We start from the raw sequence: 55,621 nt of genomic DNA on the forward strand, positions 1-55,621 counted from the left end.
GAACGCGAAGGCGATCATCGCGGCGACGAAGAAGGCCGGTCTGCCGGAGCGGGCCGCGGTCATCTCGATCGCCACGTCGCTGCAGGAGTCGAAGCTGGAGAACCTCGGCCACCTCGGCGACAAGAACGATCACGACTCGCTGGGCCTGTTCCAGCAGCGCCCGAGCTCGGGTTGGGGCACGCCGGAGCAGATCACCGACCCCGAGTACTCGACCCTGGCCTTCCTGAAGGGCCTGAAGCAGGTCGACGGCTGGCAGGACATGCCGCTGACCGAGGCCGCGCAGACCGTGCAGGTCTCGGCCTACCCGGACGCCTACGCCCAGTGGGAGCAGCAGGCCACCGACATCGTGGCCCACAACTGGAACAGCTGACCCAAGCAAGCTGGCCGGCACCCCGAACATAGGGGTGCCGGCCAGCGGCGTATCCGGGGTCAGGCCGGGCGCAGGACGAACGTCCACGTCGTCGTGGTCGTGCTGGCCGCCGCGCCCACCGCGGCCAGGCCGCCGTAGTTCCCCGCCGGCACGCTGCTGCCGGAGTCGGCGAGGAGGGCGGTGACCCGTCCGCCGCCGGTCTGGGAGCTGTTGCTGCGCACCTCCACGCCGGCCGGCGGGGTCAGGGCCGTGGACGCCCCGTCCCCGTGCAGCCAGTACGACACCGCCCAGCTCTGGTCGGCGGTCACCGGGGCGTACGGGGTGATGCGGGTGGCGGTGCTGGCCGGGTCGGTGGCCCGGGCGAAGACCGGCGCACTCGATGCGACCCCCCGGTACGCGGCCACCACGAGGTTGCCCTTGGCCTGGCTGTCGAGGGCCACCCGTACGGCCGTTCCGGCGTCCCCGGCGGCGGCGACCTTCCACCAGGCCGTGGTGGTGGCGAAGCCACCGTCGAGCCGGTCGAGCCGCGTCCAGCCGGTCACCCCGGTGGGCTCACCGGTGCCGGTGTGGGTGTTCTGGCTGAGCAGGAGCAGCAGCGTGTCGCCCGGCTGGACGGTCGGCGGCACGGTCACCGCGTGGCTGGTCCAGTTGGCGTTCGCGGTGGCCTGGCCGACGAACGAGATCCGCTCGGGCACCGGCGCGACCGTGACGTCGACGGTGGCCGTGCCGGTGGCGCCCCGGTCATCGGTGACCGTGAGGGTGACCGGGTAGGTGCCGGCTGTCGCGTACGTGTGCGAGGTGGTCGGCACGGAGACGGTGTCGGTGGTGGAACCGTCGCCGAAGGTCCAGCGGTGGTCCTGGATCGCGCCGTCGGCGTCGGTGGAGCCGGCGCCGGAGAAGGTGCACACCAGCCCGGAGCAGTTCGGGACGAGCTGGGCCACCGGCGCCTGGTTGGCGGGGCCGCCCGATCCCTTGAGGATCTTCACGTAGTCGATGTCGCCGGCGAAGTAGTCGCAGGTGACCTCCACGCCGTCGCACTGGCTCTTGCCGCCGATGGACAGCTGCTTGCTGTTCGTGATCGTGCCGGTCGGTCCGGTCAGCCGGCTCATCCGCACCCCGTCGACGTACATCTCGACGTAGGTGGAGGTGCGGTTGCAGGTCACGGTGTGCCACTGGCCGTCGTTGATGGGCACGTCGGTGTAGCCGGTCCGGGAGGCGCCGTCGCCGCCGCGGAACAGGCACTTCGGCTTGCCGTTCGGGGCCTCCAACTTCCAGTAGCCGCCGACGGTCCCGCCCTGTCCCTTCTGGAGGATGTTCCCGAAGGAGTACGTGGTCCGGTAGCGGATGGTGAACGAGAAGTCCCCGGCGTCGGGGTTGAAGTCGGTGCTGTGCGGCACCAGGTTGACGTGGCCGGGGACGTACTCCTGGTCGGTGGGCAGGTGGGTGGCGAACCGGTGCCCGGTGGCGCCGGCGTAGAGGGCGCCCGTGACGACCTCCGTGCCGATGGCGCCGTTGCGGCCGTTGCCGCTGCTGTCCTTGAGGACGGTCGACCCGGCCGGCTCGTCCATGCTCCAGAACGCGACGGTCCGGGTCGCGGTCGCCTGCGCGGGCGCGGCACCGAGCGTCACCCCCGCACCCACGAGGAGGGCGGCCACGCCCAGCCGGGCGGCTGTGCGCCGCCACGCTCCCTGCCTGACTGACCGCATACGATCGCCTCCCAGCTCCACGGGCCATCACCCTGTCACGCTGCGGGCCAGCGGTTCCATAACCCGTTGGGCGGATCCGTACCAGGTCCTCCGTGCGGCCGGCCGACCGATGTGGCCAGTGGCCGGCGGCGAGGCGGCGGCCGAACCGTCCGATCCGTCCGCCACGGCCACCCGTACGGAAGAAGGCCCGTCACCGGGCGCGGTGACGAGCCTTCGTGCTGCTCAAGAAGCTGGTGGGCGATACTGGGTTTGAACCAGTGACCTCTTCCGTGTCAAGGAAGCGCGCTCCCACTGCGCCAATCGCCCGGGCACCCGCCGGATCAACCGGCGACGGTCGGCCCGCGAGGGGCGGATCGCGAGCGGACGACGGGATTCGAACCCGCGACCCTCACCTTGGCAAGGTGATGCGCTACCAGCTGCGCTACGTCCGCGTCGTCGCCGGCTCGCGTCGGCGACGGGTGCAACTGTACCCGATGACAAGATCGCCGCTCGGCAGGCCCCGCCGCTCGGCGACAGCGCTCGGGTGACCGCCGTCACAGACCGGTGATTGCGCTGGTCGCCGCCGGGGTACTGACTGCGGCGACAGCACAACCGTCCCCCCGAAGGAGGCTGTCGTGGGTATCGGAACGAGCATTTTCCTGATCGCGGTCGGCGCGATCCTCACCTTCGCGCTGGACGCCAGCGTCGGCGGGGTCGACCTGGACGTCGTCGGCTGGATCCTCATGGCGGCCGGTGTCCTCGGCCTGATCATGACGACCCTGGTCTGGGGCCGCCGCCGCGAGGTGGTCACGACGGCCGAGCCGGTCGAGTACCGCCGGGTCGAGGAGCGCCGGGACATCGCCCCGCCGCTGTGACCCGGGCGCGGCCGGGGTCGACGGAGCTGATCGGTCCCGGCCGGGCATGACGGGGGCGCCGGCGGGCGCCCCCGTTCGCGTACCCGGTCAGTCGCGCATCAGCTCGTTCAGCGTGCCGTAGTCGAGCGCGTCGGCCAGTGCGCCGTACGTCCCGGCGGCGAGCGCCTCCTCGGCGGCCCGCCGGGCCACCGCGTACGCGGCCTCGGCGACGGCGGAGCCCAGGCTGACCCGGGCCACCCCGAGCTTCGCCAGCGCCGGCACCGGCGGGGCGCCCGGCCCGGCCAGTACGTTCAGCGGCGCCGGGATGGCGGCGGCCAGGGCGGCCACGGTGTCCGGGTCGACCACCCCGGGCACGAAGATGCCGTCCGCCCCGGCGGCCAGGTACGCCCCGGCCCGCGCCACGGTCTCCTCGATCCCGCCGACGCCGCGCAGGAAGGTGTCGACGCGGGCGTTGACGTACAGCGGAATGCCGGCCCGGTCGGCGGCGGACCGCACGGCGGCCAGCCGGGCGGACTGCTCCTCGACCGGGCGCAGCGGCGCGCCGCCGTCGTGCCACGCGTCCTCGACGTTCACCCCGACCGCACCGGCGGCCAGCACTGCGGCCACGGTCTCGGCGACCTCGTCGGCGGTGTCGCCGTACCCGGACTCGATGTCGGCGGTGACCGGCAGCGGCACCGTGGCGGCGACGCGGCGGACGACGTCGACGGCGGTGTCGCGCCCGAGGGCGTCCCCGTCCGGGGCGCCGCGGCTCCAGGCGACGCCCGCGCTCGTGGTGGCGATCGCGCGGGCGCCGGCCGCGGCGACGATCCGGGCGCTCGCCGCGTCCCAGGCGTTGACCAGGACCAGCGGCTCGCCGGGGACGTGCAGGGAACGGAAGTGCAGGGCTCGGGTGTGGTGTTCGTTCACCCCACCAGTCTCCGGCGGCGGCACCGGCCGCCGTAATGTTTCAGTCCTGGCTGAAACGACGGGGGGCGGCGTGGTCGCGATCGGGCTGTCGGCGGGTGGCGTGGCGCGGGTCCGCTTCGCGCTCTCCTGCCTCTGGGAGGTGATGGCCGGCGTCCGGGTGCTGTGCGACCCGGGCCGCCACGCCCTCCACCTGCCCTGGGCCAACCGGGTCCGGCCGCGGCTGGCCGAGGCGGGGCTGCTCGACGGCCTGCTCGGGCAGCTCGTCCCGCCCGCGCCGGGCTACCTGCCCGACTTCCTCACCCCGCCGCCGGCCGGCCTGAGCCCCGACCTCGGCCAGGAGCTGGCCGTGCTCCGCGCCACCCCGCCCGACACGGTCCGCGCCCAGCTCGACCTCTGCCCCGGCCCGCGGCCGGCGGCCGTGGCCGCCCTGTACGCCGATCCGGAGGCCGGGCTGGGCCGGCTCGCCGACGAGATCGCGGCGTACTGGCGGCTGGCCGTGGCCCGCGACTGGCCCCGGATCCGGGCGGTCCTCGACGCCGAGGTGTTCCGCCGGGCGCGCCGGCTGGCCGAGGACGGTGCGGCGGGGCTCCTCAACGACCTGCACGAGCGGGTGCGCTGGGAGGACGACGCCCTGCTGATCAGCCAGCGCCACTGCGCCGCTCCGGACGTGCCGGACGGGCGGGGGCTGGTGCTGGTGCCCTCGGTCTTCGTCTGGCCGTCGGTGCTCAGCATCGCGGCCGGTGACGTGCCGCAGCTGGCCTACCCGGCGCACGGGATCGGCGGGTTGTGGGAGTGCCCGGCGGAGGCCTCGGACGCGCTGGGCGCGGTGCTCGGGCGGGGCCGGGCGCGGCTGCTCGCCGCACTGGACGCGCCACGCTCGACCACCGAGCTGGCCCGGCACACCGGGCTGTCGCCCGCCGGGGTGTCGCAGCACCTCACCGCGTTGCGGGCGGCCGGGCTGGTGGTGACGCACCGGCAGGGCCGGTCGCTGCTGAGCAGCCGGACGGCCGTGGCCGAGGCGCTGCTGGGCGCGTCGGCCTGAGCGGGCGGGGCAAAGCGAGAGGCCGTGTCGAATGATCGACACGGCCTCTCGTGCTGGTGGGCGATACTGGGTTTGAACCAGTGACCTCTTCCGTGTCAAGGAAGCGCGCTCCCACTGCGCCAATCGCCCTCGTCAACTGCCGAGGTGGAGACGGGATTTGAACCCGTGTACACGGCTTTGCAGGCCGTTGCCTCGCCTCTCGGCCACTCCACCGAGGTTGCCCCCGACATGCGTGGCGGCATCTCCGAGCGGACGACGGGATTCGAACCCGCGACCCTCACCTTGGCAAGGTGATGCGCTACCAGCTGCGCTACGTCCGCGTGCCCCCGGTTGTTACCCGGTGACGGATGAGAACTTTAGCCGAGCCCGGGAACGGTTGCCAAATCGGGTCCCGTTTCCGGGCGCGTCCGGGTGATGAGTTTCGAGCCTCTAGAGCTTCCTAGGAGCCTGGGTGGGAGTCGGTCAAGATCCGGCGCAGGCCGGGGACCTGCGGATTGTCGCCCCGAACGCACTGTCCGGCATCCGACTGTCGCGCGCCCGACCGGCCGCTTCGGTAACTCCTCGTGGTCACCCGGATGGGTTACGGTAACGGCGTGACGAGACGTGCCGCCGAGATCCGCCTGGACGCGCTGCTGCGCACGGCCTGTGAGGTGATCGCGGAACGGGGACTCGCCAACACCCGCACGGCCGACGTGGCCGAGGCCGCCGGGGTCAGCCAGGCCCTGGTCTTCTACCACTTCGCCACCAAGGACCGGCTGCTCGCGCAGGCCTTCGCCTACGCCGTCGAGCAGGATCTGAACCGGCTCGACACGGTGGTGCGCTCCACCGCCGCGCCGCTGGCCAAGCTGCGCCGGATGCTCCGCCTCTACGCCCCGACCGGCCGGTCGACCTCCTGGTCCATGTGGATCGACGGCTGGGCCGAGTCGCTGCGCACCCCGGAGCTGGAGAAGCTGTCCCGCCGGCTCGACCTGCGGTGGCGGCGCGACCTGGCCGCGGTGATCACCGACGGGGTGGCCGACGGCACCTTCGACTGCCCCGACCCGGCGGGCGCGGCGTGGCGGATCAGCGCCGTCATGGACGGCCTGGCCGTGCAGCTCGCGGTGCACGAGCGGGTGATCACCCGCCGGCAGATCGCCGAGTGGGTCCGCCTCGTCGCGGCCCGCGAGCTGGGCCTGGAACCGGCGCAGCTGGACTGAGCGGGCCGGGCGCGGCGACGCCCCCCGCGCGCCTGCGCAGCCGCTCCCGGGCCGGCGGGTGGACATTGGCCAGCTCCAGGTCACCGCCGTAGTGGGCGAGCACCCGGTGGTCCATCACCCGCCGCCAGACCGGCGGCAGCAGCGCGGCGACCACCATGGTGGCGTAGCCGGCGGGCAGCTGCGGGGAGGCGTCGAAGCTGCGCAGCGTCTGGTAGCGGCGCAGCGGGTTGGCGTGGTGGTCGCTGTGCCGCTGGAGCTGGAAGAGGAAGACGTTGGTGACCGTCCGGTCGCTGTTCCAGCTGTGCCGGGGGTCGACCTTCTCGTAGCGGCCGGCGGCGGTGCGCCGGCGGGCCAGCCCGTAGTGCTCCAGGTAGTTGACCACCTCCAGGAGGGAGAAGCCGACCACCGCCTGGAGCGCGAGGAAGACCAGCACGCCGGGGCCGAAGGCGATCGCCAGCACGGCGTAGAGGACCAGCGTCATCACCCAGGCGTTGAGGATGTCGTTGCGGTGCGTCCAGGGGCTGCGGCCCCGCAGCCGGAACCGGCTGGTCTCCAGGCGCCAGGCCGAACGCAGGCTGCCGACGACGGTACGCGGCCAGAACGCCCAGAAGCTCTCCCCCAGGCGGGAGCTGGCCGGGTCCTCCGGCGTGGCGACCCGGGTGTGGTGACCCCGGTTGTGCTCGACGTAGAAGTGCCCGTAGCCGGTAGGGGCCAGCGCGATCTTGGAAAGCCAGCGTTCCGCCTTCTCGCGCTTGTGACCCAGCTCATGGGCCGTGTTGATGGCGATGCCGTCGACCACCCCGACGGTGGCGACCAGGCCGGCGGCGGCCGGCCAGGAGAGCCCGCCGTGGGTCCAGACGGCACAGCAGAGCACGAGGGCGGCGTACTGGGCCGGCAGGTAGAGGTAGGTGAGCCAGCGGTAGTAGCCGTCGGCCTGCAGCGCCGGCACCGCCTCCTCCGGCGGGTTCTCCCGGTCGTCGCCGATGAGCAGGTCGACCACGGGGATGACGCCGAAGACGATCGCCGGGGTGAGCCACCAGGCCCAGCCGCCGCCGGTCGCGTGCCAGAGCGACCAGGCCACGAAGGGCAGCGCGGGGACGAGCAGGGCGAGCGGCCAGAGCGGCTTGCGGGTGTCCCGCCAGGGGACGGTCTCGGTGCCCATCGTCAGCCTCCGATCCGTGAACTCCTGCCCAGACTGTGGCAGCGGTCACGTCGTTTTACAAGAGGCAGACTTTTGTAAAGTGCGGTCACCACCGCGCGCGGGCGGGCTGGGTGAACTCCGGGGCCTCGCGGGCCGGGCGCAGCAGGCGCCGCATCCGCAGCAGCAACCCCGCGCCGAGGAAGACCAGCAACCCGCCGAGGAGGAAGGCGACCTGGACCACGCCGAAGCCACCCGAGGTGGACACCGGACGGCCCGCCGCGCCGGGCGGCGGGGGTTCGACCACCGCCGCCTCGTCCGACGGCTCGTCGGCCACCGGCTCCTCGGTGACCGGCTCGGTCGGCTCGGCGCTGCGCCCGGTGGGCTCCGGCGTCGCCTCGGTCGGGGCGGCCGAGGCCTCCTCCCCCACCACCCGGCGGTCGGCGGTCCGGCGGGCCAGCAGGCGCAACTGGGGGTCGTACGCCTCGGCGGCGAAGCTCACCCGCCCCCGGCCCACGTCCTCGGCGAAGGCCACCCGGTAGCGCGCCGTGACGGTGCGGCCCGGGCAGAGCACACCCGGATCCAGGTCGCGGTCGGTCAGCCGGGCGGTGTCCCCCTCGGTCCGGATCTCCAGCGGGAAGGATCCGCTGTCCTCCACCCGGTCCACCTTGACCTGGTCGAGCCGCAGGCCCTGCACGCGCAGCAGCATCGACCAGCGCACCTTGACGCAGCCGCCCCCGTCGGTGCGGGACACCACGGCGGACAGCGTCTCCACCCGGTCGCCGGCGGTGAACTCGTCCGGCAGGCCGCTCAGCTCCGTGGAGAAGGCGGCCGCCGCCCCGGCCGGCACGGTCGCGCCGAGCCCGGCCCCCGCCAGGCAGGTCAGCACGACCCCGATCCGCAGCGCGTACCGCCACCCCCTCACCACCGTCTCCCTCCCGTCGGCCGCGTCCAATCGGAAACGCTAGGAGCGCCGCCGGCGCCCCGGTAGACGGGCGTGTTCGCACGGACCGCCAACACCGGGACCCCTTCTCACCGAGCGTGGTGAACCGGTCACGGCCGCACCGCGACACGCCCGGGATCGCCCGCCGGCCGGCTCGGGGCGTAGGACAGAATCACCCGGTGTCCGACCTGTCCGCGGCCTTCGTCCGGCTGCACGCCCGGCTCGCCCCGGTCGCCTTCGTCCCCGAGGTGCGGCTGCACCAGGCCGACGAGCCGATCGGCCTCTGGGAGCTGACCGAGGGCGAGTTCCACAGCGCCCAGCCGCCGCCGTTCTGGGCGTTCGCCTGGGCCGGCGGCCAGGCCCTCGCCCGCTACGTCACCGACCACCCCGAGCTGGTCACCGGCCGCCGGGTGCTCGACCTCGCCTCCGGCTCCGGCCTGGTCGCCATCGCCGCCGCCCGGGGCGGCGCGGCCGCCGTCCGGGCCGTCGAGGTGGACGAGCGGGCCGTCGCGGCCGTCGCCCTCAACGCCGAGGCCAACGGGGTACGCGTCGACGCCGAACTCGGCGACATCCTGGACGGCGACGCCGGGGACGCCGAGGTGGTGCTGGCCGGGGACGTCTTCTACAGCGAGGCCATGGCCCGACGGATGCTGCGCTTCCTGCTCCGGGCCGCCCGGTCCGGCGCCCGGGTGCTGGTCGGCGACCCCGGCCGGGCCTTCCTGCCCCGCGAACGCTTCCACCAGCTGGCCGCGTACGAGGTGCCGGTGCCGGAGGCGCTGGAGAGCGTACGGGTGAAGCACACCACCGTGTGGGAGCTGGACCCGGCTCCGCCGGGAGCCGCCCGCTAGCGTGACGCCGTGCTGTTCCGGGGCTGGGGGGAGTCCGTCGACGGACCGTGGCCCGACGCGGCCACCGTGGTCGACCACGTCGGCGTGCCGCACCTCGTGGTGACCCGGCACGCGCTGGTCCGGCGGCTGCTCACCGACCCGGTGACGTTCCGCCCGGACAACGCCCTCGACGCGGTGACCCCGATCCCGGTGGCCGCGCTGCGGGTGCTCGCCGGGCACCGGTTCCGGCTGCCGCCGACGCTGGCCAACAACGCGGCGGCCAGCCACCCGGAGATCCGCGGGATCGTCGCCGACGCGCTGCACCCCGACCGGGTGGCCGCCCAGCAGCCCTGGCTGACCGGCCTGGTGCGGGAACGGGTGACCCGGCTCGCCGCCGACCTCGCCGCGGGCGAGCCCGTCGACCTGTACGCCGACCTCGCCGCCGACCTGCCGCTGCTGGTGCTGGCCCGGCTCGTCGAGCTGCCGGACGCCCCGGTGGGCGCGGTCAAGGACTTCGCCCGCGCCGCGCTGGAGCTGTTCTGGGCCCCGCTCGACGGGTCCCGGCAGCTCGCCCTCGCCGCCGAGGTGGGCCGGTTCCACACCGTGCTGCGCGCGTTCGCCGCCGCCGGGGGTGGGCTGGCCGCCCGGCTGCGCGCCGCCGGGCACTCCCCCGACGTGGTGGTCGGCGCGCTGTTCTTCCTCCTCGTCGCCGGCCAGGAGACCACCTCCCAGTTCCTCACCCTGCTGCTGCACCGGCTCGCCGGCGAACCGGCGGTGCGGGCCGGCCTGCGGGCGGGCGAGGTCGCCGTGGCCGACGTGGTCGAGGAGGGGCTGCGGCTGGAGCCGCCGATCGTCACCTGGCGGCGGGTGGCCGCCGTGGACACCACCCTGGGCGAGGTCGCCGTGCCGGCCGGCACCAGCATCGTCGCCTGGCTGGCCCGGGCCGGCCGGGACCCGGCCGTGGTGGCCGCGCCCGGCGAGTTCCGGCCCGGGCAGCGCGGCTCCCGCCGGCACCTGGCGTTCGGGGCCGGCCCGCACCGGTGCGTCGGGGCGCAGCTCGCCCGGATGGAGGCGGCCGTCGTGGTGGCCGAGGCGGCGCCGCTGCTCGACGGCGTGACAGTGGTCCGGCCGCCGTGGTGCCCGGACAACCTCACCTTCCGGATGCCCGACGCGTTCGTGGTCCGCCGGACCTGACGAAAGTCAGGGTGCGGCGGTGCCGATCGGTGGCGGTGGGCCACCACCTCCGCTGCCTACCGTCGGCACATGATCACACTTCGTGGGTTGACGAAACGGTTCGGCGCGGCCACCGCGGTCGACGACCTGACCGTCGAGATCGGACCGGGGCAGGTGACCGGCTTCCTCGGCCCGAACGGCGCGGGCAAGTCCACCACCATGCGCATGGTGCTCGGGCTGGACCGGCCGACCGCCGGGCAGGCCCTGGTCAACGGCCGGCCCTACCGGGAGTTGCGATACCCGCTCCACGAGGTCGGCGCGCTGCTCGACGCCACCGGTGTGCACCCGGCCCGCTCCGGGCACGCGCACCTGCGAGCGATGGCCCGCAGCAACGGCATCCCGGCCCGCCGGGTGGACGAGGTGCTCGACCTTGTGGGGCTGGACGCGCGGGCCGCCGCCAAGCCGGGACGCGCCCTGTCACTCGGCATGGGCCAGCGGCTCGGCATCGCCGGGGCGCTGCTCGGCGACCCGCCGGTGCTGCTGCTCGACGAGCCGGTCAACGGGCTCGACCCGGACGGGGTGCGGTGGATCCGCCGGTTCACCCGGGGCCTCGCCGACGAGGGGCGCACGGTGCTCATCTCCAGCCACCTCATGAGCGAGATGCAGCAGACCGCCGACCGGGTGGTGGTGCTCGGCCGGGGCCGGCTGGTCGCCGACGCGCCGCTCGCCGAGCTCATCGCCACCCGCCCGGCCAGCTCGGTCCGGGTACGCGGGCCCGAGCCCGCCGGCCTGGCGGCCCTGGGCGCCCGGCTGGCCGCCGAGGGGGCGGCGGTCAGCCCGGACGAGGGCGGGCTGGCCGTCACCGGCGTCACGGCCGGCCGGGTCGGTGACCTCGCGTACGAGCTGGGGGTGCGGCTGCACGAGCTGACCCCGGTGGCCGCCTCGCTGGAGGAGGCGTTCCTGGAACTGACCGCCGGCAGCGTGGAGTACGCGGCCGGCCCGACCGGAGGCGAGACCCGATGACCGCCCTGCCCACCGCCGTCCCGACCCGGCCGGCGCCCCTTCCCGCCCCGACCAGTGGCCCGTTCACCGGAGCCGTGGCCGCCGAGTGGACCAAACTCTGGTCGGTCCGCTCCACCTGGTGGACGCTGCTGGCCGCCGTGCTGACCATGGCCGCCACGGCCGGTCAGCTCGCCATCTACGCGGTGAACGCCAACACCGACGACGACCCGGCCGTCAACCCCGGCATCCTGCCGGTCGGCGAGGTGGTCGCCGGCGCGCTGGAACTCACCCAGTACGTCGTGCTCGCGATCGGCCTCTTCGCCATCACCAGCGAGTACGCCACCGGCACGATCCGGACGACGCTGCGCTGCACCCCGTCCCGGGCGCGGGTGCTGGCGGCCAAGGCGGTCGTGGTCGGCGCGGTGACGTTCCTGACCGGGCTGCTGGTCGGCGCGGTCGGCGTGGCGGTCGCCCGGCCGGTGCTCGGCGAGTGGGGTCGGGCCCCGCTGGGCGGCACCGTGGGTGACGTGGCCGCCTCGGCCGCGTACCTCGCGCTGGTGGGCGTGCTGGCCCTCGGGCTGGCGGCGGCGCTGCGCGGCGCGGTGCTCACCCTGACCGTGCTCTTCGCGCTGCTGATGATCGTGCCGCTGTCGCTCCAGGAGCCGGGCATCCACGTGCTCACCCGGATCGCCGACGCGTTCCCGGGGGTGGCCGGAAACCACTTCCTGGCCGGGGACACCGAGCCCTACCCGGCGGTGGTCGGGCTGCTGGTGCTCGCGGGCTGGGCCGTCGCCGCGCTGGCACTGGGCCGCTGGGCGCTGCGCCGCCGGGACGCGTGAGCAGGCGGGGCGGGGCTGGTCAGCCGGTGGGCGCGACCAGCCCCGCCTCGTACGCGAGGATCGCCGCCTGCACCCGGTTGCGCACGTCCAGGCGGGTGAAGATGCTGGTCAGGTAGCTCTTCACGGTGCCCTCGACGAGGTGCAGCCGGCGGGCGATCTCGGCGTTGGACAGCCCCGCCCCGACGAGGGCCAGCACCTCACGCTCCCGCTCGGTCAACCCGGCCAGCCGGTCCCGCGCGTACGGGCCCTGGGCCAGCCGGCCGCCGCTGAGCTCGATGACCCGGCGCGCCACCCGCGGCGACAGGTACGCTCCGCCGTCGGCCACCGCCCGCAGGCCGGCGAGCAGTTCCCGGGGATCGCCGGACTTGAGCAGGAAGCCGCTCGCCCCGTGACCGAGCGCCCGGGCGATCAGGTCGTCGTCGCCGAACGTGGTGAGCATGACGCTGGCGGTCTCCGGCACCAGCCGCCGGATCTCCGCCGCCGCGGCCAGCCCGTCCTGCCGGGGCATCCGGATGTCCAGCAGCGCCACCCGCGGCCGGTGCGCCCGGACCAGTTCCACGGCCGCGTGGCCGTCGCCCGCCTCCCCGACCACCTCGATGCCCGGGTCGGCGGCCAGGATGGCGCGCACCCCGGCGCGGACCATCGCCTCGTCGTCGGCGAGCACCACCCGCAGGGGCCGCCCGTGGTCGTCGGTCATCGCGCGATCCGCTCCTTGCTGATCAGCCGGCCGTCCGCGAAGCAGAGCCGCCAGGTCGGCTCCGCGAACGGGAAGTTGCCGTCGGTGTAGAACTCGCAGCCCGCGGCGGCCCCGGTCGGCGGGTCGGCCTGCCGGCGCGGCAGCCCGAGGGCGTCCCGCTCCTCGCCGAGGCGCAACCGCTCGTAGCCGGACCGGTCCAGGACCGCACCCGCCGTGGCGAGCGGGTAGTAGACCAGCGCGAGCGCCAGGGCGAGGCCGGCCGGGGCGCCGAAGGCCACGAGCAGGCTGCGCCGGGCCCGCCGGCGCGCCTCCCGCAGCCGCCGTGCCGCGTCACCGGCGCGGTCGCCCGGCGCCCGGCCCGGCCCGCCGTCCACCCGGAGGCCGTCGTCCGGCTCGCCCACCGACCCGGCGAGGCCGCTGGACCGGTCGGCGCCCGGGCCGGCCGCGGTCGGTACGGCGAGGTCGTCGGGCCGGCCGGCCTCGCCGGCGGCCAGGGCGGGCGCGGCCGTCAGCGGCACGTGCGCCGTCACCGCGAAGCCGCCGTTGCGCGGGCCCGCGTCCAGCACGCCCCCGGCCAGGCGGACCCGCTCGCGCAGGGCGAGCAGTCCCGAGCCGTGCGACGCCGGCCCCGGCAGCGGCCCGTCCGGCGCCGGCCCGTTGATGACCGACACGGCCACCTCGCCGCCCGCCCGGCCGACGGTGACGGTGACCGGGGCGCCGGGGGCGTAGCGGGCGGCGTTGGTCAGCGCCTCCCGGACCACCCGGTGCACGGCGTGCGCGACGAGCGGCGGCAGCTCCCCGCCGTCCGGTCCGGCGCGCAGGTCCACCGCCAGCCCGGCGTCGCGGGCGCCGTCGACCAGCTCCGCCACCGTCTCGCCGGCCGGCCGCAGCGACCCCGCCCGCTCCTCGCGGAGCACGCCGATGATGTCGTGCAGCCGCTCGGTGGCGGCGGCCACGCTGGCCCGCAGTTCCCCCGCCGCGCTCCGGTGGGCGGGCGGCAGGTCGGCGGCCAGCTCCAGCGCGGCCGCGCGCAGCGCGATGAGGCTGAGGTCGTGCCCCAGCGAGTCGTGCATGTCCTGGGCGATCCGGGCCCGCTCGCGCAGGCGTACGCGCTCCACGGCGGCCCGCCGCTCCCGCTCCTCGGCCTCGGCGTGCCGCTCCCCCGCCTCGGCGAGCGCCCGCTGCTGGCGGCGCAGCCGTCCCAGCAGCCAGGGGAACACCCCGGCGAACAGCAGCACCGAGGCGAGCAGGAACCAGGTGTCCGGGTCGGTGCCGAGCAGCCCGAGGTTGACCGCGGTGCCGGCGACCGCGATGGCGCCGAAGACCGCCGCCACCCGGCCCGCGCGGGCGCTGCGCCGGCCGGCCAGGTAGCTGAACACCGGGATGCCGAAGACGAAGTTGCCGTCGACCAGCGAGCCGAGCACCACGGCCAGCAGCGCGGCGAGGGGCCACCGGCGGCCGAGCGCCACGGCGAGCCCGAGCAGCGCCAGCGAGCCGGCCAGCAGCGCCACGGCGTGCCGTGGCCAGGGCGGGGTGAGCCCGGCGTACGCCACCGGGGCGGCGACCACGGCCCAGAGCAGCAGGTCACCGGCCCGGCGCCGGACGGACGGCGGGGTTCGCGGCGGTTCCACGGCGGCCAGGCTACCCACGGGCGGCCGGGCCGGGCACCGACGAAAGTCAGGTGCTCAGCTGATCTCCTCGGCCCAGGCGCGCCAGTCGTCGAGCACGCCGTAGAGGGCCGGGGTGAGCCAGCCCGGCGCGGACCGGCGGAACACCCCCGGGTCCATGCCGCCGGCGCCCATGGGCAGCGCGCCCAGCAGGTTGGGCACCAGGTCGGACAGGTTGAGCCAGTGCACCAGCTCCGGCTCGGCCGGCCAGGCGCCGATCACCACGCCGGCCGGGATGGCCCGGCGTTCCAGCGCCTCCAGGGTCAGCGCCGTGTGGTTGAGCGTGCCCAGCCCGGCGCGCGCCACCACCACGGCCGGGGCACCCAGCGACACCGCCAGGTCGGCCACCGTCCAGGGCTCGCCCGAGGGACGCAACCCCATGGGTACGAGCAGCCCACCGGCCCCCTCGACGAGCACCAGGTCGTGCTTGTCGGTCTCCTCGCGGATGGCGTCGACCGCCGTGTAGAGCTCCAGCGGCTCCAGCTCGGCGACCCGGGCCGCGGCGAGCGGGGCGAGCGGATCCGGGTAGCTGGCCAAGGTCCGGCCGGTCAGCGGGGCGGCCAGCCGGGTCACCGAGTCGACGTCGCCGGGCTCGCCGGTGGCCGTACCCGTCTGGCCGGGCTTGACCACCGCGACCCGCAGCCCGGCGGCCTGCGCGGCGGCGGCGATCGCCGCGGTCACCACGGTCTTGCCCACCTCGGTGTCGGTGCCGGTCACCAGCACCGGCCCGGTCCAGCCGTTGCCGTTGCTCATGAACCGTCCTCCGTTCGCGACTGCGGGGCTCGCAAACCCGGCTCACTCCTCGCGCTCACCGCGGCACAGTCCACGATCACGTCCAGGGCCCGTTCGAAGTCGGCCCGGTCGACCCCGGCGCTGAGGGTCAGCCGGAGCCGGGAGCGGCTGTCCGGGGTGGACGGCGGCCGGAAGCAGCCCACCGCCACGCCCCGGTCCCGGCAGTCGGCCGCCCAGGCGGTCGCCGCCTCCGGGCCGGGGGCGGTCACCGAGACCACCGCCGCGTCGGGCGCGGAGACCTCCAGGCCCGCCCCACCCAGCCGGCGCACCACGAGGGCGGCCCGCTCGGCCAGCTCGGCGCGCAGGTCGTCGCCGGAGCGGGCCAGCCGCAGCGCGGCGCGCACCCCGGCCACCACGGCGGGCGGTGGGGCGGTGTCGAAGATGAAGGTGCGGCCGGTCTCCACCAGGTGCCGGACGAACTCCGCGGGCCCGGCCACCACCCCGCCGGCCCCGCCGAGCGCCTTGGACAGGGTGGCCGTCACCACGACGTCGGGCTCGCCGGCCAGCCCGGCCGCGGCCACCCCGCCGGCGCCGGCCGGCCCGGTGACGCCGAGCGCGTGCGCGTCGTCGACCAGCAGCAGCGCGCCGTGCCGGCGGGCCACGGCGTGCAGGGCCGCGAGGGGGGCGAGGTCGCCGTCGACGGAGAAGACCGACTCGGTCACCACCACGGCCGGGCGGCCCGGGGCGGCGGCCAGCGCGGCGGCCACCGCGTCGACGTCGGCGTGCGGGGTGACGATCGTCTCGACGCCGGAGATCCGGCAGCCGTCGATCAGCGAGGCGTGGTTGTGGGCGTCGGAGACGAGCAGGGTACGCGGCTGCACCAGGCCCCGGACGGCGGCCAGGTTGGCCAAATAGCCGGAGGAGAAGACGAGCGCCCGGTCGACGCCGAGCCAGCGGGCCAGGTCGTCCTCGAGCGCGTGGTGCGCGTCGGTCGAGCCCCGCACCAGCCGCGACCCGGTGGCGCCCAGCCCGTACGCCGACAACGCCCGACCGGCGGCGGCCGTGACCTCCGGGTGGGTGGCCAGACCGAGGTAGTCGTTGCCGGCCAGGTCGACCACGGCGTCGCCGGCGGCGCGCGGGCGCAGCGTGCGGGTGAGCCCCGCCTTGGCCCGCAGCTCGGCGCGGCGGTCCAGGGCCGCCAGCCAGTCCGCCACCGTCACGTTCCTTCCCCTGACCCGTCGCCCCTCCAGGCGCTTCCGCGGGGCGAAGTTACCACCCGGCCGGTGGGCCCCGGCGTGGCGCGGTCCGGCTCGCCGGCCCTGCTCTCGGGGGCCCGATGCGGCCGTTTCCCGGGCTCGGAGGGGCCTTGTAGGGTACGAGCCATGCCAGAGATCCTCGACCAGGCCCGGACCCAGGTGCTGGAGAACGGCGTCGGCCTCGACGAGGCCGGTGTCCTCGCCGTGCTGAACCTGCCCGACGAGCACCTGCCCGCCGCCCTCCAGCTCGCCCACGAGGTGCGGATGCGCTGGTGCGGCCCGGAGGTCGAGGTCGAGGGCATCGTGTCGCTGAAGACCGGCGGCTGCCCGGAGGACTGCCACTTCTGCTCGCAGTCCGGCCTGTTCACCTCGCCGGTCCGGTCGGTCTGGCTGGACATCCCGGCGCTGGTCGAGGCCGCGAAGCAGACCGCGGCGACCGGGGCGACCGAGTTCTGCATCGTGGCCGCCGTGCGCGGCCCGGACGCGCGGCTCATGAAGCAGATGCGCGAGGGCGTGGCCGCCATCAGGGCCGAGGTCGACATCCAGGTCGCCGCGTCGCTCGGCATGCTCACCCAGGAGCAGGTCGACGAGCTGGTCGAGATGGGTGTGCACCGCTACAACCACAACCTGGAGACCTGCCGCTCCTACTTCCCGAACGTGGTCACCACGCACTCCTTCGAGGAGCGCTGGGAGACGCTGAAGATGGTCCGCGAGTCCGGCATGGAGGTGTGCTGCGGCGGCATCCTCGGCCTGGGCGAGACGGTGGAGCAGCGCGCCGAGTTCGCCGCGCAGCTCGCCGAGCTGGACCCGCACGAGGTGCCGCTGAACTTCCTCAACCCCCGGCCGGGCACCCCGCTCGCCGACCGCCCTGTGGTGGAGGGCAAGGACGCGCTGCGCGCCATCGCCGCGTTCCGGCTGGCCATGCCGCGCACCATCCTCCGGTACGCGGGCGGCCGCGAGCTGACCCTCGGTGACCTGGGCACCCGCGACGGCCTGCTCGGCGGCATCAACGCGGTCATCGTCGGCAACTACCTGACCACGCTGGGCCGGCCGGCGACCGCCGACCTGCAGCTGCTGGACGACCTGAAGATGCCGGTGAAGGCGCTCTCCGCCACCCTGTGAGGACGACGTGACCGAGCTTGTCGAGCCCGTCGGCCCCGGCGCCGGCCCGCTTCGCCCACGCGGCGCGGGAGACCCGGGTGAGCCCGCCGCGGCCCCGCGCTGGTGCGACCGCTGCGGTGAGTCGGTCGCGGCGGGCCCGCACGAGGCGTGCGCGGCGGCCCGGGCGCTGGAGCCGCCACGCTGGTGCGCGCACTGCCGGCGGCGGATGAAGGTGCAGGTCGTGCCGACCGGCTGGTCGGCGGTCTGCGTCGAGCACGGCGAGATCCGGGGCTGAGGCGTGCTGCGCGGGCGGGCCGTGACCCTGCGACCGGCGACCGACGCCGACGTGCCGGCCCTCGCCGCGATCCGGGCCACCCCGGAGGTGCGCCGCTGGTGGCGGGGCGGGGACGACCTGGCCGAGGCGGTCCGCGCCGACCTGGCCGACGGCGACCTGACCGTCTACGCCGTCGAGCACGACGGCCGGCTGGTCGGGGCGATCCAGTGGTACGCGGAGACCGACCCCGACTACCGACACGCCAGCCTGGACATCTTCCTCGACCCGGCGGCCCGCGGCGCCGGCCTCGGCGGGGACGCCATCCGCACCCTGGTCCGGCACCTCATCGACGAGTACGGCCACCACCGGTTCACCATCGACCCGGCGGCGGCGAACACCGCGGCCATCCGGGCGTACGCGAAGGTGGGGTTCCGGCCGGTCGGCATCCTGCGCCGCTACGAGCGGGGCGCGGACGGCCGCTGGCACGACGGCCTGCTCATGGACCTCCTCGCCGACGAACTCCCCGACTGAGCACGTCGTCCCGCCGCGTCTGACCGGGCGTTTCGGCTGGTGAGAGCGCCGTCCGACCACTGCGTCAGCCGTCCCAGAGCAGGTGGCCGTCGGGGAGGCGGCGGGCCCCCTCGGCGGGGCGGTGCGGGCTGCGCCGGCCGTCGGGCATGAGGTGCGCCACCGGCACCCCGCGACCGAGCACCGCCACGTCGGCGATCAGCCGCCGGTGGCAGCGCCACCACACGCTCTCGCTGCACATCGCGGCGGTGCTCCGGTCGGCGGCGTCGGCGAGCACCGCGTCCAGCGCCGCGTCGAACTCCGGCGTGCGGGTGTGGGCGGCGTAGGCCCGGAAGGCCGGGACGGTCCACCAGGTGTCCGGCTCCGGTTCTCCGGCCGGCACGTGCCGGCGGCCGCCCAGCCGGGGCTCCCACCGGTAGCCGATCCCCCGCTCGGGGAGCCAGCGTTCCAGTTCCTCGCGGCGGACGTCCGGGTTGGTCCGGCTGGCCGGGTACCGCCGCACGTCCACGACGAGCGCCACCCCGGCGCCGGCCAGCAGCGCCCCCAACCGCTCGCGATCGGCGGCCCCGTGCCCCACGGTCACCAACACGCCCCCAGGTTGCCCCGAATCTTGGACACTTACCGTTCGACGCGAACAACAAGCGTCCAAGATCTGTGGACGGGGCGGTGTGGCCGCACCGTCGGGCGGAGACTCGGCGGGTGGTGAGGGTGCTGCCCGCCGACGAGGCGGAGCCGTTGGAGTGGCTGGCGTTCGAGCAGGCGGGGGTGCTGACCACCAGCCAGGCCTGCCGGCTGCTGACCGAGGGCGCGGTGCGCGGCATGGTCCGTTCGGGGTGCTGGCGCTCGCTGTGTCGCGGCATCCTGCTCACCGGCAACGGCCGACTGACCCGTGACCAGCAGTTGTGGGTCGCCGTCCTCGCCACCGGACCGCGAGCCGTGCTGGCCGGCGTCACCGCCGCCGCGGAGGCCGGTGTCCGGGGCCTCCCGCCGGAGCCGCTGCACGTGCTGGTGCCGGCCGATCGGCGGGTGCGGTCGCTGCCGCGCCGGCTCCCGATCGACATGCCCGGGATCGTGGTGCACCGCACCAGCGTGCTGCCCGAGGCGCACCTCCAGCTCGCCCGTCCGCCGCGGACCACGACCGCGCGGGCGGTGGTCGACGGCGCCAGCTGGGCTCGGAGCAGCCGGGAGGCTCAGCTCATCCTGGCCTCCGCCTGCCAGCAGCGCCGCGTGCTGCCGGAGGAGGTCGAGGCGGTGCTGGCCGTGCTGCCCCGGGCACCCCGACGCGGGCTGCTCCGGCGGACGGTGGCGGACATCGCGGGCGGGGCGCAGGCGCTGTCGGAGCTGGACTTCCTGGCACTGTGCCGGCGGCACCGACTGCCCCGCCCGGATCTGCAGGAACGCCGGGTGGACCAGTCCGGCCGGGCCCGCTGGCTGGACGCGTACTGGCGGGAGTGGCGGTTGCACGTGGAGGTCGACGGCGCGCATCACATGGAGGTGCGGCACTGGGTCGCCGACATGCAGCGGCAGAACGACGTGTGGACCAGTGGGGACCGGATCCTCCGCTTCCCGGCGTGGCTGGTTCGCACGCACCCTGCCGAGGTCGCCGAGTCGCTGCGCCGCGCCCTTCTGGCGGCCGGCTGGTGCCCAGCGAACTGAATCTTGGACAGTTGCCGTTCGAGACGAACGACAACTGTCCAAGATCGCGGAAGGAGGACTTCAGGAGGCGGTGCAGGGGGAACTGTTCAGGGTGAAGGTGGTGGGTTTCGGGTTGGCGCCGGTGTGGGTGCCGTTGAAGCCGAAGCTCGTCGACGCCCCCGGCGCCAGCGTGCCGTTGTAGGAGACGTTCGTGGCGGTCACCGCCGTGCCGGTCTGGGTGAAGTTCGCCGACCAGCCCTGGCCCACCTTCTGCCCGCTGCTCGGGAACGTGAAGCCGAGCGTCCAGCCGTTGATCGCGCTGGTCCCGGTGTTGGTGACGGTGATGTTCGCGGTGAACCCGGTGTCCCAGCTGCTGGTCGTCCAGGTCACCGCGCAGCCGCCCGCGGCCGGCGGGTCCGCGGTGGTGACGGTCAGCCCCGGCGAGGCCGCGGAGACGTTGCCGGCCGCGTCCAGGGCGACCACGGTGAAGGTGTACGCGGTGGCGGCGGTCAGCCCGGTGACCGCCAGCGTGGTCCCCGCGCTCGACCCGACCAGGACGTTCCCGGACCGGTAGACCCGGTAGCCGGTGACGCCCACGTTGTCGGTGGCCGGGCCCCAGGCGAGGGTGAGGCCGGTCGGGCCGATCGCCGAGGCGGTGGGCGTGCCCGGGGCGGTGGGCGGGGTGGTGTCCGGCGCCGGGGCGGCCGGGGTGGTCACGGTCAGGGCCGGCGAGGCCGCCGACCGGTTGCCGGCGCCGTCGCGGGCGCGCACGCTGAACTGGTACGTCCGCTCGGGCAGCAGCCCGGTCACCGCGAGGGTGGCGCCCGGGGCGTCGGTCAGCACGAGCGCGTCGCTGCCGGCCTGCGCCCGGGTGACCTCGTAGCCGGCCAGGCCGCTGCCGCCCGTGTCGGTGGAGGCGGGCCAGGTCAGGGTGAGGCCGGTGGCCGTGACGGCCGAGGCGACCGGGGTGCCGGGCACGGTCGGCGCGGTGGTGTCCGGGGTGGCGGGTCCGGGCTCCTCGCCCCACACCCGCACCCCGCCGGAATAGAGCGGCACCTTTCGGTTGGGCCCGGCGGCGGTCTGGTACGACGGGTCGTTGGTCGGGTCCCAGGTGCCGCCCTCCGGCACGCCGACCTTGAACTGCACCTCCATCCGGTGCTGCGACTGCCCGGCCGGCGCGATCGTCCAGCCGGTGCAGTCGACCTCGACGTACCAGATGTCGGCGGAGAACTGCCTCGCCGTGGTGGGCGACGGGCAGCCCTGGGTGTAGCCGGGGGTCACCTGCACGGGGCCGGTGCCGTCGGGGCGGAAGTAGTAGCGGAACTTCGCGGTGGTCAGCGCTCGCGCCGGGAAGGCCGACTTGTTGTAGATGATCGCCTTGAGCCCGGTGGCCCGGGGTTCGGCCTGCATCACCGTGGTCTCCACGGTCAGCTCGTCCAGGTCGGGCTGCTCGGCGGTCGGGAAGCCGGCGAGCGGGGTGCCGCCGTACTCGGTGACGAGCCGGGCCAGGGCGGAGGTGAAGCCGGCGTTGTAGTCGGTGGCGACCTCGTTCATGACGTAGTCGGAGCGGCTGTCGGTGTAGGCGTCGTTGGCCGAGGACGGCCCGCCGACCAGCGCGCCGTAGAGCACGTGCCGGGTCTCGGTGGGCACGGTCTGGCTGTCCCACCAGGAGCCGTGCGCGGTGCGGTGGTGCGGGTTCTTCGGCGCGTTCGCCCCGAAGCCGATCACGTAGCTGGAGTTGCGCGGATTCTCGCCGAGCGCGTAGTTGATCTGCCGGACGGCGAAGTCGTGGTAGCGGGCCTTGCGCGTGGCGTCACTCGTCCGGTCGCTGTAGACCAGCGCGGCGAAGGCGGTGTTGGCGGCGTAGCGCAGGGCGCCCCAGGAGTCGAGGACGGCCATGCCGCCGGGTGAGTAGTTCACGCGGGAGCCGTTGACGCCGACGGTCCACCAGTCGAGCCAGCGGTTGGCGTCGTCGACGTAGCGCTGCTTGCCGGTCAGGTTGGCCAGCAGCACGTACGTGCCGAACTGCTTGTTGTCCCAGGCGATGGTCCACTTGTAGGAGCGGGTGGTGGACTGCGGTTCGGTGCCGAGCCGGTCGTACTCGCTCTCCGCCTTGGCCAGGTAGGCGGCGTCGCCGGTGGCGCGGTAGAGCCAGACCGCGCCCCAGACCAGCTCGTCCTGCCACCCGCTCCAGGACCGGTAGAAGCTGGTCGCGTCGGTGATGCACTCGTGGTAGCTCTTCCGCACCGTGTCGGCGAAGGTGTAGAGCTGCTTCGCGTGGCCGAGCAGTTTGTCGGCGTAGGCGGCGTCGGTCGGGCGGAAGACCATCGACGAGGCGGCCATGGCAGCCGCCGTCTCCCCCGCCAGGTCCGCGCCGCCGCAGCTCGCATCGATCCTGTACGCGGGCCGCGCCATGGGCAGCACCTCGGCCGGTCCCCACCACTTGTGGTCGTCGTCGCCCCTGCCGACCTGTCCGTAGAGGACGTTCGGCGCCGGATGCGCCTTGACGAACCAGTCGTTGACCCAGCGCAGGTTGTTCAGCAGGTGCGGGAGCTGGCCGGAGGCGGCGTAGCCGTCCCGGTACTCGACCGCGCCCCAGGCCAGCATGGTGGCGCTGAACGCCATGGGGAAGCCGAACTTCACGTGGTCACCGGCGTCGTACCAGCCGCCGGTGAGGTCGAGGCCGACGTCCGCGCCGTCGGTGAGCGCGGAGTCGCCCCGCCAGGAGACCCGGTTCCAGGCCGGCTTCCTCCCGGACTGCTGCGCCTCGTAGAAGAACAGCGACTTCTGCAGCGCCTCGGCGTAGTTGAACGCGGGCGCGGCGGTGGCGGGCGCGGGCGGCGGGACGCCGACGGCGGTGGCCAGGCCGGCGGCCAGCGCGGCGCCGGCGGCGAGCAGCCGGCGGAACCGGGAGGGGCCACGAGGGGGCGGGGTCGGACGGGGCATGGCGAGCTCCTGTGGGTGCCGGTGGTGGGGTGGGTGGTCGAGGGCGCGGGAGCGCTCCCATGGATAGTCGACAATGTAATGTCGCCGTCGCCGGTTGTGAAGACGGCGCCCGCGCCGGGGTGGGCGAAGCGTCGAGCGACCCTTCCGCGTTACGCCGACACGCCTGGAAGGTGGCCCCGATTTCGTCCGCCTGCGGCAGCATCCTCGCAGCTCAGGCCGTTCGTCCGATGTCGCCAGACGGGTGTCGGTATGCGATCATGTGCCGTCCCCTCTCCCGATCTCGGAGGATTCCTCATGCCACAGCGTCGGCACGTGGCGCGCGCGGCCCTCACCGCAGCCGCCGCCACGGCCATGCTCGGGCTGGTGGCCGCCCCCGCCTGGGCCACCGGCAACCCGCACAACCCCAAGGGCGACAACGGCACCGTCAAGATCGACGGCGCGCCCTTCTCCGACAAGGTCGACAACCAGCCGCACGTCACCTGCGAGTTCGAGCTGGAGTTCTTCAACTTCGACCAGGACCAGAAGGCGAACATCACCCTCTGGGCGCAGGCGCCGTCGGCCACGCCGAAGGACAAGGTCGTCTGGTCGAAGAAGAACGTCGTGATCAGCACCGACCCGGCCTCCGGCGCGGAGAACGACCACGACGAGGTCATCAAGCTCTCGTCGAAGGACCTCGACCTGACCGGGCTGAGCCTGCACCCGAAGCAGGGCTACCACCTCAAGCTCGACGTGGACCTGACCGACGGCAGGTCCTCCGACGCGAAGCACAAGGTCTTCTGGCTGACCCCGTGCGAGACGTCGGCGAGCCCGACCCCGACGACCCCGGGCGAGGAGACGCCGACCCCGACGCCGGGCGGCTCGGAGAACCCGTCCGAGAACCCGTCGGGCACCCCGGCGCCCGGCACCTCGGCCGGTGGCGGCCAGGGCGGCGGCAGCGGCACCGAGGGCGGCCTGCCGCTCACCGGCGTTGCCGCGACCAGCATCTCGCTGACCGGTCTCGCCCTGATCGGCGGCGGTGTCCTGCTGATGGCGCTGCGGCGCCGCCGGGACCGGATCACCTTCACGAGTTGAGCCGGACAACGGCGCGGAGCCGGCCGTCGGACCCCGGTCCGGCGGCCGGTTCCGCCGTTCGGGGCCACCGCGGCGACCCCGCCTCGATATGATCTTGGGGTGGACGCTCTCGACCCGACCCGCACCGCCGTCGTCCTGATCGACCTCCAGCGGCGCATCGTGGACCTGCCGACCGCCCCGCACACCGGCCCGGAGGTGGTCGCGCGCTGCCTCGCCCTCGCCGAGGCGGGCCGCGCCGCCGGCGCCACCGTCGTGGTGGTGCGGGCCGACCGGCCCGGCCCCGATCCGCAGCCGCCCGGCAGTGAACTGCTGCCCGAGGTGGCGCCCCGCGACGGCGACCTGGCGGTGATCAAGCACAGCTGGGGCGCCTTCCACGAGACCGGGCTCGACGCCACGTTGCGGGCGCGCGGGGTCGACACCCTGGTGATCGGCGGGATCGCCACCAACTTCGGCGTGGAGCAGACGGCCCGGATCGGCGAGGAGATCGGCTACCGGGTGGTGCTGCCGCACGACGCCATGTCCGGGCTGGACGCGTACGCCCACGAGTTCGCCGTCGACTATGTCTTCCGCCGGCTCGGCACCGTCTGCACGACCGACGAGGCGATCGCCGCGCTGCGGGGTTGAACCGGCCGACGGCGTGATCCGTACTGACGGGTAACCCGGTCGACGCCGCCCGGAGCTGAATCACATCATCGAAGCACTTCTATACCCTTCCCGCGTACCCCCAGGTCAAGCTGGTGCCGGTCGGGCCGCGACGTGTCGCGGTGGCGGGACGGGCGTCCTGGCATACGAGCGTACGGTTGCCCGCCCGCTCGGCCGCGCGGGACAGTACGCGACACCAGCGGTGCCATCGACGCCGCCGCTCCCCCGGACAACCCTGAGGAGATCGCGATGGCTCTCAGACTCGCCGACGGCACCTCCTGGTCCGACACCCTCGCCCGCGCGGTGGCCGCCACCCCGGAGGCCTTCGGCACCGCGCCCGACGGCATCGCCACCCTGCACAACCTGGTCGAGGGCGGGTGGCGGGCGGTCGGCTCGCCTACCCCGGTACACACCCCGGTCGACAACACCGTGCTGGTCAATCTGGCCCGGCTCGACGCCGAGGCGGCACGCGCCGCGGTCGCGCACGCCGCCACCGCGCACCGGGAGTGGGCGCAGACCCCGCTCGCCGAGCGCAAGGCCCGGGTCGACGACGCCCTGGACGCGCTGACCGCCCACCGGGACCTGCTCGCCCTGCTGCTGGTCTGGGAGATCGGCAAGCCGTGGCGGCTGGCCTGCGCCGACGTCGACCGCGCGCTGGACGGCGTGCGCTGGTACGTGCAGGAGATCGACCGGATGCTCGCCGACGGCCGCGAGCCGCTGCCGGGCCCGGTCAGCAACATCGCCTCGTGGAACTACCCGATGAGCGTGCTCGTGCACGCCGAGCTGGTGCAGTTGCTCGCCGGCAACGCGGTGATCGCCAAGACCCCGTCCCAGGGCGGGGCGGTCTGCCTCACCGTGGCGCACGCGCTGATGCGCCGCGCCGGGCTGCCCGCGACCCTGCTCTCCGGCAGCGGCGAGGAACTCTCCGAGGTGCTGGTGCGCGCACCGGAGATCGGTGCGGTGGCGTTCGTGGGCGGGCGCTCCAACGGCGGCAAGGTGGCCGCGGCGCTGCTCGACTCCGACAAGCGGCACTTCATCGAGCAGGAGGGGCTCAACGCCTGGGGCATCTGGAACTTCTCCCAGTGGGACCTGCTCGCCGCGCATCTGAAGAAGGGCTTCGAGTACGGCAAGCAGCGGTGCACCGCGTACCCGCGGTTCGTGGTGCAGCGCGACCTGGTCGACGAGTTCCTCGACATGTACCTGCCGGTGGTGCGCTCCGTCCGGTTCGGACACCCGCTGGCCGTGGCGGACGACTGGTCGGCCGGTGACCCGCTGCCCGAGCTGGACTTCGGCCCGCTGATCAGCGCGGCCAAGGCCGAGGAGCTGCGCCGCAAGGTCGACGAGGCGGTCCGCGGCGGGGCGGTGCCGCTGCACCGGGGCAAGCTCGACGGCGCGCCCTTCCTCGACGGGCAGGACACCTCCGCGTACGTGGCGCCCGCGGTGCTGCTGGCCCCGCCCGGGCGGTCCCGGCTCATGCACGCCGAGCCGTTCGGCCCGGTGGACACCATCGTCGTGGTGGACACCACCGACGAGCTGCTGGCCCAGATGAACGCCTCCAACGGCGCCCTGGTCGCCTCCCTGGCCTGCGACGACGAGGAGCTGGCCGGCAAGCTGGCGGTCGACCTCCAGGCGTTCAAGGTGGGCATCAACAAGCCCCGCTCCCGGGGCGACCGGGAGGAGCCGTTCGGCGGCCGGGGCGCGTCCTGGAAGGGCGCGTTCGTCGGCGGCGACCTGCTGGTGCAGGCGGTCACCGTGGGCGGCGACGGCCGGCTCTACGGCAACTTCCCGGACTACAGCAGCTACCCGGCGACCTGACCGGGGCGGGCAGGGCCCCCGCACCGGGGGCCCTGCCGTTTCACCGTGGAGTCAGGACGACCGCCGCGCCCGCACGGTCACGTCGGCCGGCCGGGGCGGCACGGCCGGGCGGGAGGCCAGCGGCACCGTCACGGTCACCACGGCGCCGTCCCGCTCCACCGACGTGGGCCGGTCCAACCCGCGTACGGTGCGCAGCATCGGGGTGTTCTCGGCCTGCACGTGCAGCAGCACGGCCGCGTAGCCGGCCCGGTCGGCGTGCCCGAGCAGGCGCCGCAGCAGGGCCGAGCCGAGGCCACGGCGCTGCCAGTCGTCCCGCACCAGCAGCGCCGCCTCGGCCTCGTCCCCCTCGCCCAGCAGGTTGGCCATCGCCACCACGGGCCCGGCGGACCCGCCGGTCGAGGCGAGCAGGGTCAGCCCCCGGGCCGGTTCGAGCAGCCGCCGCAGCCGGGCCGGCGCCGGGTGCCCCGCCCCGCTCAGGTAGCGCCGCCGCAGGCTCCGGTCCGAGCACCCCGTGTGCAGCTCCAGCACGCCCGGCAGGTCGTCGGCGGTGGCCGGCCGCACGGGCACCTCGGCCGTGTCCGGCAGCACCAGGGTGACCCGGTCGACGTCCCGGCGGGCCACCGTGGCGGCCAGCTCGACCAGGGCCTGGGCGCGGGCGTACTCGGCCGGGGTGAAGCTCGGCTCCCGCCGGCGCAGCTCGTACGAGCCGCCGGTCGGATCGGCCAGCAGCATCGTGGTGTCGTCGACCCCGCCGGGCTGGGCGGCCGGTGTCGGCCGCCAGGTCACCGCGTCCGCGCCGAGCAGCACGCGCAGTGTCTCGCCGGCCGCGTCCGGGTCCCGGACCAGCCGGCCGGCCAGGCCGAGCACCCGGGTGGGCTGGTCGGCCAGACCGCGCGCCTCGCTGCGCGCGACCCAGCAGTTCCGGCCCCGCCCCCGTTCGACGGCCGCCCGCAGGTCGGCCTCGGTGAGCCGGTCGGGCGCGTCGACCAGGAAGTCGTCGACCGCGCCCAGCTCGGTGGTGTGGACCTGCACGGTGAGGATGTTGACCCCACGCAACGCGAGGCTCGCCGTGAGCACCGACAGGTAGCCCGGCCGGTCGTCCACGGTGGCACGGATCCGCCACAGCGCCATGGTTCGCTCCCTTCCTCACCACCGACCCTGCCGGGTGCCTGTTGCGCCCCCGTTGCCCACGGGTGAAACGGCGGGACCGGTCAGGTGATGGTGGTCACGGGCGGGGCGCCGACCAGGTCCAGCCGGTCGCCGAGGATCACCGCGCTCGCCCGGACCAGCTGGGCGAGCCGGTCCACCTCGGTCGAGTGGAACGCGGCCGCGGCGAGCGGCTCGCTGCGGTCGCGCGCCACCACGAGCACCAGGCCGGCCCGGCCGAACGGCGCGACCGCGTAGTGGTGGCCGTCGGGCGTGGTCAGCGACCGGGCGCGCAGCGGGGTCACCTCCGGGAGCCGGGGCGGGACCGGGGCGCGCCAGCTCGCGTGGCCGACCGTCGCCCCGCCGGCGCCGCCGCCGCGCGCGGCCCAGTCCAGCGGTACGACCGCGGCCACCGCCCAGTCCGCGGCGAGCAGCCCGGGCACCGCGTCGACCAGCGTGGCGACCCCGTCGGCCGGGTTCGCCGCGATCTGGGCGAGCAGTTCGGCGTCCTGGCCCGTGGTGGTGGGCGCGCCGATCGCCCGCCACACCCCGTCCACCCGGACGCCCGGGATCGCGGCCAGGCCGGCGAGCAGGCGCTCCACCCGCGCCGCACCCGGCCAGACCACGGTGAAGTCGTCCACCGCCCGGCCGCCGAGCCGTTCCAGCACCACCACCTGGACGATGTCGGCGCCGGAGACGCCGAGCGTCCGGGCCACCTGGCCGAGCGTGCCCGGCCGGTCCGGCAGGGTCACCCGCACTCTCAGCAGCATGTCTGGTCCCTCCGCTCGGCGGGCCGGCCGTCGCGGCCGGCAGGCTGGGCCCAGCCTGCCGGTTGACCATTTCGCCCCCGTTGCAGCGGCATGTCCCGCCGGGAACATCCCACCTTGACAACAAAGCTGAGCTGCCATCAACTAACCGGATGACCGATCCGGCCGTCGACGCACCCCAGACCCCGACCGGTTCGGCCCCACGGGGGCTCGACCTCGACCGGCTGGCCGCGTACCTGGCCGTGCACCGGCCGGAGCTGGCCGGGCCGCTCTCCGCCCGGCTGATCGCCGGGGGCAAGTCCAACCTCACCTACCTGCTGCGCGCCGGCGACCGCGAGGTGGTGCTGCGCCGGCCGCCGCTCGGGCACGTGCTGGCCACCGCGCACGACATGACCCGGGAGTTCCGGGTGATCTCCGCGCTGGCCCCCACCGCGGTGCCGGTCCCCGAGGCGCTGCTGCTCTGCGCCGACGCCGACGTGCTCGGCGCGCCGTTCTACCTCATGGAGAGGGTCGACGGCGAGGTCTACCGGCGGCGGGAACAGACCGACGCGCTCACCGCCGGCCAGCGGCGCGACCTGGCCATGGCGATGATGGACACCCTCGCCGGGCTGCACATGGTCGAGCCGGCCGCCGTCGGGCTGGCCGACTTCGGCCGTCCCGACGGCTACCTGGCCCGGCAGGTCCGCCGCTGGGCCGGCCAGCTCGACCGCTCCCGCAGCCGCCCGCTGCCCGGCATCGACGAGCTGCGTGACGCGCTCGCCGGCAGCGTCCCGGAGGGCGCCAACGCCGGGCGGATCGTGCACGGCGACTACCGGCTGGACAACCTGCTCGCCGCGGTCGAGCCGGTGGCGGTGCGGGCGGTGCTCGACTGGGAGATGGCCACCCTGGGCGACCCCCTCGCCGACCTGGGGCTGCTGCTCACCTACTGGGACGTGCTGGGCGACAGCGACAGCGCCGAGGGGAACCCGGTCGCCGACGGCATCGGCCCGCGGGCCGGCTTCCCCACCGGCGCCGAGCTGATCGACCGGTACGCCGGCCGCAGCGACGTCGACGTCGGGCCGCTGCACTGGCACGTGGCGCTCGGCTGTTTCAAGCTCGCGGTGATCTGCGAGGGCATCCACTACCGGCACACCCTCGGTCAGACGCTCGGTGGCGGGTTCGACCGGATCGGCGAGATGGTGGCGCCGCTGGTCGAGCACGGCCTGCGCGCCGTCAAGGGAAACTGATGGACTTCGCGTACGACGCCCGGACGGTCGAGCTGCGCGAGAAGCTCGAGGCGTTCCTCACCGAGTGCGTCCACCCGGCCGAGCCGGTGCACCACGAGCAGGTGCTCGCGGCCGGCGACCCGTGGGCCCGCCCGCCCGTGCTGGACGAGCTGAAGGCCGAGGCCCGCGCCCGCGGCCTGTGGAACCTCTTCCTGCCCGACCCGCGCTACGGCGCCGGGCTCACCAACCTCCAGTACGCCCCGCTGGCCGAGCTGACCGGGCGCAGCCCGCACCTGGCCCCGGAGGCGCTGAACTGCGCCGCCCCGGACACCGGCAACATGGAGCTGCTGGCCGAGTTCGGCTCCGACGCGCAGCGGGACCGCTGGCTCACGCCGCTGCTAACCGGCGAGATCCGGTCGGCGTTCTGCATGACCGAGCCGGAGGTGGCCTCCTCCGACGCCACCAACATCGCCACCCGCATCGTCCGGGACGGCGACGCGTACGTGGTCAACGGCCGCAAGTGGTGGTCGTCCGGTGCCATGGACCCGCGCTGCGAGATCTTCATCGTGATGGGCAGGACCGACCCGGGCTCCGACCGGCACCGCCAGCAGAGCATGATCCTGGTCCCCCGGGACACCCCGGGCGTGACGGTGCGCCGCGGGATGACGGTGTTCGGCTACAGCGACGCCCCGCACGGCGGGCACGCCGAGATCGACTTCACCGACGTGCGGGTGCCGGCGGAGAACCTGGTCGGCGCCGAGGGCAGCGGCTTCGCCATCGCCCAGGCCCGGCTCGGGCCGGGGCGGATCCACCACTGCATGCGCCTGATCGGCATGGCCGAGCGGGCCCTGGAGCTGCTCTGCCGGCGGGCCCTGACCCGGGTGGCTTTCGGCCGCCCGCTGGCCGAGCAGGGCGTGGTCCGGGAGTGGATCGCCGAGTCCCGGGTGCGCATCGAGCAGGCCCGGCTGTTGGTGCTCAAGACCGCCTGGCTCATGGACACGGTCGGCAACAAGGGCGCGCACACCGAGATCCAGGCCATCAAGATCGCCACCCCGGCGATGGCCGAGTGGGTGATCGACAAGGCCATCCAGGGGCACGGCGGGGCCGGCGTCAGCCAGGACACCCCGCTCGCGGCCCTCTGGGCGCAGGCCCGCACCCTCCGCCTGGCCGACGGCCCCGACGAGGTGCACCGGGCGTCCCTGGCGAAACGGGAACTGCGCCGCTGGTCCTGAGCGCCTCAGGCGGAGGCGCGGTGGATGAGCCTGGTGTCCAGCAGCACGTGCGGGCTGGGCAGCTCCTCACCGCGGATCCGGGAGACCAGCAGCCGGGCCATCTGCCGGCCCATCTCCTCGACCGGCTGGAAGACCGTGGTCAGCGGCGGCTCGGCCTGCCGGGCGATCGGGGCGTCGTCGAAGCCGACCACCGCCACGTCCTCGGGCACCCGGCGGCCCGCCTCGCGCAGCGCCCGGAGCGCGCCGAAGGCCATCAGGTCGGAGGCCACGAACACGGCGTCGAGGTCCGGGCAGACCTCCAGCAGCCGGCGCATGCAGGCGGTGCCGCTGCCCTCGCTGAAGTCCCCGTACGCGATGAGGTCCGGGTTGAGGTCGGCACCCGCGGCCCGGACCGCCTCCTTGTAGCCGGTCAGCCGGGCCAGGCCGGCGCCCATGTCCTGGGTGCCGGCGATGGTGGCGACCCGGCGCCGGCCCTGGGCGAAGAGGTGCTCCACGGCCTGCCGGGCGCCGCCGACGTTGTCCACGTCGACGAACCAGGCCGGCTGGGCGTTCGGGTGCAGCATCCGGGCCGGCCGCCCGCCGAGCACGGTGGGCAGGCCGCGCTCCTCCAGCAGGGTGGGCAGCGGGTCCGCGTCGTGCAGCGAGAGCAGCAGCACGCCGTCGACGTGCTGGTTGGTGAGGTGGTGCTCGACCCGTTCCCGCTCGATCTGCGACTGGGCCATGGCCAGCCAGAGCTGCATCGGGGTCTCCAGCAGCGCGGAGCTGACGCCCCGGACGATGCCGGCGAAGAACGGCTCGGTGAAGACGCGCTCCCCCGACTCGGAGACCACCAGCGCCACCGAGTCGGTCCGCTGGGTGACCAGCGCCCGGGCCGCCCGGTTGGGCACGTACCCCAGCTCGGCGATGGCCGCCTGGACGGCGGCCCGGGCCTCCGGGCTGACCTGCGGCGACCCGTTGACCACGCGGGAGACCGTGCCGCGCCCCACGCCGGCGCGGGCCGCGACCGCGTCGAGGGTCGGGCGCCCGAGCGACCGCGTGCGCTGCGTTGTCATCGTCTGTGCTCCTCCGACATCGGGCGGGCCCGGCACCTGTTGAGGCGCCGGCGCCGGGCCGCCCGTCACTGGCTGGCCCAGCCTATTGTGCGGCCAGGCCGTTTCGTCGGATCACATCGGCGTACCACCGCGCGCTGGACTTCGGGATCCGGGCCTGGCTGTCGTAGTCGACGTAGACCATGCCGAAGCGCTTCGTGTAGCCCCACGCCCACTCGAAGTTGTCCATGAGCGACCAGGCGAAGTAGCCCTTGAGCGGCACCCCGGCGCTGATCGCGGCGTGCGCGGCGCGCAGGTGCGCGTCGAAGTACGCCAGCCGGTCCGGGTCGTCGACCTGGCCGTCGGCCACCGCGTCGACGAACGCGGAGCCGTTCTCGGTGACGTAGAGCGGCAGGTCCGTGTAGTCGCGGTGGACCCGCTCCAGCGTCTCCACCAGGCCGGGGGCGTCGATCTCCCAGCCCATGTCGGTCACCGGGACCCCCCGCGTGACGAACCGGACGTCCGGGCTGCCCGGCCAGCACGAGGGCGCCCGCCAGTACGCCTCCGCCGCCCCGGTCTCCGCCGGCGCGGCGACCACGTACCGGCTGTAGTAGTTGACGCCCACCATGTCCAGCGGGGTCGAGATGACGGCCAGGTCACCGTCCCGGACGTGCCCGAAGTCGGTGACCTCACGCAGGTCGGCGGCGAGGTCCGCCGGGTACGCCCCGCGCAGCACCGGGTCGAGGAAGAACCGGTTGGCCAGCGCGTCGATCCGGCGGGCGGCGTCGGCGTCCGCCGGCGAGTCGGTGGCCGGGGTGACCGGGTAGAGGTTGACCGTGATACCGAGCTGCGCGTCCGGGCGGGACGCCCGCAGCGCCTGCACGGCCAGCCCGTGCCCGAGCATGAGGTGGTGCCCGGCCCGGACGGCGTCGGCCCCGTCCGACCGCCCGGGCGCGTGCACGCCGGAGCCGTAGCCGAGGAAGGCCGAGCACCACGGCTCGTTGAAGGTGGTGAAGTACTTCACCCGGTCGCCGAGGGCGTCGGCGACCAGCTGGGCGTAGTCGGCGAACCGGGCGGCCGTGTCCCGGGCCGGCCAGCCGCCCGCGTCCTCCAGCGGCTGCGGCAGGTCCCAGTGGTAGAGGGTCAGCCAGGGCTCGATGCCGTGACCCAGCAGCTCGTCCACCAGCCGCTGGTAGAAGTCCATCCCCTCCGGGTTGACCGCTCCGGCCCCACCGGGCTGCACCCGGGGCCAGGAGACGGAGAAGCGGTAGGACCTCAGCCCCAGCTCGGCCATCAGCCGCACGTCGTCGGGCATCCGGTGGTAGTGGTCGCAGGCCACGTCGCCGGTGTGGCCGGCCACCGTCCGCCCCTGGGTGTGGCTGAAGGTGTCCCAGATCGACGGGGTGCGGCCGCCCTCGGTCGCCGCGCCCTCGATCTGGTACGCGGCGGTCGCCGCGCCCCAGAGGAAGCCGGGCGGGAAGGTGGCTGCCGCGCCCTGGTCGAGGACTCCGACGGCGGGCGGGCGGGCTGGGTTGCTCACGACTTGACGGCGCCTTCCATGATTCCGCCGATGATCTGGCGGCCGAAGATGATGAACACGATCAACAGTGGCAGGGTCGCCAGCGCGGTGCCAGCGAAGAGTGCCACGTAATCCGTCTGGTACAGCCCGGACGAGAGGATCTTCAGGGAGTACTGCACCGTCGGGGTGTCCGGGGTGAGCACGATGAACGGCCAGAGGAACTCGTTCCAGGTCTGCATGAAGGTCAGCAGGCCGAGCACCGCGGCCGCCGGGCGCAGCGCGGGCAGCACCACGTTCCAGTAGATCCGCCAGGTGGAGCAGCCGTCGAGCCGGGCCGCCTCGATCAGCTCGTCGCTGATCGCGGACATCGCGTACTGCCGCATCATGAACACGCCGAAGCCCTGCACCAGGAACGGCACGATGACCGCCTGCAGGGTCCCCGTCCAGCCGAGTTCCACCATCATCAGGTAGAGCGGGATGACACCGAGCTGGGTCGGCACCATCATGGTCATGATGATGATCAGCAGCAGCGCGTTGCTGCCCCGGAACTTGAGCTTGGCGAAGGCGAATCCGGCCAGGCTGGAGAAGAAGATCACCGAGATGGTGACGACGGTCGACACGACGGCCGAGTTGACCAGACCGTAGACGAACGCGGCGTCCTCGTTGGCGAGCATCCGGTCGATGTTGGTGAACAGCTGGTCGCCGGGGGTCGGCGGCATCTCGTAGACCGCGCTGTTGTCCCGCGAGGCGATGATGAACGACCAGATGATCGGAAAGACCGACAGGACGCCGCCGAGGATGAGCGCGAGGTAGGTCAGCGGGCTGGCCTGCCAGAGCTGGGCGCCGGGCAGCCGACCGCGGCGGCGGGGCGGCACCGGAGGCGCGGCGACCGAGCGGGGAAGGGTCTGCGTGGTGGTCACTTCTTGTCCCCCTTCACCGACCGGCGTACCAGCACGAAGTTGATCAGCGCGAAGATGATGATCATCATGAAGAGCAGCCAGGACATCGCGGAGCCGTACCCGTACTCGGAGTTCCCGGTGAAGGTCTTCTCGTAGATGTACATGGCCAGGGTCTGGAACTGGTGGTCCACCCCGCCGCGGACCAGCCCGTTGCCGTACATCAGGGGCTCGGTGAAGATCTGGAAGCCACCGATGGTGGAGATGATGACCGTGAAGAGGATCGTCGGCCGGATCAGCGGCACGGTGATCGTCCAGAACTGCCGCCAGGTCGAGGCCCCGTCCAGCGACGCCGACTCGTACAGGTCCTTCGGGATGGCCTGCATGGCACCGAGGTAGATCAGCGCGTTGTAGCCGGTCCACCGCCAGTCGACCATGAAGGCGATGGCGAACCAGGAGGCGAAGCGGTTGTCCCGCCAGGCGATGGGGTCGAATCCCACCGTGCCGAGCAACCAGTTGATGAGGCCGTACCGGTCCGCGAAGATCAGCGCGAAGATGATGCCGACCGCGGCCACCGAGGTGATGTTGGGAATGACCACACCCATCCGCAGCAGCGTGCGTGCCTTCATCTGCCGGTTCAGCAGGTTGGCGAGCATCAGCGCCACGATGAGCTGCGGCACGGTGCTGAGCACGAAGATGCCGAGGGTGTTGTAGGCCGCGTTCCAGAACTGGGCGTCCTGCATCAGGACGCGGTAGTTCTCCAGCCCCGCGAACTCCTTGGTCCCGCTCAGCAGCTCGTAGTCGAAGAGCGAGACGTAGACCGTGTAGAGGACCGGGAAGAGGCCGAAGACCCCGAAGAGAACGAAGAACGGGGCGACGTACAGGTACGGGGAGTACTTGAGGTCCCAGCGGCCGAGCCGGTACGACCGGCGGCGGTGCAACGGGGCTGACGAGGGCGGCGAGGCGGCGGGCGGTGGTGGCACCGCGCCGACAGTAGAACTCATTGCAGGTCCTTCCGGGAGGTGGGACGGCGGCGACCTCACCGCGGCGCCCACACCCGTGGGGCGGGTGTGGGCGCCGCCGCCGAGCCCACGGGCAGCGGATCCCCGTGGGCTCGGCCGGTCACCGGCGACTCAGCTGGTCGCCTTCTTGGCCTCGTCCACCGCCTTCTTCCAGGCGGCGTCCGAACTGAGCCGGCCACGCTCGGCCGCCTGCATCTGCGGTTCGAAGATGGTCTCCCAGACCTGCTGGTGCTTGGCGCCGAGGAAGACCGGCTTCATGTTCTTGACGCTCTCCCCGAAGATCTTGCCGGTGGGCGCGCCGCTGAAGTACTCGCTCGTCTTGTCCTTGAACGCCGGGTCGTCGAGGCCGGCGATGTCGGACGGCATCGCGCCCGCCTCCTTGAACGCCGCCAGGTGGCCCTCCTTGCTGGTCAGGTACTTGGCCAGCTCGTACGCCTCCTTCGGGTGCTTGGTCTGCGCCGGAACGGCCAGGTAGGAGCCACCCCAGTTGCCGCCGCCACCGGGGATGGTGGCGATGTCCCACTTGCCGGAGTTCGCCGGGCCGGACTTCGGGGCGATGACGCCCTCGGTCATCCAGGCCGGGCAGGGGAGGGTGGCGAACGCGGAGTTCTTGAAAGCCCCGTCCCAGTCGGCGCTCCACCGCTGCGTCTTCGCGGTCAGCCCGTCCTTGGCCATCTGCAGGCCCAGGTCCCAGGTCTGCCGGATGACCGGGTTGGTGTCGCCGATGAACTTGTTGTCCTTGTCGAAGAAGAAGGTCTCCGAGTTCTGCATGACGTACGGCTGCATGAGGCTGGTCGCGCTGTCCAGCCAGGCGGCCTTGACCTTGCCGCTGGCCTTGAACTGCTTGCCCAGCGCGACGTAGTCCTGCCAGGTGCTCATCCGCTTCGAGACCTCGTCCCGGTCGGTGGGCAGACCGGCCTGCTGGAACAGGTCCTTGCGGTAGCACATGGCCAGGCCACCGACGTCGGTGCCGAGCCCGATCAGCTTCTTGCCGTCCGGCGTCATGGCGTTGTTCCACTTCCACTCGGGGAAGTTGGCCTTCAGCTCACCGGCGCCCAGGTCGAGCAGGTTGGCGAACTTGTCGGGGTTCTGGACGTACCCGAGCAGGACGCCCTCCTCCAGACCGACCACGTCGCCCGCGCCGCTGCCGGCGGCGAGCCACTGCACCAGCTTCGGCTGGAAGTCGCGCAGCTCGCCCATCTTCTGGTGCTCGACCTTGATGTTCGGGTGCGCCGCCTCGAAGTCCTTGATGGCCTGGTCGTAGCCGAAGTTCTGGAAGGTCTGCAGGACCAGCTTGACCTGACCGCCCTCGCCGGTCGACCCCTCGTCGTCCTTCTTGCTGCACCCGGCGCTGCCGAGCGCAACGCCCGCCGCGAGCACGGCGGCCGCAGCAATTCGGAGCCGGCGCCTCATGACGCTCATCCCTGACCCCTCTCAGGTGGGTGGTTCGTGTGGTGGTTTCTGACCGCGCCCGCCCGTCGGCCGGGCGGGTCGCGTGGTGAGGCTTTGGTTCTGGGACGCGCCGCGACGAGCGATGTGGCTTGGGACACGCCGGGAGCGCTCCCATGAGATTGCCGGGAGGTGTCAGGAGTGTCAATAGACCGGTGGGAGCGTTCCCAGATCGTTACCGCGTCGGCCCCCGGAGCACCGCCGCGGGCGCGGTCAGCAGAAGCGACGCAGCAGGGTGGTGGCCCGGTCGGCCGCGAAGAAGTCCGGCGCGAAACCGGGACCGGCCCACTCCCGCATCATCCGGTGCTCGGCGTGCCCGGGGTCGGCCAGCGCGGCCAGCAGGACGGCGTACCCCGCCGGGCCGCCGACGTCCTCCGGCGGGCAGGCCCGCTCCCCCTCGACGCAGGCCGGGTAGCGCTCGTCCGGGTCGGCCGTGCACACGTCCTCGACCACCAGGTCGTGCTCCCACCAGTCCCCGAAGTCGTAGGTGTAGCGGAACCGGTCGCCCTTGCCCACCACCGCGTCCAGCCGGACGTCCAGCTCGTCGCGCAGCGCCAGCTCGCCGTCCGGGTCCGGCTCACCGTACTGGCGGCCGTCGATGTCGAACGAGTGCAGGTGGCAGTCCCGCCAGCCCATCGCGTGCTGGACCACCCGGTGCAGCCGGTCCAGGGTGTAGCCGCCGGGGACCAGCACCCGCCGCCACACCGGCGGTCGGACCCCGGCGAGGGAGATCTTCAGTTGGAAGATCTGACGCGACATGCTGTCCCATCCTTCCCCGGCATAGGCTGCCCACATGATCTGCCGAGCGTGCCGGGAGCGGCGGCACGACGACTGTCCTGGTCGGAAGTGGTGCGACTGCCAGCACCGTACCCCCGAACCGACCCCTCCGGTCACCGGTCCGGCCGGCGAATGAGCGTCGGAACCCCGATCGAACGGATCTGGCCGGCGCCCGTCACCGGGCCGCTGACCGACCCGGAACTGACCGCGCTCTACGGTCGCGCCCCGCACCCCCACCTGCGGGTGAACTTCGTGGCCAGCGCCGACGGCGCGGTCACCCTGGACGGCTACTCGGCCGGGCTCTCCGGCGAGCCGGACAAGCGCGTCTTCGGCCTGCTGCGGATGCTCTGCGACGGGCTCGTGGTGGCCGCCGGCACGCTGCGGCACGAGGGCTACCGGGCGGTCCGGCTCGGCGAGACGCGCCGCGCCTGGCGCCGCGCGCAGGGCCTCGCCGAGTATCCGACCCTGGTGGTGGTCTCCGGCTCGCTGGACCTCGACCCGGCCCAGGCCTGCTTCGCCGACGCGCCGGTCCGGCCGCTGGTGCTCACCCGCGCGCACGCCGAGCCGCCACCCGGGCTGACCGAGGTGGCCGACCTCGTGCGCTGCGGCGCGGAGCGGGTCGACCTGGCCGCCGGCCTGGCCGAGCTGCGCCGGCGCGGGCTCGACCAGCTGCTCTGCGAGGGCGGCCCGCAACTGTTCGGCGCGCTCACCGCGGCCGACCTGGTGGACGAGCTGTGCCTGACCGTCGCGCCGCTGCTCGCCGGGGCCGGCCCGGGCCGGATCACCGCCGGGGCCGGCAGCGCGCCCCGGCACCTGCCGCTGCGCCACGTGCTGGCCGCCGCCGACGGCGTGCTGATGCTGCGCTACGCCCGCGACCCCGGCGCATCGCCGCCCGCCGGCGCCGCACCGGCCGCCTGACCGGAGGCCGCACCGAGAGGGGTACGCGGGCAGCCTCCCACGGCCGGCGCGGAGCGGGCGTGCCGACGCCTCCGCGGAGTCAGCGGGCCGGCGGCAGCGAGTCCGGCAGCCCGAAGGCCGTGACGTGCGCCGCGTCCACGAACGAGGTGATCCCGGCGATCCGGCCCTCCCGCAGCGTCAGCACGTTGACCGACCACGCGAGGTACGGGCCGGTCCCGGCCCGGCGCAGGTAGCTGGCGACGGCGGGCTGCCCGTTCGCGCCGGTCGGCACGTGCCGCCAGCTGCCACAGGCGCCGAGCGGCACCGCCCGGGCGAAGTCCCGCACCGCCGCGAGACCCCGGTACCAGTGCGGCATGGGCGGCATGGACCACGTGACGTCCTCGGTGAGCAGGGCGACCAGGGCGTCCGCGTCACCGTCCTCAAGGGCGGCGGTGTAGCCGGTGACGACCTCCCGCAGCCGGGCGTCGTCGAGCATGCGCAGGGTGCGCTGCTGGCTGGCGCCGGGAGCCCGCTCGGCGAGCACCCGGCGGGCCCGCGCGAGGGCCGAGTTCACCGACGTGGTCGAGGTGCCCAGCATGGCCCCGATCTCCGCCGCCGAGTAGCCGAGGACGTCGAAGAGCAGCAGCGCGGCCCGCTGGTTGCCGGGCAGGTACTGCACGGCGGCCACGAAGGCCAGCTCGACGGCCTCGCGCTGCTCGTAGCGGGCGCCCGGGGCGGCGGGGCCGGCGGCGAGGCCGGTGTCCGGATACGGGCCGAGCCAGGCGACGTCGTGGACCGGACCGCTGTCGGTCACGACCCGGTCGCTGGCTGGGCCGAGGTCGACCGGCAGGGCCCGCCGGGCGCGGCCGGCGATCGCGTCGAGGCAGACCCTCGTCGCCACGGTGTAGAGCCACGACCGCAGCGAACCGTGCCCCGCGAAGGTCGGCAACCCGCGCCACGCCCGCAGCAGCGCGTCCTGGAGGGCGTCGTCGGCGTCGTGGACCGAGCCGAGCATCCGGTAGCAGTGAGCGTGCAGCTCCCGGCGCAGCGGCGCGACGAGCGCCGTGAAGGTCGCCTCGTCGGCCGGCGGCCGCTCGGCGGATCCGGCGGCGGGCAGAGAACTGACGCTCACACCGACGATTCTGCCGCAGCAGCGCGGTCAGGAAGGTGAACGGCTCACCACCACGACTCCGGAGGACCCGATGAGCAGCATGTCGACCGCACCCGTCACCACCGGCACCCTGGCGGTGCCGGACGGGCGGCTGTACTACGAGGTACGCGGGCGCGGCCCGCTCGTGGCCCTGGTCGCCGCCCCGATGGACGCCGACGCCTTCGCCCCCCTTGCCGACCTGCTGGCCACGGAACACACCGTGCTGACCACCGACCCGCGCGGGATCCGCCGCAGCGTCCTGCACGACCCGCACCAGGACTCGACCCCCGAGCTGCGCGCCGACGACGTCGCCCGGCTCCTCGCCCACGTGGACGCGGGCCCGGCCGCCGTGCTCGGGTCCAGCGGCGGCGCGGTGACCGTCCTCGCCCTGGCCCAGGCGGCTCCCGCGCACGTGCACACGGTCGTCGCGCACGAACCGCCGCTGCTCGGCCTGCTGCCGGACCGGGCGGAACTCCTGGCGAGCGAGGACGACATGATCGCCACCTACCGCGCCGGGGACCGGCTCGGCGCCGGGCGCAAGTTCCTCGCCGCCGCGAACATCCACCTGCCCGAGGAGGTGGTCCTGGGCATGTTCGGCGGCGAGCCCGACCCGCAGGCGGCGGCCGACGAGCACTTCCAGTACCTGCACATGATCCGGGGGACGACCCGTTTCCGGCCCGACGTCGACGCCCTGCGCGACGGACCGGCCCGGGTCGTCGTCGGACTCGGCGAGCAGTCGACCGGCGAGGTCTGCGACCGGACCTCGCGGGCGCTCGCCGCGCCGCTGGGCACGGCGCCGACGATGTTCCCGGGCGGGCACCTCGGCTTCGCCGAGGACCCGCCGGCCTTCGCCGACCGGCTGCGCGAGGTGCTCGCCGGGAGCTGAGGCACGTCCCGACACGGCGGGGGCGCGGGTTCGACGCCCTGCGCGCCGGACCCCGCGCCCCGCCCGGTCGGGCTGCCGCGTCTCGCGAACCCGCCGGTGGCCAGCGCCGTAACCTCGGGGAATGAGCGCTCCGCAGGCCACCGGGACGGCGCCGGAGCAGACCCGCCGCCCGGCGCTCGCCGGTGGGCTGCTGGTCGCGACCGGCCTGAGCGACGTGCTGGCCGCGTACGGGATGATCCGGTCCGGGTCGTTCATCGTGCTGGGCGAGGAAGGCCTCTACCCGATCGACGTCACCGCCTGGTCCTGGCTGCACCTGGTGGCCGGGGTCGCGGTGGCGCTCGCCGGGCTGGTGGCGATCACCGGCCGGCGGGGCGCGGCCACCGTGGCGATCGGCTGTGCCGTGCCGGCGCTCGCCGTGGACCTGCTCCTGCTGCCGTACGCGCCGATCCGGTTGGTGCTGGTGGCCGCCCTCGACGTGGCGGCGATCCGGCTCCTGCTCCGGCACCGCCGGGCCACCGGCCGGGCGGGGTGAGGCCGCCGGTCAGCGGGGCTCGCAGATCCGGCCGGTGAAGGCGGGGTCGCCCTCCCGGTCCGCCGACCACACCGGGTTCAGAACCAGCGCGAGCGGTGGTGCCTGCCAGGCCGCGCCCAGCCGCTGGAGCAGCCGGTACTCGCGGCGCGGCTGGTCGACCGGGCGGCCGGCGAGGAAGTCCTCCACCCGGTCCTGAGCGAGCCGCTGGCCGATCAACCCGCCGTGCAGGGCGGGCATCTGGAACACCGGGATCCGGCTGTACTCGCCGGGCGGCGCCTCCGCCGCGCTGACCGTGGGCAGGAAGGCGATCATCCGGACCCCGGCCACCGGGCAGAGCGTGCGGTTGCGGTAGAACGGCGCGTTGACCAGCACCGACCGCACGAACGGCTCGTCCGGCCGGCTCTTCACCGTCCGGCCCAGGTTGGCCAGCCAGAAGATCCCGCGCAGCTCCCAGCCGGCGGCCACGCCCCAGCCGCTGTAACCCGGCGGCGGGTAGTAGGCCCGGCCGGGCTGGATGAGCGGGCTGAACAGCAGCACCGCCTCCACCGGCAGGGGCTGCGCCCACTTGTCCAGGTAGGTCCGCGCCACCATCGCCCCCTCGCTGAACCCGAGCAGGGCGATCGGCCGGCCGGTCCGGCGGTGCAGCTCGTCGACCTGAGCGGCGAGCAGCACCGCGCTGGAGTCCAGCGACTGGTGGGTCGCCTCGGGCCCGTACGGCAGCGGCCGGCCCTGCCGGTCGAGGCCCACGTAGGAGAAGCGCTCCACGCGGGGGTCGGCCGGTAGGCGACCGTTCCACTGCGAGTCGTGCCCGGCGATGGCGATCACGGCGTGCGGCACCCGGTCGGGCAGCCGCTCGGCGAGCACCCGGGGTCGCCACTCCGCCGGCGGTCCCGTCGCCAGGCCGACGAGCGTCTGCGAACCGACCGCGGCGGCCATGGTGAGGGCGATGGCCACCGGCGCGACCGGGGCCCGGGCCAGTCGGATCCGGGCGGGCAGCACGGCCGCCGACACGGTGCGCTGCCAGAGCAGGCCGTTGACCAGGCCGGCCAGTGCGGCCACCGGGACACCCCACCAGCCGGACGTGCTGGAGATGACCGCGCCGGCCACGGTGAGCACCACGAAGTTGAGCACCGACCAGCCGAGCAGCTCGATGGTGGGCAGGCCGCGCCACCAGTTCCGGACCACCCCGGCGCGCTGGAGGAACGGGGCGAGCACCAGCATCGGGGCGAGCGAGGCGAACAGGTAGAGCGAGAGCGCGACCGCCGAGAAGGCGACCGAGATCGCGGCCCACGGCGAGATGATGACCAGGGCGAGCGCCGCCACCTCCAGGTTCCGCCGGACCAGCCAGCCGAACGAGGGACGCGGCGCCCGCTCGGGCCACGCCAGCGCGGTCAGCCCGGCGGTCAGCAGGCCGCGGAAGACGGTGAGCACCACGAGCCCGAGCCCGAAGTTCCACCAGGAGTCGTGGTAGACGAGCAGCCAGCGCAGGTCGTGGAACGAGTCGTACGGCCAGACGGCGGTCACCTGGGGCGCCAGCCCCCGGGCGCCGTGGAAGTTGATGCCGACCAGCACCGCCTCCTCCAGGACCGGCGGCAGCACGGCGAGCAGCAGCAGCATCGCCGTCCGGCTCCGGACTGCCTCCACCGCCGCTCCTCGTGCCATCCGTCCTCCGGCCCCTTGCAGGATCTCCCGGGATCCGGCCCGGCGGTGCCGGAATGGCCGACCAGGGCGTACGGAGAGTCAGCGGGCGGCCCCGCTGCGCAGGGTCGGCGGAACGGCGAGGTGGCGTCCGCCGCGTCGCGTGGCAACCTGTCGCATCCCTCGGGCAGGATGCACGACGTGCGCCGCGAACGGGACGACCAGCCGACCGGAGACCGCCGATGACCGACGACCTGCTCGACGGCCCCGGCGACGGGGTCGGCCGGGTGCTCGGCACCGCCGACGCCACCCCGCTCACCTTCTGGACGGCGGTCGCCCCCGGCAGCTACCTCCAGCTCGACGACGTCGTGGTGACCCGCCGCGAGCTGCCCGACCGGGAGCCGGTCACCATCGCCGGGGTGGTCACCCAGGTGCGCGCCCGGCACGAGGGCGCGCAGTTCGACTCCGACGTGTTCGCCATCGCCGACGGCACCCTGCCCGCCCAGGTGCAGGAGGCTGCCGAGGTCACCACCACCCGCGTCGACCCGGAGTTCTACGTGCCGCCCACCCCCGGCGCCGTGGTGCACCGGGCCGAGGGCGACGCCCGGGCCCGGGCGCTGCACTTCGACCGGATGGAGCGGCGCATCCCCATGGGCATGGGCCGCGACGGCGTCCCGGTCTACCTCAACGCCGACTTCCTCGACGGCACCCGGGGCGCGCACGTCTCCATCTCCGGCATCTCGGGCGTGGCCACCAAGACCAGCTTCGCCACCTTCCTGCTCTACTCGGTCTTCCGCTCCGGGGTGCTGGGCGGCGACGCGGTCAACGCCAAGGCGCTCATCTTCAACGTCAAGGGCGAGGACCTGCTCTTCCTCGACCACCCCAACACCCGGCTCGACGACGCCACCCGGGCCGGCTACGCGAAGCTCGGGCTCGACGCCGGCGCCTTCCCCGACGTCCGGGTCCACGCCCCGCCGCGGGTCGGTGACTCCTCCGGCACGCCCGACGTGAGCAGCCGGCTCACCGGGGTGGACAGCTTCTACTGGACGCTGAGCGAGTTCTGCGCCGACCGCCTGCTGCCGTACGTCTTCGCCGACGCCGACGACGAGCGGCAGCAGTACACGATGGTGGTGCACTCGGTCGCCGCCCACCTGGCGAGACACGCCCAGCCCGCCGACGGCGGGGTGAGCATCGACGGGGTGCGGCTGGGCTCCTACGCCGACCTGGTCGACCACATCGTCGAGCAGCTCAACGACGACGAGACCCGGGGCGACTGGGCGGGGAGCGCGGTCGGCCTCGGCACGGTCAACGCGTTCGCCCGCCGGCTGATCGGCAGCAAGAAGGACCTGGGCCGGCTGATCCGGGGCGACCTGGCCACCCGGCGCCCGCACTCGATCAACACCGCCGAGTCCGCCCAGGTCACCGTGGTCGACCTGCACAACCTGCCGGACCGGGCGCAGCGCTTCGTGGTCGGCGTGACGCTCAAGAGCGAGTTCGAGCGCAAGGAGAAGGCGGGCACCGCGAAACCGCTGCTCTTCGTCGTCCTCGACGAGCTCAACAAGTACGCCCCCCGGGAGGGTTCCTCCCCCATCAAGGAGGTGCTGCTCGACATCGCCGAGCGGGGCCGCTCGCTCGGGGTGATCCTGGTCGGCGCCCAGCAGACCGCCAGCGAGGTGGAGCGGCGGATCGTCACCAACTCGGCGATCCGGGTCGTCGGCCGGCTCGACCCGGCCGAGGCGTCCCGCCCGGAATACGGCTTCCTGCCGCCCGCCCAGCGGCAGCGCGCGCTGCTGGCCAAGCCGGGCACCATGTTCGTCAACCAGCCCGACATCCCGGTCCCGCTCTGCCTGGAGTTCCCCTTCCCGGCCTGGGCCACCCGGGTCTCCGAGGCCGGCCGGGCGCCCTCGGAGACGCTGCGCTCGATAACCCAGGCGGCCGACCCGTTCGCGGTGGTCGGCTCGGGCACCTCCGACGACGACATCCCGTTCTAGAGGGCTGACCATGAAGATCCTGCACACCTCCGACTGGCACGTCGGCAAGGTCCTCAAGGGGCAGTCCCGGGCCGAGGAGCACAAGCAGGTGCTCGCCCAGGTCATCGAGATCGCCCGGGTCGAGCGGCCCGACCTGGTCATCGTGGCCGGCGACCTCTACGACACCGCCGCGCCCACCCCGGAGGCGACCCGGCTGGTCACCCGGGCGCTGACCGCGCTGCGCCGCACCGGGGCCGACGTGGTGGCGATCGGCGGCAACCACGACAACGGCGCGGCGCTCGACGCGCTGCGCCCGTGGGCCGAGGCCGCCGGGATCACGCTGCGGGGCAGCGTCCGGGAGAATCCGGCCGAGCACGTCATCGACGGCACCACCCGCGACGGCGAGCGCTGGCAGGTCGCCGCGCTGCCCTTCCTCTCCCAGCGCTACGCCGTGCGCGCCGTGGAGATGTACGAGCTGACCCCCGCCGAGGCCAACCAGACCTACGCCGACCACCTCGGGCGGGTGCTCGCCCGGCTCGCCGAGGGGTTCACCGAGCCGGACCGGGTGCACCTGGTCACCGCCCACCTCACGGTTGTCGGCGCGAGCACCGGCGGCGGCGAGCGGGACGCGCACACCGTGCTCGGCTACGCGGTGCCGGCCACCGTGTTCCCGGGCAACGCGCACTACGTGGCGCTCGGCCACCTGCACCGCTCCCAGCGGGTGATCGGCCCCTGCCCGGTCCGCTACAGCGGCAGCCCGCTCGCCGTCGACTTCGGCGAGCAGGAGAACATCGGTTCGGTGACGATCGTCGAGGTGACCGCGACGACCGCCGCGCAGATCCGGGAGGTGCCGGTGCCCGGCGCCGTCCCGCTGCGCACGGTCCGCGGCACCCTGGCCCAGCTCGCCGAGATCGACGTGCCCGAGGGCTGGCTGCGGGTCTACGTCCGCGAGCAGCCTCGCGCCGGGCTGCGCGAGGAGGTGCAGGAGCTGCTCCCCCGGGCGCTGGAGATCCGGATCGACCCGGAGCTGGTGCCCGGGCCGGGCAGCGGCACCCGCACCGCCCAGCGGGCCGGCCGCTCGCCGCGCGAGCTGTTCGCCGACTACCTGGGCAGCCGCGGCCACGCCGACGACGACGTCCGGGAGCTCTTCGACGAGCTGCTCGAGGAGGTCGAGCACTGATGCGGCCCATGCGGCTGGACATGGCGGGCTTCACGGTCTTCCGCGAGGAGACCACCGTCGACTTCACCGACGCGGACTTCTTCGTGCTGGTCGGGCCGACCGGCTCGGGCAAGTCGACGGTCCTCGACGCGATCTGCTTCGCCCTCTACGGCACCGTGCCCCGCTGGGGCGGCACGCGGGGGCTGGCCAACGCCCTCGCCCCCTCGGCCACCGAGGCGCGGGTGCGGCTGGTCTTCGAGTCCGCCGGCGACCGCTACGTGGCCACCCGGGTGGTCCGCCGGGACGGCCGGGGCACGGTGAAGACCGCCAACGCCGGGCTCCAGCTCATGCCGCCCGGATTCGACGTCACGAAGCTCGACACCGGGCTCAGCCCGGAGGATCTGGGCGAGGTGGTCGCCGGCACGCCGGCCGAGATGGAGCAGGCGGTCCTGGACGCGGTCGGGCTGCCCTACGAGCAGTTCACCAGCTGCGTGGTGCTGCCGCAGGGGCAGTTCGCCGACTTCCTGCACGCCAAGCCGGCCACCCGGCAGCAGATCCTCGTCAACCTCCTCGGGCTGGGCATCTACGAGGAGGTGCAGAAGAAGGCCACCGAGCGCGCCGGCCAGGCCGAGGCGAAGCTGGAGGCGGTCGACAAGGTGCTCGGCGGCCTCGCCGACGTCGACGAGGAGAGCCTGACCGCCGCCGGCGAGCGGGTCGACCGGATGCGTGAGCTGGCCGGGGCGGTCGAGGCGGCCGTACCGGAGCTGGAACGGCTGCGGGCGGCGGCGCGCGAGCAGGCGGCGGCGCTCGCGGCGCTCGACGCCGAGCTGACCGTGCTGGCCGGGGTCCGGCCGCCGGACGGGATCGCCGAGCTGGCGCGGGCGGTGGCCGACGCGCGGGCCGCCGCCGACGAGGCGGCCGCCGACGTGGGGCTGGCCGAGGAGCGCGAGGAGAAGGTGCGCGGCGAGCTGGCCGCGGCCGGCGACGAGAGCGCGCTGCGCCTCCAGCTCAGGGCCCACGGCGACCGCGAACGGCTGACCGGCGAGGCGGCGGCGGTCCGCGCGGCGGTGGACGCGGCGCAGGCCGAGCACGACGCGGCGGCCGGGGCGCTCGCGGCGGCCCGGGCCGAGGCCGAGCGGGCCGAGGCGGAGCTGGAGGCGGCCTTCCGGGCGCACGAGGAGGCGAAGGCCACCGACCAGGCGGTGGCGCTGCGGGCGCACCTGGTCGACGGCGGTCCCTGCCCGGTCTGTGAGCAGCCGGTCCCCCGGGTGCCGGCCGTGCCGAAGGGGTCGGCGGTGGCCCGCGCGCTGGCGGCCGGCAAGGCGGCCCGGGCGGCCAGCGAGACCGCCAAGCGGGTGGTGCAGGAGCGGGACGCGGCCGCCCGCGAGCTGGACCGGGTGCTGCTGCGCGCCCGCGCCGAGCACGACCAGCTCCGGGCCCGGCTGGCCGAGCTGGACGGGCAACTCGCCGGCGCCGCCACGCCGGAGGCGCTGCGCGGGTCCCTGGCCGAGCACGCGCGGCTGCGCCGGGCCCTGGACGAGGCGGCGGGCGCCGTACGCGCCGGCCGCGACGCCGCCCGCCGGGCCCGCGGCGCCCTCGACGCCGCGCAGGAGCGACTGCGCCGGGCCTGGCGCGACTTCGACACGGTCCGCGACGGGCTGGCGCGGTTCGGGCCGCCGGCCGCCGACCGCGACGACGTGGCCGCCGCGTGGACGGCTCTCGCCGCGTGGGCCGGCGAGCAGGCCGGGCGGCGGCGCGCCGACCGGGCGGGGCTGGCCGCCGCCGTCGAGGCCGCCGAGGCCGCGGCGGGCGAGGTGGCGCAGCGGATCGGCGGGCTCTTCGACGCCGCCGGGCTGCCCGCGCCGCAGGACCCGCAGCGCGACGCCGCGGTGGCGGTGGAGCGGGCCGAGGCGGAGCTGCGCCGGCTGGAGGAGCGCCGCGAGCAGGCCGCCGAGCTGCGCGAGCAGCGGGCCGGCCACGAGCGGGAGGCCCGGGTGGCCCGTGCCCTGGCCGGGCACCTGCGGGCCAACAACTTCGAGCGCTGGCTACTGGCCGAGGCGCTGGACCTGCTGGTCGACGGCGCCTCGCGGATCCTGCGCGAGCTGTCCGGCGGCCAGTACGACCTCGTGCACGACAAGGGCGAGTTCTTCGTGGTCGACCACCACGACGCCGGGTTGCGGCGCGGGGTGCGCACGCTCTCCGGCGGGGAGACGTTCCAGGCGTCGCTGGCCCTGGCGCTGGCCCTCTCCGAGCAGCTCGCGGGGATGTCCACGAGCGCGGCCAGCCTGGAGTCGATCGTCCTCGACGAGGGGTTCGGCACGCTGGACGCCGCCACCCTCGACACGGTGGCGGCCACCCTGGAGAACCTGGCCGCCCGGGGCGACCGGATGGTCGGCGTCGTCACCCACGTGCCGGCGCTCGCCGAGCGGATCCCGGTCCGCTTCGAGGTCCGCAAGGACGCCCGCACGGCCCGCGTCGAACGGACCGGCCTGTGACGAGGTTCTTCGTCGACGCCTGGGACCCGGCGTACGGGGCGTCGTTCGAGGCGGGCGGCGGGGGCGGGCCGGCGGCGCCGAGCAGCGCCCAGGTCGACGCCGACGTCGAGCTTCCCGCCACCGACTGGCGGGCCCTCGACGTCCGGCGCGACGTCGCCGCCCCGGCCGTGGTGCTGCTGGTCGACGGTGTGCGCCGCATCGACGCCAGCGTCTGGACGGCCGAGGACGACGGCGGCTCGTTCCCCGGCATCGCCGCCTCGTACGCGGCCGGGGTGGTCCGCTGCGACCTGGAGCGGGGCGCGGCCGAGCTGGCCGGTTCGCGGGTGGGCCGGGGCCTTTTCACGGCCAGCCCGTCGGCGCAGGACGTGGTGGCCGGCGCGATCCGCTACCCGGTGCACCGGGTGAGCGGCACCGGCGAGCTGAGCAAGCTCCCGGCCGCCGTGCAGGGCCCGCTGACCGCCCTGGAGGTGGCGGTCTCCGACGCGGTGCGGTCCGACGGCGACCTGCTGGTCGTGGACGGGCCGCTGCGCAGCCGGCGCAACCTGCCCCGCACCCTCGGCTACATCAAGACGCAGCACAGTCAATACCTGGACGGCCGGCTCACCGCGGTGGTGACCGGGCTGGCACCGGGGCAGCGCTGCCCGGTGTTCCGGCTGGGCACCGCCTGGGGCGGCTACTCGTGGTACCTGCGGCTGCCGGTGGCCGGCGGCGCCCCGTGGGCCGGCATCGTGCGGGTCGAGTGCTCGGCCGACCTGACCGAGGCCGAGGCGATCGAGCTGGCCGACCTGTCCCTGGTCACGCTGCCGCGCTTCGCCTCCACCCCGTACAAGGACCCGCGCGCCCCGCAGAACCTCATCCCCATCGCCGGCCTGGAGCGCCGGCTGCGCGGGATGCTCGGCGACGCCCGCCTGCTGCACCGGGTGCTCACGGCGGCGGCCCGGGGGATCCGGCGCTGATGGGCCGGCGACGCGGGGCGGACCGGGCGGTCACGCAGGTCGACACCGGGCAGGCCGAGCTGGTGCCCGACCCGGACCGGCCGGGCTCCTGGACGCTGCTGCTCGACGGCGCCCCGCAGTCGCATGTGGACCTCACCGATCCCACCCACCTCGAGTTCGAGTACGTCCGGCGGCTGGCCGCCGCGATCGACCTGGTCGCGCCGGCCGGCGCGCCGCTGCGGGTGCTCCACCTGGGCGGCGGCGCGCTCACCCTGCCCCGTTATGTCCAGGCCACCCGCCCCGGCTCGACCCAGCGGGTGTCCGAGGTGGACGGGGCGCTGGTGGAGCTGGTGCGCCGGGAGCTGCCCTGGCCGGCCGATCCCCGGCTGCGCGTCCGGGTCGCCGACGCCCGGGCCACCCTGGCGTCGAGCCGGGACGGCAGTTACGACGTGGTGGTCGCGGACGTCTTCGCCGGCGCCCGCACCCCGGCCCACCTGACCTCGGCGGAATACGCCGCCGAGGTGGCCCGGGTGCTCCGGCCCGACGGCTACTACCTGGCGAACGTCGCCGACGGCCCGCCGCTGCGGCACGCCCGCGGGCAGGTCGCCACGGTGCGCACCGTGCTGCCCCGGGCCTGCCTCGTGGGTGACGCGGCGGTGCTGCGCGGCCGGCGCTACGGCAACCTGGTGCTCGTCGCGTCCCGGGTGGAGCCACCGGTGCCGGAGCTGACCCGGCGGGCCGCCGGGGACTGGTTCCCCGGCCGGGTGCTGGCCGGCGCCGAGCTGGACCGGTTCGCCGGGGGCGCCCCGGTGGTCCACGACGCCGACGCCACCGACTCCACCCCGCCCCCGCCCGGAATTTTTTCCGTCCGGCGTTGATCCGCTCGGCGCGGCGCTGCGTATCACCGGGCGGCCATGCCCGTGGGGGGTCGGCTGAGTCATTGGACACCGGAGGTCTTGCATGCATGCGGTGGCGGCCGGCTGGCACGGCGAGGTGGCGCGGCCCGAGTGGATGTTCGCCCGGGCACAGCCCCAGTCGCGCGCGTCGAGGTCGGGCCGGGGGGTCGACGCCCGCTCCTCCGATCGCCAGAATGACCCGGTGCCGCCGCGACCCGCTCCCGGACGCCACCAGGCCACGTCCACCGAGGCGAGCCACTCCGACCAGCTGATCCGGCTGCTCTACGCCGAGCACGCCGGGCCCCTGCTGATGTTCGTGATGCGGCTGACCGGCGGCGACCGGCAGCGCGCCGAGGACATCGTGCAGGAAACGCTGCTGCGGGCGTGGCGCAACGCGCACCGGCTGGGCACCCACGGTCAGGGCTCGCTGCGCCCCTGGCTGGTCACCGTGGCCCGCCGGATCGCCATCGACGAGCACCGCAGCGAGCAGGCCCGGCCGGCGGAGACGTACGACCGGGACCTGACGGCCTTCGCCGAGGCGGACAGCACCGACCGGGTGCTGCGCACGATGACCGTGGCGGACGCGCTGCGTACGCTGAGCCAGTCGCACCGGGAGATCCTGGTGGCGACGTACTTCCGGGGGCGTACCGTGCCCGAGGCGGCCGAGGAGCTGGGCCTTCCGCTCGGCACCGCGAAGTCGCGGGTCTACTACGCGCTGCGCGCGCTGCGCACGGCTCTGCAGGAGAGGGGGGTGACGGAATGAGCCGCGCGGACCACATGGATGTCGCCGCGTACGCGCTCGGCGTGCTGGACCCGCAGGACGCCGAGCGGTTCGAGGAGCACCTCGCCACCTGCTGGGCGTGTGCGGCGGAGCTGGAGACGATGGTCCCGGTGGTGGGGCTGCTGTCCGGCATCGACGGCGAGGCGATGGCCGCGCTGGAGCAGACGCACACCGACCCGGCGCTGCTGGACCGTACCCTCATGGCGGTCCGCCGGGACCGGCGGCGCACCCGGATGCGGCAGGTCTTCGCCGCCGCGGCCGCGGTCGTGGTGTTCGGGGGCCTCAGCGGCGTCGGCATGGCGGGGATCTTCGGCGGCGACGACGGTAAGCGGATCCCGCAGGCCGAGCCGACCCTCACGGCGCCGGTCACCGCTCCGCCGAACAGCGAGCCCGCGGACCCCAACGATCCGAACGTCGGCGGCAACGAGCAGGAGGGCGACCAGCACAACGCGGTCGACCCGGGCACCGGCGTGAAGACCACGATGTGGCTGGCGTCGAAGGAGTACGGGACCCAGATCGACCTCCAGCTCACCCGCCTGCCCGGGCCGCGCACGTGCCGGCTCGTCGTGGTGCGGAAGAACGCGACCAGCGAGGTGGTCTCCACCTGGTCGGTGCCGGGCGGCGGCTACGGCACGAACACCAACCAGCTCCCACTGGAGCTGAGCGCGTCCACCTCCGCCCCGGTCAAGGACATCGCGAAGATCCAGGTGCAGTCGGTCGACGTCAACGGCATCGCCAGCCCACTGGTGACGGTGAGCGACCTCTGAGTCCGCCGGAACGCCGGCGCCGGGCAGCGACACCGCCCGGCGCCGTTCCGTCGTTCCCCGGGGACATCGACCCCGATGTGCTCCCCCACGCGCCGCCGGCCGGATCGGTTCAACGGATCCACTGTGAAATGGAGCACCCTTTTCTCTTCAACCTTGACAGCGCACCGCCCGTACTACTCGGCGAACTGCCAAGAACGAGGAGGGCACGTGGCACACCTGAAGCGGACGACCGTCATCGTCGCGAGCGCGATGGTCGCACTAACGGCCTGCGCCCCCGCGGGCTACGACGGGGCGAACTCGAGCGCGGCCGAGCCGGTCGCCGTCGCCGCGGCCGAACCCACCGCGTCGGCCGAACCGGAAGCCTCCGCGTCCCCGGACGCGGCCGCCGACGACAAGGCGCCCCCGTCCGACGTGCAACTCACCGACGAACTGGTCGGCAAGAAGCTGCCCCGGATGGGCAAGGTCGTCACCGACCAGGACGGCTGGGTGCTGTACCGGTTCGACAAGGACTCGGCCGACCCGCCGCAGTCCAACTGCGTCGACAAGTGCGCCCAGGTCTGGCCGCCCGCCCTGACCGACGGCAACCCGCAGCTCCAGGGCGTCTCCGACGACAAGGTCGGCACGGTGACCCGGCAGGACGGCACCCGGCAGATCACCATCGGGGGCTGGCCGGTCTACCGCTACATCGGGGACAAGAAGCCGGGCCAGTGGAAGGGCCAGGGTGTCGGTGGCACCTGGTTCGTCGTCGACCCGAACGGCAAGAAGAATCTGACCTGCCTGCCCACCGGGACCCCGAAGGCGGTCGCCCCGCCGGCGTCGAGCGACTCGGGCGACTCGGGCGGCGACTCGGGCTACTCGTACTGACGGACCCCCGGACACGGTGGCCGGTCGCAGCCGGGGAGGGCGCGGCCGGCCACCGTCATGGTCCCGGGACGGCGGCGATCCGGCAGCCCCCCCGTCCCGGCGCGGCGCCGGCCCGGTACGGGCCGGCGCCGCACCCCGCGCCGGACCCGGAGAGTTCGGGCCGGCGCCGCGCCCCCCGCCGGACCCAGAGAGTTCGGGCCGGCGCCGCACCCCCCGCCGGACCCAGAGAGTTCGGGCCGGCGCCGCACCCCCCGCCGGACCCAGAGAGTTCGGGCCGGCGCCGCACCCCCCGCCGGACCCAGAGAGTCCGGGCCGGCGCCGCGACCTGTCCGCGGCAGCTCATGGCAGAGTGGCGGGGTGACCTCCCCCGCCGCCCGCCGCACGCTGCGCCCGCCGGCCGGCTACCGGCTGGCCGCCTCGGTCCGCGCCCTCACGTTCAGCCCGTACGACCCGTGCGCCCGGATCGCCGCCGGCAGCTTCTGGTGGGCCACCCGCACCCCGGCCGGCCCGGCCACCCTCGCGCTGCGCCCCGAGGCGGGCGAACTGGTCGCCGAGGGCTACGGCCCCGGGGCGGACTGGGTGGTCGAGCGGGCCGACGCGGTGGCCGGGCTCCGCGACGACCTGACCGGGTTCGCCGCGCTGGCCGGCGCGCACCCCCTGGTCGCCCGGCTGGCGCGCGAGCACCACGGGTTGCGGATGCCCGCCACCGGCCAGGTCTTCCCCCGGCTGCTGCGCGCCGTCTTCGAGCAGAAGGTCACCGGCAAGGAGGCGTACCGGGCGTACGCGGCGACCGTGCGGCACTTCCGGGAGCCCGCGCCGGGGCCGCTGCAACCCCTCCTGCTGCCGCCCGAGGCCGCCGCCGTGGCGGCCACGCCGTACTGGGTCTTCCACCCGTTCGGCGTGGAGCAGCGGCGGGCCGACACGCTGCGCCGCGCGGCCGCCGTCGCGGACCGGCTGGAACGCTGCGCCGACGCCGCCGAGGCCACCCGCCGGCTCACCGCGATCGCCGGCATCGGCCCGTGGACCGCCGCCGAGGTGGTCCGCGTCGCCTACGGGGACCCGGACGCGGTCAGCGTCGGCGACTACCACGTCCCGAACACGGTGGCCTGGGCGCTGGCCGGGGAGCCGCGTGGCGACGACGCCCGGATGCTGGCCCTGCTGGAGCCGTTCCGGGGTCACCGGGGGCGGGTCTGCGTGCTGCTGGAGGCCGCCGGCATCCAGGCCCCGAAGTACGGCCCGCGCGCCCCGATCCGCTCCTTCGCGCGCTACTGACGCCCGCAGAGCCGGCGCAGGGTCCGCCCCAGCCACCAGGCGTACGCCCGCTGCACGGCCCGGGCGGCCGGCCCTGCCGCGCGCACGTACCAGTGTGCCGGGCGGCTGAACGCGGTCACCTCGAACCAGACCCCGTCGGCGGTCCGGGTGACCAGGAACGCCTCCTCGCCGACCTCCGGATGCCCGGGCAGCGTGCCGTAGCCGAACCCGGCCCGGTCCGGCTCGTCCACCGTCCAGACCACCTCGGTGGGGCCCCAGATCCGCAGCGGCCCGACGCCGAGCCCCGGGGTGGCCCGCACGCCGGCGGCGGCGCGGGGCGCGTCGGTGCGCATGACCACACCGGCGGCCCGGTGCAGCCGCCAGCCGAGCACCGCGTCGGCCGCGGCCGGGAAGGCCCCGTCCGGCAGCCGGACCCGGTGGCGCAGGTGGTGGTAGCCGGCGGGCAGGCGCCCGTCGCGGGTCGCACCCACCTCCGGGTACGTCAGCTCGGGCACGTCGGTCTCCTCCTCGCGCGGACACCGCAAGGGTACGGGCGGATCGGTGGCCCGCCCGGGCCCGGTCCGGCGGGTTGTGGTGAGGTTGCCGGGTGACCGATCAGCTGACCGTCGCCCCGGCCGGTGTCGCGGACGCCGGCGAGATCCTCACCGTGCAGCGCGCCGCGTACCTGGTGGAGGCGCAGCGCTACCGGGACGTGTTCCTGCCCCCGCTCACCGAGACCCTGGACGAGGTCCGCGCCGCGCTGGCCGGCCCGACCGTGGTGCTGGCCGCCCGCCTCGGGCCCCGCCTCGTCGGCTCGGTACGCGCCCGCGTCGACGGCGACACCGCCCACGTGGGCCGGCTGTCGGTCGCCCCCGACCAGCAGGGTCGCGGCATCGGTGGCCGGCTGCTGACCGCCGTGGAGGCCGCCTGCGCCGGCCGGGTGGCCCGGTTCGCGCTGTTCACCGGTGCGGAGAGCGCGGACAACCTGGGCCTGTACGCCCGGCGCGGCTACCGGGTCGTGGCGCACCGGCCGGACGAGAACGGCAACCGCCTGGCGGTGCTGGAGAAGGTCGTCACGGGCGAGCCCGGCACGGTCAGCCCCGCTCGCAGCGGCGCCTGAGCCCGTCGGCCTCCTGGGCCAGGTAGCGGCGGATGGTGCGGCCGGCGAGCAGCCCCACCAGCCCGGCCAGCGGCCCGGTCTGCACCATCGCCAGCTCGGCACGCACCCGCCCGTCGCCGAGCGGGACGATCCGGTGCTCACCCCGGCTGTGCACCCCCGGGCTGTCGGACTCCCAGACGAAGACGTGCGGCGGGTCGATCTCGGTGACCCGCCAGACCGCCGGGCGCAGCCGGGGCTGTTCGAGCCGGGCGGTCGCGCCGAGGCCGAGCGGCCCGGGCTCCAGCCGCCGGGCGGCGGTGACCGAGGGCGTCCAGTCCGGCCAGCGCTCCACGTCGGTCTGCACCGTCCAGACCCGGTCGACGTCGGCGGCGATCTCGACGGACTCGACGAAGCGCATGCCGCTCCCCTCCCTGACGCGGTCCGTGGTCAGGTTACGCCGGGGATCGACGGCGGGTGATCCGGGTCAGGCCGCCTCGCGCAGGTCGGCCAGGCCGACCGGGGCGTACCGGCCGAGCAGCACCTCCAGCTCGGCCACCGAGGCCACCTCGCCGAGGACGTTCGCGCCGCCGCCGTGCTCGGCCGGGTAGCGGTGCACCAGCCGGTAGCGGTAACGCCCACGGATCAGTTCCACGCTGACCCGCCAGCGCCCGCAGCATCGGCAGCTCCACTCCGGCACGCCGCGAAACGTAGCTCTGACCTGCGGTTTCACCATCCGGTCGCGGGGGACGAACGGGCCCGGGACCGGACACGCCGCCCGGCACCGCCGGTGATCTGCCTCACGACCGTCGGTGGGGTCTGATTGACTGGTCGCCGTGGACCTGCCGATCAATCCGCCGGTCGAGCCGATGCTGGCCAAGAGCGTGCCCCAACTGCCCACCG

53 protein-coding genes, 5 tRNA genes and 1 pseudogene (1 of these 59 cut by a window edge) are annotated in these 55,621 nt (G+C 74.7%); 31 read left to right on the forward strand and 28 right to left on the reverse strand.

What is annotated here, in order from left to right:
• Positions 1-370: pseudogene (locus tag GA0070214_RS26725) on the forward strand (hypothetical protein); the annotation flags it as partial.
• Positions 371-429: 59 nt separating this feature from the next.
• Here the strand turns inward: GA0070214_RS26725 and GA0070214_RS26730 are convergent.
• From GA0070214_RS26730 to GA0070214_RS26740, 3 genes are all read right to left on the reverse strand, one after another.
• Positions 430-2,076, reverse strand: coding sequence for a PKD domain-containing protein (locus GA0070214_RS26730; protein WP_091269283.1), 1,647 nt, complete (start codon positions 2,074-2,076; stop codon positions 430-432).
• 231 nt (positions 2,077-2,307) lie between these two features.
• Positions 2,308-2,382, reverse strand: a tRNA-Val gene (locus GA0070214_RS26735).
• A gap of 52 nt (positions 2,383-2,434) precedes the next feature.
• Positions 2,435-2,507, reverse strand: a tRNA-Gly gene (locus GA0070214_RS26740).
• A 183-nt stretch (positions 2,508-2,690) separates the two neighbouring features.
• Between GA0070214_RS26740 and GA0070214_RS26745 the strand changes: the two genes are divergently transcribed.
• Complete coding sequence (locus GA0070214_RS26745) at positions 2,691-2,930, forward strand: DUF6458 family protein (RefSeq protein ID WP_091269284.1); 240 nt, start codon at positions 2,691-2,693, stop codon at positions 2,928-2,930.
• Positions 2,931-3,017: 87 nt separating this feature from the next.
• On the opposite strand, the gene GA0070214_RS26750 is transcribed toward GA0070214_RS26745, so the two are convergent.
• Positions 3,018-3,836 (reverse strand): isocitrate lyase/PEP mutase family protein, encoded by an 819-nt coding sequence (locus tag GA0070214_RS26750; RefSeq protein WP_091269285.1) that lies wholly within the window; start codon positions 3,834-3,836, stop codon positions 3,018-3,020.
• A 70-nt stretch (positions 3,837-3,906) separates the two neighbouring features.
• Between GA0070214_RS26750 and GA0070214_RS26755 the strand changes: the two genes are divergently transcribed.
• Positions 3,907-4,878, forward strand: a complete 972-nt coding sequence (locus tag GA0070214_RS26755) for an ArsR/SmtB family transcription factor (protein ID WP_208602928.1) — start codon at positions 3,907-3,909, stop codon at positions 4,876-4,878.
• A gap of 54 nt (positions 4,879-4,932) precedes the next feature.
• Here GA0070214_RS26755 and GA0070214_RS26760 read toward each other — a convergent pair.
• From GA0070214_RS26760 to GA0070214_RS26770, 3 genes are all read right to left on the reverse strand, one after another.
• Positions 4,933-5,007: transfer RNA gene (locus tag GA0070214_RS26760), tRNA-Val, on the reverse strand.
• Positions 5,008-5,020: 13 nt separating this feature from the next.
• Positions 5,021-5,091, reverse strand: a tRNA-Cys gene (locus GA0070214_RS26765).
• 34 nt (positions 5,092-5,125) lie between these two features.
• Positions 5,126-5,198, reverse strand: a tRNA-Gly gene (locus tag GA0070214_RS26770).
• Between the two features lie 273 nt (positions 5,199-5,471).
• Between GA0070214_RS26770 and GA0070214_RS26775 the strand changes: the two genes are divergently transcribed.
• Positions 5,472-6,074, forward strand: coding sequence for a TetR/AcrR family transcriptional regulator (locus GA0070214_RS26775; protein WP_091269439.1), 603 nt, complete (start codon positions 5,472-5,474; stop codon positions 6,072-6,074).
• Here the strand turns inward: GA0070214_RS26775 and GA0070214_RS26780 are convergent.
• The gene (locus GA0070214_RS26780; protein ID WP_091269286.1) at positions 5,995-7,236 is read right to left on the reverse strand and encodes an alkane 1-monooxygenase; all 1,242 of its coding nucleotides are present in this window, start codon (positions 7,234-7,236) and stop codon (positions 5,995-5,997) included. The genes GA0070214_RS26775 and GA0070214_RS26780 overlap by 80 nt on opposite strands.
• A gap of 85 nt (positions 7,237-7,321) precedes the next feature.
• Positions 7,322-8,137, reverse strand: coding sequence for a hypothetical protein (locus GA0070214_RS26785; RefSeq protein WP_091269440.1), 816 nt, complete (start codon positions 8,135-8,137; stop codon positions 7,322-7,324).
• Positions 8,138-8,334: 197 nt separating this feature from the next.
• On the opposite strand from GA0070214_RS26785, the gene GA0070214_RS26790 reads away from it, so the two are divergent.
• From GA0070214_RS26790 to GA0070214_RS26805, 4 genes are all read left to right on the forward strand, one after another.
• Positions 8,335-9,003 carry a class I SAM-dependent methyltransferase gene (locus tag GA0070214_RS26790; protein ID WP_091269287.1) on the forward strand — a complete coding sequence of 223 codons (669 nt, stop codon included), beginning with the start codon at positions 8,335-8,337 and terminating at the stop codon, positions 9,001-9,003.
• A gap of 9 nt (positions 9,004-9,012) precedes the next feature.
• On the forward strand, positions 9,013-10,176 hold the full coding sequence (locus tag GA0070214_RS26795; protein ID WP_091269288.1) for a cytochrome P450: 1,164 nt from the start codon (positions 9,013-9,015) through the stop codon (positions 10,174-10,176).
• Between the two features lie 69 nt (positions 10,177-10,245).
• Complete coding sequence (locus GA0070214_RS26800; RefSeq protein ID WP_091269289.1) at positions 10,246-11,178, forward strand: ABC transporter ATP-binding protein; 933 nt, start codon at positions 10,246-10,248, stop codon at positions 11,176-11,178.
• The gene (locus tag GA0070214_RS26805; protein ID WP_091269290.1) at positions 11,175-11,996 is read left to right on the forward strand and encodes an ABC transporter permease subunit; all 822 of its coding nucleotides are present in this window, start codon (positions 11,175-11,177) and stop codon (positions 11,994-11,996) included. Before GA0070214_RS26800 ends, GA0070214_RS26805 begins: the two co-directional genes overlap by 4 nt.
• A gap of 19 nt (positions 11,997-12,015) precedes the next feature.
• Here the strand turns inward: GA0070214_RS26805 and GA0070214_RS26810 are convergent, their stop codons facing one another.
• Genes GA0070214_RS26810 through GA0070214_RS26825 form a run of 4 tightly spaced genes read right to left on the reverse strand, consistent with a single transcriptional unit; the run spans position 12,016 to position 16,306 of the window.
• Entirely contained in the window at positions 12,016-12,693 is a 678-nt protein-coding gene (locus tag GA0070214_RS26810; protein ID WP_091269291.1) for a response regulator, read from the reverse strand.
• Entirely contained in the window at positions 12,690-14,324 is a 1,635-nt protein-coding gene (locus GA0070214_RS26815; protein WP_091269441.1) for a sensor histidine kinase, read from the reverse strand. Before GA0070214_RS26815 ends, GA0070214_RS26810 begins: the two co-directional genes overlap by 4 nt.
• Positions 14,325-14,378: 54 nt before the next feature.
• Positions 14,379-15,113: a dethiobiotin synthase gene (gene bioD, locus GA0070214_RS26820; protein WP_091269292.1), complete on the reverse strand. Its 735-nt coding sequence runs from the start codon at positions 15,111-15,113 to the stop codon at positions 14,379-14,381.
• Positions 15,110-16,306 carry an 8-amino-7-oxononanoate synthase gene (locus tag GA0070214_RS26825; RefSeq protein WP_244167868.1) on the reverse strand — a complete coding sequence of 399 codons (1,197 nt, stop codon included), beginning with the start codon at positions 16,304-16,306 and terminating at the stop codon, positions 15,110-15,112. The genes bioD and GA0070214_RS26825 overlap by 4 nt, the downstream gene beginning before the upstream one ends.
• 168 nt (positions 16,307-16,474) lie before the next feature.
• Here GA0070214_RS26825 and bioB point away from each other — a divergent pair, with 168 nt between their 5' ends.
• Genes bioB through GA0070214_RS26840 form a run of 3 tightly spaced genes read left to right on the forward strand, consistent with a single transcriptional unit; the run spans position 16,475 to position 18,254 of the window.
• Positions 16,475-17,470, forward strand: coding sequence for a biotin synthase BioB (gene bioB, locus GA0070214_RS26830; RefSeq protein ID WP_091269293.1), 996 nt, complete (start codon positions 16,475-16,477; stop codon positions 17,468-17,470).
• Positions 17,471-17,477: 7 nt separating this feature from the next.
• Entirely contained in the window at positions 17,478-17,744 is a 267-nt protein-coding gene (gene bsaP, locus GA0070214_RS26835) for a biotin synthase auxiliary protein BsaP (protein WP_091269294.1), read from the forward strand.
• A 3-nt stretch (positions 17,745-17,747) separates the two neighbouring features.
• The gene (locus GA0070214_RS26840) at positions 17,748-18,254 is read left to right on the forward strand and encodes a GNAT family N-acetyltransferase (RefSeq protein WP_091269295.1); all 507 of its coding nucleotides are present in this window, start codon (positions 17,748-17,750) and stop codon (positions 18,252-18,254) included.
• A 64-nt stretch (positions 18,255-18,318) separates the two neighbouring features.
• On the opposite strand, the gene GA0070214_RS26845 is transcribed toward GA0070214_RS26840, so the two are convergent.
• Positions 18,319-18,840, reverse strand: a complete 522-nt coding sequence (locus tag GA0070214_RS26845) for a DUF488 domain-containing protein (RefSeq protein ID WP_091269296.1) — start codon at positions 18,838-18,840, stop codon at positions 18,319-18,321.
• A 110-nt stretch (positions 18,841-18,950) separates the two neighbouring features.
• On the opposite strand from GA0070214_RS26845, the gene GA0070214_RS26850 reads away from it, so the two are divergent.
• The gene (locus tag GA0070214_RS26850; RefSeq protein ID WP_244167869.1) at positions 18,951-19,907 is read left to right on the forward strand and encodes an endonuclease domain-containing protein; all 957 of its coding nucleotides are present in this window, start codon (positions 18,951-18,953) and stop codon (positions 19,905-19,907) included.
• A 60-nt stretch (positions 19,908-19,967) separates the two neighbouring features.
• Here the strand turns inward: GA0070214_RS26850 and GA0070214_RS26855 are convergent, their stop codons facing one another.
• Positions 19,968-22,832: a glycoside hydrolase family 9 protein gene (locus GA0070214_RS26855; protein ID WP_091269297.1), complete on the reverse strand. Its 2,865-nt coding sequence runs from the start codon at positions 22,830-22,832 to the stop codon at positions 19,968-19,970.
• Positions 22,833-23,126: 294 nt separating this feature from the next.
• On the opposite strand from GA0070214_RS26855, the gene GA0070214_RS26860 reads away from it, so the two are divergent.
• The 3 genes from GA0070214_RS26860 to GA0070214_RS26870 all read left to right on the forward strand — a co-directional run bounded on the left by GA0070214_RS26860 (position 23,127) and on the right by GA0070214_RS26870 (position 26,360).
• Entirely contained in the window at positions 23,127-23,903 is a 777-nt protein-coding gene (locus GA0070214_RS26860) for an LPXTG cell wall anchor domain-containing protein (RefSeq protein WP_139141912.1), read from the forward strand.
• Between the two features lie 99 nt (positions 23,904-24,002).
• Complete coding sequence (locus GA0070214_RS26865) at positions 24,003-24,527, forward strand: isochorismatase family protein (protein ID WP_091269299.1); 525 nt, start codon at positions 24,003-24,005, stop codon at positions 24,525-24,527.
• A 267-nt stretch (positions 24,528-24,794) separates the two neighbouring features.
• Positions 24,795-26,360 (forward strand): aldehyde dehydrogenase family protein, encoded by a 1,566-nt coding sequence (locus tag GA0070214_RS26870; RefSeq protein ID WP_091269300.1) that lies wholly within the window; start codon positions 24,795-24,797, stop codon positions 26,358-26,360.
• A gap of 51 nt (positions 26,361-26,411) precedes the next feature.
• Here the strand turns inward: GA0070214_RS26870 and GA0070214_RS26875 are convergent, their stop codons facing one another.
• Entirely contained in the window at positions 26,412-27,491 is a 1,080-nt protein-coding gene (locus tag GA0070214_RS26875; protein ID WP_091269301.1) for a GNAT family N-acetyltransferase, read from the reverse strand.
• Between the two features lie 80 nt (positions 27,492-27,571).
• Positions 27,572-28,276, reverse strand: a complete 705-nt coding sequence (locus tag GA0070214_RS26880) for an ACT domain-containing protein (RefSeq protein WP_091269302.1) — start codon at positions 28,274-28,276, stop codon at positions 27,572-27,574.
• A 149-nt stretch (positions 28,277-28,425) separates the two neighbouring features.
• On the opposite strand from GA0070214_RS26880, the gene GA0070214_RS26885 reads away from it, so the two are divergent.
• Positions 28,426-29,499, forward strand: coding sequence for a phosphotransferase family protein (locus GA0070214_RS26885; protein WP_091269303.1), 1,074 nt, complete (start codon positions 28,426-28,428; stop codon positions 29,497-29,499).
• Positions 29,499-30,710 (forward strand): acyl-CoA dehydrogenase family protein, encoded by a 1,212-nt coding sequence (locus GA0070214_RS26890; RefSeq protein WP_091269304.1) that lies wholly within the window; start codon positions 29,499-29,501, stop codon positions 30,708-30,710. Before GA0070214_RS26885 ends, GA0070214_RS26890 begins: the two co-directional genes overlap by 1 nt.
• A gap of 5 nt (positions 30,711-30,715) precedes the next feature.
• On the opposite strand, the gene GA0070214_RS26895 is transcribed toward GA0070214_RS26890, so the two are convergent.
• The 6 genes from GA0070214_RS26895 to GA0070214_RS26920 form a co-directional block, all read right to left on the reverse strand.
• A complete protein-coding gene (locus GA0070214_RS26895) occupies positions 30,716-31,762 on the reverse strand; it encodes a LacI family DNA-binding transcriptional regulator (protein WP_091269305.1) in 1,047 nt (348 codons plus the stop codon).
• An 82-nt stretch (positions 31,763-31,844) separates the two neighbouring features.
• The gene (locus tag GA0070214_RS26900) at positions 31,845-33,278 is read right to left on the reverse strand and encodes a GH1 family beta-glucosidase (RefSeq protein WP_091269306.1); all 1,434 of its coding nucleotides are present in this window, start codon (positions 33,276-33,278) and stop codon (positions 31,845-31,847) included.
• Positions 33,275-34,132, reverse strand: coding sequence for a carbohydrate ABC transporter permease (locus GA0070214_RS26905; RefSeq protein WP_244167874.1), 858 nt, complete (start codon positions 34,130-34,132; stop codon positions 33,275-33,277). The genes GA0070214_RS26900 and GA0070214_RS26905 overlap by 4 nt, the downstream gene beginning before the upstream one ends.
• A 41-nt stretch (positions 34,133-34,173) precedes the next feature.
• The gene (locus GA0070214_RS26910; protein ID WP_091269308.1) at positions 34,174-35,157 is read right to left on the reverse strand and encodes a carbohydrate ABC transporter permease; all 984 of its coding nucleotides are present in this window, start codon (positions 35,155-35,157) and stop codon (positions 34,174-34,176) included.
• Between the two features lie 129 nt (positions 35,158-35,286).
• A complete protein-coding gene (locus GA0070214_RS26915) occupies positions 35,287-36,597 on the reverse strand; it encodes an extracellular solute-binding protein (protein WP_091269309.1) in 1,311 nt (436 codons plus the stop codon).
• Between the two features lie 240 nt (positions 36,598-36,837).
• Positions 36,838-37,383, reverse strand: a complete 546-nt coding sequence (locus GA0070214_RS26920) for a plasmid pRiA4b ORF-3 family protein (RefSeq protein ID WP_091269310.1) — start codon at positions 37,381-37,383, stop codon at positions 36,838-36,840.
• 150 nt (positions 37,384-37,533) lie between these two features.
• Here GA0070214_RS26920 and GA0070214_RS26925 point away from each other — a divergent pair, with 150 nt between their 5' ends.
• Positions 37,534-38,319, forward strand: coding sequence for a pyrimidine reductase family protein (locus GA0070214_RS26925; protein ID WP_091269311.1), 786 nt, complete (start codon positions 37,534-37,536; stop codon positions 38,317-38,319).
• A 79-nt stretch (positions 38,320-38,398) separates the two neighbouring features.
• On the opposite strand, the gene GA0070214_RS26930 is transcribed toward GA0070214_RS26925, so the two are convergent.
• Positions 38,399-39,430 carry a sigma-70 family RNA polymerase sigma factor gene (locus GA0070214_RS26930; protein WP_244167870.1) on the reverse strand — a complete coding sequence of 344 codons (1,032 nt, stop codon included), beginning with the start codon at positions 39,428-39,430 and terminating at the stop codon, positions 38,399-38,401.
• Between the two features lie 70 nt (positions 39,431-39,500).
• On the opposite strand from GA0070214_RS26930, the gene GA0070214_RS26935 reads away from it, so the two are divergent.
• Together GA0070214_RS26935 and GA0070214_RS26940 are read left to right on the forward strand one after the other, a co-directional pair.
• Positions 39,501-40,334, forward strand: a complete 834-nt coding sequence (locus GA0070214_RS26935; RefSeq protein WP_091269313.1) for an alpha/beta fold hydrolase — start codon at positions 39,501-39,503, stop codon at positions 40,332-40,334.
• A 121-nt stretch (positions 40,335-40,455) separates the two neighbouring features.
• Entirely contained in the window at positions 40,456-40,866 is a 411-nt protein-coding gene (locus GA0070214_RS26940) for a DUF7144 family membrane protein (protein ID WP_091269314.1), read from the forward strand.
• A 9-nt stretch (positions 40,867-40,875) separates the two neighbouring features.
• On the opposite strand, the gene GA0070214_RS26945 is transcribed toward GA0070214_RS26940, so the two are convergent.
• The gene (locus GA0070214_RS26945) at positions 40,876-42,528 is read right to left on the reverse strand and encodes a lipase family protein (protein WP_377462438.1); all 1,653 of its coding nucleotides are present in this window, start codon (positions 42,526-42,528) and stop codon (positions 40,876-40,878) included.
• Positions 42,529-42,746: 218 nt separating this feature from the next.
• Here GA0070214_RS26945 and GA0070214_RS26950 point away from each other — a divergent pair, with 218 nt between their 5' ends.
• The 9 genes from GA0070214_RS26950 to GA0070214_RS26990 all read left to right on the forward strand — a co-directional run bounded on the left by GA0070214_RS26950 (position 42,747) and on the right by GA0070214_RS26990 (position 53,643).
• Positions 42,747-44,495 carry an ATP-binding protein gene (locus GA0070214_RS26950; protein WP_091269316.1) on the forward strand — a complete coding sequence of 583 codons (1,749 nt, stop codon included), beginning with the start codon at positions 42,747-42,749 and terminating at the stop codon, positions 44,493-44,495.
• A 10-nt stretch (positions 44,496-44,505) separates the two neighbouring features.
• Entirely contained in the window at positions 44,506-45,654 is a 1,149-nt protein-coding gene (locus GA0070214_RS26955) for an exonuclease SbcCD subunit D (protein WP_091269317.1), read from the forward strand.
• A complete protein-coding gene (locus GA0070214_RS26960) occupies positions 45,654-48,128 on the forward strand; it encodes an AAA family ATPase (protein ID WP_091269318.1) in 2,475 nt (824 codons plus the stop codon). Before GA0070214_RS26955 ends, GA0070214_RS26960 begins: the two co-directional genes overlap by 1 nt.
• Positions 48,125-49,084, forward strand: a complete 960-nt coding sequence (locus GA0070214_RS26965; RefSeq protein WP_091269319.1) for a hypothetical protein — start codon at positions 48,125-48,127, stop codon at positions 49,082-49,084. The genes GA0070214_RS26960 and GA0070214_RS26965 overlap by 4 nt, the downstream gene beginning before the upstream one ends.
• Positions 49,084-49,941, forward strand: a complete 858-nt coding sequence (locus GA0070214_RS26970; protein WP_091269320.1) for a spermidine synthase — start codon at positions 49,084-49,086, stop codon at positions 49,939-49,941. Before GA0070214_RS26965 ends, GA0070214_RS26970 begins: the two co-directional genes overlap by 1 nt.
• Positions 49,942-50,023: 82 nt before the next feature.
• The gene (locus GA0070214_RS26975; protein WP_091269321.1) at positions 50,024-50,722 is read left to right on the forward strand and encodes a sigma-70 family RNA polymerase sigma factor; all 699 of its coding nucleotides are present in this window, start codon (positions 50,024-50,026) and stop codon (positions 50,720-50,722) included.
• Positions 50,719-51,507: an anti-sigma factor family protein gene (locus GA0070214_RS26980; RefSeq protein WP_091269322.1), complete on the forward strand. Its 789-nt coding sequence runs from the start codon at positions 50,719-50,721 to the stop codon at positions 51,505-51,507. Before GA0070214_RS26975 ends, GA0070214_RS26980 begins: the two co-directional genes overlap by 4 nt.
• Positions 51,508-51,714: 207 nt before the next feature.
• Positions 51,715-52,371 carry a COG4315 family predicted lipoprotein gene (locus GA0070214_RS26985; RefSeq protein WP_091269323.1) on the forward strand — a complete coding sequence of 219 codons (657 nt, stop codon included), beginning with the start codon at positions 51,715-51,717 and terminating at the stop codon, positions 52,369-52,371.
• 357 nt (positions 52,372-52,728) lie between these two features.
• A complete protein-coding gene (locus GA0070214_RS26990) occupies positions 52,729-53,643 on the forward strand; it encodes a DNA-3-methyladenine glycosylase family protein (RefSeq protein ID WP_091269324.1) in 915 nt (304 codons plus the stop codon).
• Here the strand turns inward: GA0070214_RS26990 and GA0070214_RS26995 are convergent.
• Complete coding sequence (locus tag GA0070214_RS26995; protein WP_091269325.1) at positions 53,637-54,137, reverse strand: DUF1990 family protein; 501 nt, start codon at positions 54,135-54,137, stop codon at positions 53,637-53,639. The genes GA0070214_RS26990 and GA0070214_RS26995 overlap by 7 nt on opposite strands.
• A 92-nt stretch (positions 54,138-54,229) precedes the next feature.
• Here GA0070214_RS26995 and GA0070214_RS27000 point away from each other — a divergent pair, with 92 nt between their 5' ends.
• Positions 54,230-54,742, forward strand: coding sequence for a GNAT family N-acetyltransferase (locus GA0070214_RS27000; RefSeq protein WP_091269326.1), 513 nt, complete (start codon positions 54,230-54,232; stop codon positions 54,740-54,742).
• Here the strand turns inward: GA0070214_RS27000 and GA0070214_RS27005 are convergent.
• Both GA0070214_RS27005 and GA0070214_RS27010 read right to left on the reverse strand, forming a co-directional pair.
• On the reverse strand, positions 54,717-55,139 hold the full coding sequence (locus tag GA0070214_RS27005) for an SRPBCC family protein (RefSeq protein ID WP_091269327.1): 423 nt from the start codon (positions 55,137-55,139) through the stop codon (positions 54,717-54,719). The genes GA0070214_RS27000 and GA0070214_RS27005 overlap by 26 nt on opposite strands.
• Positions 55,140-55,205: 66 nt before the next feature.
• On the reverse strand, positions 55,206-55,418 hold the full coding sequence (locus tag GA0070214_RS27010) for a hypothetical protein (protein WP_091269328.1): 213 nt from the start codon (positions 55,416-55,418) through the stop codon (positions 55,206-55,208).
• A gap of 136 nt (positions 55,419-55,554) precedes the next feature.
• Here GA0070214_RS27010 and GA0070214_RS27015 point away from each other — a divergent pair, with 136 nt between their 5' ends.
• A protein-coding gene (locus GA0070214_RS27015) for an ATP-dependent DNA ligase (RefSeq protein WP_091269329.1) crosses the window boundary here: on the forward strand, positions 55,555-55,621 show its 5' end (the start). Its footprint extends 1,046 nt past the window's final position; only the first 67 of its 1,113 coding nucleotides appear in the window; the start codon lies at positions 55,555-55,557; the stop codon falls past the right edge of the window.

Source organism: Micromonospora chaiyaphumensis (genome assembly GCF_900091435.1).
GTDB lineage: Bacteria > Actinomycetota > Actinomycetes > Mycobacteriales > Micromonosporaceae > Micromonospora > Micromonospora chaiyaphumensis.

Excerpts from the sequence above, each read along its gene's own strand:
- GA0070214_RS26730 (WP_091269283.1), bottom strand. The coding sequence starts at position 2,076 with ATGCGGTCAGTCAGGCAGGGAGCGTGGCGGCGCACAGCCGCCCGGCTG.
- GA0070214_RS26780 (WP_091269286.1), bottom strand. The coding sequence starts at position 7,236 with ATGGGCACCGAGACCGTCCCCTGGCGGGACACCCGCAAGCCGCTCTGG.
- GA0070214_RS26800 (WP_091269289.1), top strand. The coding sequence starts at position 10,246 with ATGATCACACTTCGTGGGTTGACGAAACGGTTCGGCGCGGCCACCGCG.
- GA0070214_RS26805 (WP_091269290.1), top strand. The coding sequence starts at position 11,175 with ATGACCGCCCTGCCCACCGCCGTCCCGACCCGGCCGGCGCCCCTTCCC.
- GA0070214_RS26810 (WP_091269291.1), bottom strand. The coding sequence starts at position 12,693 with ATGACCGACGACCACGGGCGGCCCCTGCGGGTGGTGCTCGCCGACGAC.
- bioD (WP_091269292.1), bottom strand. The coding sequence starts at position 15,113 with ATGAGCAACGGCAACGGCTGGACCGGGCCGGTGCTGGTGACCGGCACC.
- bioB (WP_091269293.1), top strand. The coding sequence starts at position 16,475 with ATGCCAGAGATCCTCGACCAGGCCCGGACCCAGGTGCTGGAGAACGGC.
- GA0070214_RS26855 (WP_091269297.1), bottom strand. The coding sequence starts at position 22,832 with ATGCCCCGTCCGACCCCGCCCCCTCGTGGCCCCTCCCGGTTCCGCCGG.
- GA0070214_RS26860 (WP_139141912.1), top strand. The coding sequence starts at position 23,127 with ATGCCACAGCGTCGGCACGTGGCGCGCGCGGCCCTCACCGCAGCCGCC.
- GA0070214_RS26870 (WP_091269300.1), top strand. The coding sequence starts at position 24,795 with ATGGCTCTCAGACTCGCCGACGGCACCTCCTGGTCCGACACCCTCGCC.
- GA0070214_RS26875 (WP_091269301.1), bottom strand. The coding sequence starts at position 27,491 with ATGGCGCTGTGGCGGATCCGTGCCACCGTGGACGACCGGCCGGGCTAC.
- GA0070214_RS26880 (WP_091269302.1), bottom strand. The coding sequence starts at position 28,276 with ATGCTGCTGAGAGTGCGGGTGACCCTGCCGGACCGGCCGGGCACGCTC.
- GA0070214_RS26885 (WP_091269303.1), top strand. The coding sequence starts at position 28,426 with ATGACCGATCCGGCCGTCGACGCACCCCAGACCCCGACCGGTTCGGCC.
- GA0070214_RS26890 (WP_091269304.1), top strand. The coding sequence starts at position 29,499 with ATGGACTTCGCGTACGACGCCCGGACGGTCGAGCTGCGCGAGAAGCTC.
- GA0070214_RS26895 (WP_091269305.1), bottom strand. The coding sequence starts at position 31,762 with ATGACAACGCAGCGCACGCGGTCGCTCGGGCGCCCGACCCTCGACGCG.
- GA0070214_RS26910 (WP_091269308.1), bottom strand. The coding sequence starts at position 35,157 with ATGAGTTCTACTGTCGGCGCGGTGCCACCACCGCCCGCCGCCTCGCCG.
- GA0070214_RS26915 (WP_091269309.1), bottom strand. The coding sequence starts at position 36,597 with ATGAGCGTCATGAGGCGCCGGCTCCGAATTGCTGCGGCCGCCGTGCTC.
- GA0070214_RS26920 (WP_091269310.1), bottom strand. The coding sequence starts at position 37,383 with ATGTCGCGTCAGATCTTCCAACTGAAGATCTCCCTCGCCGGGGTCCGA.
- GA0070214_RS26925 (WP_091269311.1), top strand. The coding sequence starts at position 37,534 with ATGAGCGTCGGAACCCCGATCGAACGGATCTGGCCGGCGCCCGTCACC.
- GA0070214_RS26935 (WP_091269313.1), top strand. The coding sequence starts at position 39,501 with ATGAGCAGCATGTCGACCGCACCCGTCACCACCGGCACCCTGGCGGTG.
- GA0070214_RS26940 (WP_091269314.1), top strand. The coding sequence starts at position 40,456 with ATGAGCGCTCCGCAGGCCACCGGGACGGCGCCGGAGCAGACCCGCCGC.
- GA0070214_RS26945 (WP_377462438.1), bottom strand. The coding sequence starts at position 42,528 with ATGGCACGAGGAGCGGCGGTGGAGGCAGTCCGGAGCCGGACGGCGATG.
- GA0070214_RS26950 (WP_091269316.1), top strand. The coding sequence starts at position 42,747 with ATGACCGACGACCTGCTCGACGGCCCCGGCGACGGGGTCGGCCGGGTG.
- GA0070214_RS26955 (WP_091269317.1), top strand. The coding sequence starts at position 44,506 with ATGAAGATCCTGCACACCTCCGACTGGCACGTCGGCAAGGTCCTCAAG.
- GA0070214_RS26960 (WP_091269318.1), top strand. The coding sequence starts at position 45,654 with ATGCGGCCCATGCGGCTGGACATGGCGGGCTTCACGGTCTTCCGCGAG.
- GA0070214_RS26970 (WP_091269320.1), top strand. The coding sequence starts at position 49,084 with ATGGGCCGGCGACGCGGGGCGGACCGGGCGGTCACGCAGGTCGACACC.
- GA0070214_RS26975 (WP_091269321.1), top strand. The coding sequence starts at position 50,024 with ATGCATGCGGTGGCGGCCGGCTGGCACGGCGAGGTGGCGCGGCCCGAG.
- GA0070214_RS26980 (WP_091269322.1), top strand. The coding sequence starts at position 50,719 with ATGAGCCGCGCGGACCACATGGATGTCGCCGCGTACGCGCTCGGCGTG.
- GA0070214_RS27005 (WP_091269327.1), bottom strand. The coding sequence starts at position 55,139 with ATGCGCTTCGTCGAGTCCGTCGAGATCGCCGCCGACGTCGACCGGGTC.